Annotated in this window: 44 protein-coding genes and 2 pseudogenes (1 of these 46 running past the window's edge); 20 read left to right on the top strand and 26 right to left on the bottom strand. The window is 68.3% G+C overall.

All coding sequences use genetic code 11. The features are described from left to right. Window positions 1-113: 113 nt before the first annotated feature. Window positions 114-1,463 carry an NAD(P)/FAD-dependent oxidoreductase gene (locus tag ACIBM5_RS20520; protein ID WP_391585492.1) on the bottom strand — a complete coding sequence of 450 codons (1,350 nt, stop codon included), beginning with the start codon at window positions 1,461-1,463 and terminating at the stop codon, window positions 114-116. 455 nt (window positions 1,464-1,918) lie between these two features. On the opposite strand from ACIBM5_RS20520, the gene ACIBM5_RS20525 reads away from it, so the two are divergent. Both ACIBM5_RS20525 and ACIBM5_RS20530 read left to right on the top strand, forming a co-directional pair. Further along, window positions 1,919-2,191, top strand: a complete 273-nt coding sequence (locus ACIBM5_RS20525) for a type II toxin-antitoxin system Phd/YefM family antitoxin (RefSeq protein WP_396008172.1) — start codon at window positions 1,919-1,921, stop codon at window positions 2,189-2,191. Continuing rightward, window positions 2,188-2,457 carry a type II toxin-antitoxin system RelE/ParE family toxin gene (locus ACIBM5_RS20530; protein ID WP_396008173.1) on the top strand — a complete coding sequence of 90 codons (270 nt, stop codon included), beginning with the start codon at window positions 2,188-2,190 and terminating at the stop codon, window positions 2,455-2,457. The genes ACIBM5_RS20525 and ACIBM5_RS20530 overlap by 4 nt, the downstream gene beginning before the upstream one ends. Before the next feature lie 50 nt (window positions 2,458-2,507). On the opposite strand, the gene ACIBM5_RS20535 is transcribed toward ACIBM5_RS20530, so the two are convergent. The 4 genes from ACIBM5_RS20535 to eno form a co-directional block, all read right to left on the bottom strand. Then, window positions 2,508-3,446, bottom strand: a complete 939-nt coding sequence (locus ACIBM5_RS20535) for an exopolyphosphatase (RefSeq protein ID WP_396008174.1) — start codon at window positions 3,444-3,446, stop codon at window positions 2,508-2,510. Beyond that, window positions 3,443-3,961 (bottom strand): DUF501 domain-containing protein, encoded by a 519-nt coding sequence (locus tag ACIBM5_RS20540; protein ID WP_391585496.1) that lies wholly within the window; start codon window positions 3,959-3,961, stop codon window positions 3,443-3,445. The genes ACIBM5_RS20535 and ACIBM5_RS20540 overlap by 4 nt, the downstream gene beginning before the upstream one ends. 115 nt (window positions 3,962-4,076) lie before the next feature. Beyond that, the gene (locus ACIBM5_RS20545) at window positions 4,077-4,712 is read right to left on the bottom strand and encodes a septum formation initiator family protein (RefSeq protein WP_396008175.1); all 636 of its coding nucleotides are present in this window, start codon (window positions 4,710-4,712) and stop codon (window positions 4,077-4,079) included. A gap of 56 nt (window positions 4,713-4,768) precedes the next feature. Then, window positions 4,769-6,049, bottom strand: coding sequence for a phosphopyruvate hydratase (gene eno / locus ACIBM5_RS20550; protein ID WP_391585498.1), 1,281 nt, complete (start codon window positions 6,047-6,049; stop codon window positions 4,769-4,771). A gap of 355 nt (window positions 6,050-6,404) precedes the next feature. Here eno and ACIBM5_RS20555 point away from each other — a divergent pair, with 355 nt between their 5' ends. The 5 genes from ACIBM5_RS20555 (at window position 6,405) to ACIBM5_RS20575 (ending at window position 13,713) form a co-directional block, all read left to right on the top strand. Then, window positions 6,405-6,725 carry an SseB family protein gene (locus ACIBM5_RS20555; RefSeq protein ID WP_396008176.1) on the top strand — a complete coding sequence of 107 codons (321 nt, stop codon included), beginning with the start codon at window positions 6,405-6,407 and terminating at the stop codon, window positions 6,723-6,725. Beyond that, window positions 6,718-7,068: a hypothetical protein gene (locus ACIBM5_RS20560; RefSeq protein ID WP_396008177.1), complete on the top strand. Its 351-nt coding sequence runs from the start codon at window positions 6,718-6,720 to the stop codon at window positions 7,066-7,068. The genes ACIBM5_RS20555 and ACIBM5_RS20560 overlap by 8 nt, the downstream gene beginning before the upstream one ends. A 94-nt stretch (window positions 7,069-7,162) precedes the next feature. Then, window positions 7,163-11,635 (top strand): DUF6531 domain-containing protein, encoded by a 4,473-nt coding sequence (locus ACIBM5_RS20565; protein WP_396008354.1) that lies wholly within the window; start codon window positions 7,163-7,165, stop codon window positions 11,633-11,635. Then, window positions 11,632-12,099: a barstar family protein gene (locus ACIBM5_RS20570; RefSeq protein ID WP_396008178.1), complete on the top strand. Its 468-nt coding sequence runs from the start codon at window positions 11,632-11,634 to the stop codon at window positions 12,097-12,099. The genes ACIBM5_RS20565 and ACIBM5_RS20570 overlap by 4 nt, the downstream gene beginning before the upstream one ends. Before the next feature lie 723 nt (window positions 12,100-12,822). Next, on the top strand, window positions 12,823-13,713 hold the full coding sequence (locus ACIBM5_RS20575; protein WP_396008179.1) for a hypothetical protein: 891 nt from the start codon (window positions 12,823-12,825) through the stop codon (window positions 13,711-13,713). 31 nt (window positions 13,714-13,744) lie between these two features. Here ACIBM5_RS20575 and ACIBM5_RS20580 read toward each other — a convergent pair whose 3' ends face one another. Continuing rightward, on the bottom strand, window positions 13,745-13,942 hold the full coding sequence (locus tag ACIBM5_RS20580; RefSeq protein ID WP_396008180.1) for a DUF397 domain-containing protein: 198 nt from the start codon (window positions 13,940-13,942) through the stop codon (window positions 13,745-13,747). Next, complete coding sequence (locus ACIBM5_RS20585) at window positions 13,939-14,781, bottom strand: helix-turn-helix domain-containing protein (RefSeq protein ID WP_396008181.1); 843 nt, start codon at window positions 14,779-14,781, stop codon at window positions 13,939-13,941. The genes ACIBM5_RS20580 and ACIBM5_RS20585 overlap by 4 nt, the downstream gene beginning before the upstream one ends. A gap of 218 nt (window positions 14,782-14,999) precedes the next feature. On the opposite strand from ACIBM5_RS20585, the gene ACIBM5_RS20590 reads away from it, so the two are divergent. The 4 genes and pseudogenes from ACIBM5_RS20590 to ACIBM5_RS20605 all read left to right on the top strand — a co-directional run bounded on the left by ACIBM5_RS20590 (window position 15,000) and on the right by ACIBM5_RS20605 (window position 16,173). Then, on the top strand, window positions 15,000-15,431 hold the full coding sequence (locus tag ACIBM5_RS20590; protein ID WP_396008182.1) for an ATP-binding protein: 432 nt from the start codon (window positions 15,000-15,002) through the stop codon (window positions 15,429-15,431). Between the two features lie 12 nt (window positions 15,432-15,443). Continuing rightward, window positions 15,444-15,659 (top strand): annotated as a pseudogene (locus tag ACIBM5_RS20595) (Scr1 family TA system antitoxin-like transcriptional regulator); the annotation flags it as partial. 43 nt (window positions 15,660-15,702) lie between these two features. Then, window positions 15,703-15,834 (top strand): annotated as a pseudogene (locus ACIBM5_RS20600) (DUF397 domain-containing protein); the annotation flags it as partial. Window positions 15,835-15,906: 72 nt separating this feature from the next. Further along, on the top strand, window positions 15,907-16,173 hold the full coding sequence (locus tag ACIBM5_RS20605) for a hypothetical protein (protein WP_396008366.1): 267 nt from the start codon (window positions 15,907-15,909) through the stop codon (window positions 16,171-16,173). A 144-nt stretch (window positions 16,174-16,317) separates the two neighbouring features. Here ACIBM5_RS20605 and ACIBM5_RS20610 read toward each other — a convergent pair whose 3' ends face one another. The 13 genes from ACIBM5_RS20610 to rsmI all read right to left on the bottom strand — a co-directional run bounded on the left by ACIBM5_RS20610 (window position 16,318) and on the right by rsmI (window position 30,663). Further along, on the bottom strand, window positions 16,318-16,746 hold the full coding sequence (locus ACIBM5_RS20610) for a pyridoxamine 5'-phosphate oxidase family protein (protein WP_391585511.1): 429 nt from the start codon (window positions 16,744-16,746) through the stop codon (window positions 16,318-16,320). Between the two features lie 207 nt (window positions 16,747-16,953). Then, entirely contained in the window at window positions 16,954-18,456 is a 1,503-nt protein-coding gene (locus ACIBM5_RS20615) for a polysaccharide biosynthesis protein (RefSeq protein WP_391585512.1), read from the bottom strand. A 527-nt stretch (window positions 18,457-18,983) separates the two neighbouring features. Next, a complete protein-coding gene (locus ACIBM5_RS20620; protein ID WP_396008183.1) occupies window positions 18,984-19,127 on the bottom strand; it encodes a hypothetical protein in 144 nt (47 codons plus the stop codon). Window positions 19,128-19,184: 57 nt separating this feature from the next. Then, a complete protein-coding gene (locus ACIBM5_RS20625) occupies window positions 19,185-20,621 on the bottom strand; it encodes a WXG100 family type VII secretion target (protein ID WP_396008184.1) in 1,437 nt (478 codons plus the stop codon). Window positions 20,622-20,669: 48 nt separating this feature from the next. Further along, entirely contained in the window at window positions 20,670-21,092 is a 423-nt protein-coding gene (locus ACIBM5_RS20630) for a hypothetical protein (protein ID WP_391585514.1), read from the bottom strand. 243 nt (window positions 21,093-21,335) lie between these two features. Next, a complete protein-coding gene (locus tag ACIBM5_RS20635; protein ID WP_396008355.1) occupies window positions 21,336-23,117 on the bottom strand; it encodes an ABC-F family ATP-binding cassette domain-containing protein in 1,782 nt (593 codons plus the stop codon). A 52-nt stretch (window positions 23,118-23,169) separates the two neighbouring features. Beyond that, window positions 23,170-24,111 (bottom strand): 4-(cytidine 5'-diphospho)-2-C-methyl-D-erythritol kinase, encoded by a 942-nt coding sequence (locus ACIBM5_RS20640; protein ID WP_396008185.1) that lies wholly within the window; start codon window positions 24,109-24,111, stop codon window positions 23,170-23,172. A 102-nt stretch (window positions 24,112-24,213) separates the two neighbouring features. Next, a complete protein-coding gene (gene rsmA, locus ACIBM5_RS20645; RefSeq protein ID WP_396008186.1) occupies window positions 24,214-25,176 on the bottom strand; it encodes a 16S rRNA (adenine(1518)-N(6)/adenine(1519)-N(6))-dimethyltransferase RsmA in 963 nt (320 codons plus the stop codon). Beyond that, window positions 25,173-26,333 (bottom strand): ubiquitin-like domain-containing protein, encoded by a 1,161-nt coding sequence (locus tag ACIBM5_RS20650; protein WP_396008187.1) that lies wholly within the window; start codon window positions 26,331-26,333, stop codon window positions 25,173-25,175. The genes rsmA and ACIBM5_RS20650 overlap by 4 nt, the downstream gene beginning before the upstream one ends. Window positions 26,334-26,487: 154 nt before the next feature. Beyond that, a complete protein-coding gene (locus ACIBM5_RS20655; protein ID WP_396008188.1) occupies window positions 26,488-27,384 on the bottom strand; it encodes a TatD family hydrolase in 897 nt (298 codons plus the stop codon). Between the two features lie 4 nt (window positions 27,385-27,388). Next, window positions 27,389-29,005 carry a methionine--tRNA ligase gene (gene metG / locus ACIBM5_RS20660; RefSeq protein WP_396008189.1) on the bottom strand — a complete coding sequence of 539 codons (1,617 nt, stop codon included), beginning with the start codon at window positions 29,003-29,005 and terminating at the stop codon, window positions 27,389-27,391. 87 nt (window positions 29,006-29,092) lie between these two features. Continuing rightward, entirely contained in the window at window positions 29,093-29,485 is a 393-nt protein-coding gene (locus ACIBM5_RS20665; RefSeq protein ID WP_396008190.1) for a hypothetical protein, read from the bottom strand. A gap of 302 nt (window positions 29,486-29,787) precedes the next feature. Further along, entirely contained in the window at window positions 29,788-30,663 is an 876-nt protein-coding gene (rsmI, locus tag ACIBM5_RS20670; RefSeq protein WP_396008191.1) for a 16S rRNA (cytidine(1402)-2'-O)-methyltransferase, read from the bottom strand. Window positions 30,664-30,721: 58 nt separating this feature from the next. On the opposite strand from rsmI, the gene ACIBM5_RS20675 reads away from it, so the two are divergent. Together ACIBM5_RS20675 and ACIBM5_RS20680 are read left to right on the top strand one after the other, a co-directional pair. After that, window positions 30,722-32,446 carry a dolichyl-phosphate-mannose--protein mannosyltransferase gene (locus ACIBM5_RS20675; RefSeq protein ID WP_396008192.1) on the top strand — a complete coding sequence of 575 codons (1,725 nt, stop codon included), beginning with the start codon at window positions 30,722-30,724 and terminating at the stop codon, window positions 32,444-32,446. A gap of 28 nt (window positions 32,447-32,474) precedes the next feature. Continuing rightward, on the top strand, window positions 32,475-33,053 hold the full coding sequence (locus ACIBM5_RS20680) for a TetR/AcrR family transcriptional regulator (RefSeq protein ID WP_396008193.1): 579 nt from the start codon (window positions 32,475-32,477) through the stop codon (window positions 33,051-33,053). 277 nt (window positions 33,054-33,330) lie between these two features. Here the strand turns inward: ACIBM5_RS20680 and ACIBM5_RS20685 are convergent, their stop codons facing one another. After that, on the bottom strand, window positions 33,331-34,176 hold the full coding sequence (locus tag ACIBM5_RS20685) for an SGNH/GDSL hydrolase family protein (protein WP_396008194.1): 846 nt from the start codon (window positions 34,174-34,176) through the stop codon (window positions 33,331-33,333). Between the two features lie 305 nt (window positions 34,177-34,481). Between ACIBM5_RS20685 and pglW the strand changes: the two genes are divergently transcribed. Then, a complete protein-coding gene (gene pglW / locus ACIBM5_RS20690; protein ID WP_396008195.1) occupies window positions 34,482-39,194 on the top strand; it encodes a BREX system serine/threonine kinase PglW in 4,713 nt (1,570 codons plus the stop codon). Further along, on the top strand, window positions 39,191-42,805 hold the full coding sequence (pglX, locus tag ACIBM5_RS20695) for a BREX-2 system adenine-specific DNA-methyltransferase PglX (RefSeq protein WP_396008196.1): 3,615 nt from the start codon (window positions 39,191-39,193) through the stop codon (window positions 42,803-42,805). The genes pglW and pglX overlap by 4 nt, the downstream gene beginning before the upstream one ends. Window positions 42,806-42,871: 66 nt before the next feature. On the opposite strand, the gene ACIBM5_RS20700 is transcribed toward pglX, so the two are convergent. Both ACIBM5_RS20700 and ACIBM5_RS20705 read right to left on the bottom strand, forming a co-directional pair. Continuing rightward, on the bottom strand, window positions 42,872-43,063 hold the full coding sequence (locus tag ACIBM5_RS20700; RefSeq protein WP_396008197.1) for a hypothetical protein: 192 nt from the start codon (window positions 43,061-43,063) through the stop codon (window positions 42,872-42,874). A 10-nt stretch (window positions 43,064-43,073) separates the two neighbouring features. After that, window positions 43,074-43,925 (bottom strand): helix-turn-helix domain-containing protein, encoded by an 852-nt coding sequence (locus ACIBM5_RS20705; RefSeq protein ID WP_396008198.1) that lies wholly within the window; start codon window positions 43,923-43,925, stop codon window positions 43,074-43,076. A 287-nt stretch (window positions 43,926-44,212) separates the two neighbouring features. Between ACIBM5_RS20705 and ACIBM5_RS20710 the strand changes: the two genes are divergently transcribed. The 3 genes from ACIBM5_RS20710 to ACIBM5_RS20720 all read left to right on the top strand — a co-directional run bounded on the left by ACIBM5_RS20710 (window position 44,213) and on the right by ACIBM5_RS20720 (window position 47,105). Beyond that, window positions 44,213-44,659 carry an ATP-binding protein gene (locus tag ACIBM5_RS20710; RefSeq protein ID WP_396008199.1) on the top strand — a complete coding sequence of 149 codons (447 nt, stop codon included), beginning with the start codon at window positions 44,213-44,215 and terminating at the stop codon, window positions 44,657-44,659. Window positions 44,660-45,274: 615 nt separating this feature from the next. Further along, complete coding sequence (locus ACIBM5_RS20715) at window positions 45,275-45,814, top strand: hypothetical protein (RefSeq protein WP_396008356.1); 540 nt, start codon at window positions 45,275-45,277, stop codon at window positions 45,812-45,814. Between the two features lie 982 nt (window positions 45,815-46,796). Continuing rightward, entirely contained in the window at window positions 46,797-47,105 is a 309-nt protein-coding gene (locus tag ACIBM5_RS20720; protein WP_396008200.1) for a hypothetical protein, read from the top strand. Window positions 47,106-47,128: 23 nt separating this feature from the next. Here the strand turns inward: ACIBM5_RS20720 and ACIBM5_RS20725 are convergent, their stop codons facing one another. Further along, complete coding sequence (locus ACIBM5_RS20725; protein WP_396008201.1) at window positions 47,129-48,436, bottom strand: hypothetical protein; 1,308 nt, start codon at window positions 48,434-48,436, stop codon at window positions 47,129-47,131. A 536-nt stretch (window positions 48,437-48,972) separates the two neighbouring features. On the opposite strand from ACIBM5_RS20725, the gene ACIBM5_RS20730 reads away from it, so the two are divergent. Next, window positions 48,973-52,950 carry a phage resistance protein gene (locus ACIBM5_RS20730; RefSeq protein WP_396008202.1) on the top strand — a complete coding sequence of 1,326 codons (3,978 nt, stop codon included), beginning with the start codon at window positions 48,973-48,975 and terminating at the stop codon, window positions 52,948-52,950. Continuing rightward, window positions 52,947-55,826 (top strand): BREX-2 system phosphatase PglZ, encoded by a 2,880-nt coding sequence (gene pglZ, locus ACIBM5_RS20735; RefSeq protein WP_396008203.1) that lies wholly within the window; start codon window positions 52,947-52,949, stop codon window positions 55,824-55,826. Before ACIBM5_RS20730 ends, pglZ begins: the two co-directional genes overlap by 4 nt. Here pglZ and ACIBM5_RS20740 read toward each other — a convergent pair. Together ACIBM5_RS20740 and ACIBM5_RS20745 are read right to left on the bottom strand one after the other, a co-directional pair. Then, window positions 55,819-56,862: a CBS domain-containing protein gene (locus ACIBM5_RS20740; protein WP_396008204.1), complete on the bottom strand. Its 1,044-nt coding sequence runs from the start codon at window positions 56,860-56,862 to the stop codon at window positions 55,819-55,821. The two genes, pglZ and ACIBM5_RS20740, sit on opposite strands and share 8 nt — an antisense overlap. A gap of 7 nt (window positions 56,863-56,869) precedes the next feature. Continuing rightward, on the bottom strand, window positions 56,870-57,671 hold the end of the coding sequence (locus ACIBM5_RS20745) for a DUF262 domain-containing protein (RefSeq protein ID WP_396008205.1). Its footprint extends 998 nt past the window's final position; only the last 802 of its 1,800 coding nucleotides appear in the window; its start codon lies off the right edge, out of view; the stop codon is at window positions 56,870-56,872.

Raw genomic sequence — 57,671 nt, forward strand, 5'->3', positions numbered from 1 at the left:
GCACCGCCCCCCCCACCCACACACCCCGCCCCCCCCCCCCCCCCCCCCCCCCCCCCCCCCGCCGGGGGCCCCCCCCCCCCCCGGGGGGGGGCCCCCCGGGCCCCTGCCGAGAACTAGGCCTTCGCGGCAGGCTCGACCGCGGGTCGCGGCGCCGGCAGTGCCGCCTCGGCGAACTCGTCCCGCGGGTGCTCCATCGCCCCGAGCGAGACGATCTCCCGGCGGAAGAAGGCCGAGAGCGTCCAGTCGGCGAACACCCGGAACTTCCGGTTGAACGTCGGCACCATCGCCCCGTGGTACGTGCGGTGGAACAACCAGGCCGGCAGCCCCTTGAGCTTGAACTTGCCGAACATCACCGCGACGCCCTTGTGCAGGCCCAGACCCGCCACCGCGCCGAGGTTCTTGTGCTTGTACTCCTTCGGCGGGAACCCACGCATCACCGAGACGACGTTGTCGCCCAGGACCCGCGCCTGCCGCACCGCGTGCTGCGCGTTCGGCGGGCACCAGGCACCCTCACCCGCGGCGAGGTCCGGCACCTGCGCGTTGTCGCCGGCGGCGAACACGTTGTCCATGCCGACCACCTGGAGGGTGGTGCGGGTGTCGACGTGGCCGCGCGGGCCGAGCGGCAGGCCGTACTCCGACAACACCGGGTTCGGCTTGACGCCCGCCGTCCACAGGATCGTGGAGGCGTCGAACTCGATGTCGTTGGAGAGCACGCAGTGCTTGTCGACGCAGGACTTGAGCGACGTCTCCAGGTGGAACTCGATGTCCCGGGCCTTGAGGCGCTCCAGCGTCCAGGCGCCGAGTTCCGGACCGACCTCGGGGAGGATGCGGTTGGCCGCCTCCACCATCACGAAGCGCATGTCCTCGCGCTTGAGGTTCTTGTAGTAGCGCACCGCGTCGCGCGCCATGTCCTCGACCTCGGCCAGCGCCTCGATCCCCGCGAACCCGCCGCCGACGAAGCAGAAGGTCAGCGCCTTGCGGCGGATCTCCGCGTCGGTGGTGGAGTCGGCCAGGTCGAGCTGCCCGAGCACGTGGTTGCGCAGCGCGATGGCTTCTTCGATGGTCTTGAGACCGATGCCGTTCTCGGCCAGGCCGGGAATCGGGAAGGTCCGCGAGATCGAGCCGAGTGCGATGACGATGTAGTCGAAGCCGAGCTCGTAGGAGTCGCCCGCGAGCGGCTCGACCAGCGCGACCTTGCGGTCGTGGTCGACGGAGGTGACCCGGCCGTTGACGATCTCGGCCTTGGGCAGGACACGGCGCAGCGGCACCACGACATGGCGCGGTGAGATGCTGCCGGCGGCCGCTTCCGGGAGGAAGGGCTGGTAGGTCATGTACGACCGCGGGTCGACGACCGTGACGGTCGCTTCGCCGTAGCGCATCTTCTTGAGGATGCGCTGCGCGGCGTACAGACCAACGTAGCCGCCGCCGACGATAAGGATGCGAGGGCGATCCGTGTTGCTCATGTTTGGAAGTATCCACCGATCGAACCCGCCGGTGCCTTGAGGCCGCGCGCAGTACCGAAGGGGTCGTCTGGTACCCTTCGTCCTTTTGCTTGTGCATTTGTGCACGGTGTGCCGTCGAGGAAGATCCACTCGACCGTTTTCGGCCGGCCCGTCCGCCGACCCGGTCCCGATGACCTGCGTCGATCCTGCCCGAGGACCCCGGGGACGGCGCAATGTGATCTCCACCTCGAACCGGCGGCAACCCCCGCATTCGAAGGCGATACCGCCACCCGACCGGTCCGACAAGGGGAAAACGGCCTCACATGGCCAAGTTTTGCCTCCCGGACCATGTGAAGGGATTCACAAACTTTTTCGAGTGTTCGAACGTTGGACACGACCCCTTGGTTCCCCGTCGGCCCGAGAAACTCCGGACGACGGCAAAGCAGGTGTACACACTCGTGCGTACACTGCGAGGTATGACCGAAAGCGCAGTGACCATACGCGAAGCCCGCGCACACTTCGCGGACCACATCAATCGCGCCGAAAGCGGCACCCCGACGGTAATCACCCGCAATGGGACTCCGGTGGCCGCGCTGGTACCGATTGCGGACTTCGACGCGCTGGAGGAAGCCGCCGACGAACTGCTGGCGCGCGAGGCCGAGGGGGTCCTGGCCGAGGGCGGCCGGACCGTGACGATGGCCGAGTTGCTGGCGGACCTCTTCACCGAGCGCGGCGAAAGCGGCACATGAAGTACGCGTTCCGAGTCACCACCGCCGCGCAACGCCAACTGCGAGCCATCGACCGGCCTGCGGCAATGCGGATTCTGGCCGCGCTGACCGCACTCGGCGACGACCCCTATCGCGACGATGCCGACATCAAGAAGCTCACCGGCCGGTCCGGCCTGTATCGGCTTCGAGTCGGCAACTACCGGATCGCCTACCAGGTTCGGGACGGTGAGCTGATCATTCTCGTGGTCAAGGTCGGCGACCGCCGCGACGTCAACCGCAATCTCTGACCCCTCGGACCGGCCCGTTGGCGGTGCCGTCGGGCAATGCCTGTGCAGTGCTACCGGTCCTCTGCCGTTTTCCAGGCAATGCCGTCCAGAATGTCGTGCTCGCTGACCACGACCTCGGTCAGGCCGGTGCGTTCCATGATCGTGCGCAGCACCAGTGCACCCGCGCCGATCACGTCCACCCGACCCGGATGCAGCACCGGGATGCCCGTCCGTTCGGCGTGCGTGCTCGTCAGGAGGCGGGCGGTCACCGTGCGGACCTGGTCGAGGGTCAGGCGCGAGTGGTGGATGGCCGTCGAGTCGTATTCGGGCAACTCCAGCGCGATGCCCGCGACCGTGGTCACCGAGCCCGCCAGGCCGACCAGGGTCCGGGCGCGGTCCATCGGGACCACCTCCGCGGCCCGGGCGATCGCGGCCTCGATGTCGGCGGTCGCGGCGGCGATCCGGTCCTGCGTCGGCGGGTCCGCTCGCAGGTGCCGCTCGGTCATCCGGACGCAGCCGATGTCCACCGACCGCGCCGCCTCGGGCCGATCGGTGCCCAGGACGAACTCGGTGGACCCACCGCCGATGTCGACCACCAGGTACGGCGTCTCGACGGCGCCGGTCCCGGCGAGTTCCCGGGTGGCCCCGGCGAAGGACAGCGCGGCCTCCTCGTCGCCGGAGATCACCTCGGGCTCGACGCCCAGGATCTCGCGCACGCCGGCCCGGAACACCTCCCGGTTCTCCGCGTCCCGACTCGCGCTGGTGGCCACGAAACGCACCCGCTCGGCGCCCAGTTCGCCGATCGCCTTGGCGTACTCGCGGCACGCGGCGAAGGTGCGCTCCAGCGCCTCGGGAGCCAGCCGGCCGGTCCGGTCGACGCCTTGGCCGAGCCGGACGATCCGCATCCGGCGGTCCAGGTCGACCAGCGTCCCGGCGGCCGGGTCCAGGTCGGCGACGAGCAGGCGGATGGAGTTGGTGCCGCAGTCGATCGCGGCGACGCGTCGGGTCATCGGGTCTCGTCCTCCGGGGCTGCGGCGTCGGCCGGCTCGTCGACACACACGCACGGGCCCTTGGCCCACCAGTCGGGCAGTGCGTCCAACGTCTCGTCGCCGAGCGGGTTGACGCCGCGCCCGGCGGCCAGCGCGTGGCCGGCCAGCACGTGCAGGCACTTGACCCGATCCGGCATGCCGCCGGCCGACGGGAAGCCCTCCAGCACCTCGATCGCGTCCCGGCGGGCGATGTAGTCCTCGTGCGCGGCGGCGTAGCGGGCCGCGAGGTCCTCGTCCTCGGCCAGGCGCGCGCTCATCTCGCGCATGACGTTGTTCGCCTCCAACGTGCCGATCGCGGAGGCCGCCCGCGGGCAGGTCAGGTAGTACAGCGTCGGGAACGGCGAGCCGTCCTCCAGGCGCGGAGCGGTCTCCACGACGTCGGGCAGCCCGCACGGGCACCGGTGTGCGACGCCGCGCAGACCACGCGGGGTACGGCCGAGCTGCGCCTTGACGGCGTCGATGTCGTGCTGATCCATGAAGGGAAGTATTCCTGCTTCGCTGAGTGACTCGGACCGACGTTCGATCCGGATGCCGTCCCGGACCCGCTCGACGCGTGCGGTCCCGGTCCCGCTCGACGCGGGAATCGGCGGGCTACCCGATCGAGGCGGCCGGTGTCCTGGTGGGTGTGGGCGTCGCGCTCGCGGTCGGCATGCCGGCCCCGTCCGCGTCGCGCGTGGAGTCCCACAGGTCGCGGTACCAGGGCGGCGAACCGGCCCGGGCGGGCGTGGGCGGCGCCGGGTTGCCCGGATCGCCCGGCTGCGGCACCACCAGGTAGGCGGTGTCCCCCGGGTAGACGAAGTGCAGCCGCTCGCGTGCCTGTTGGCGTACGTACGCCGGGTCGTTCCAGCGCTCCAGGTCGGACCGCATACGTTCGGTCTCGGCCTGCTGCTTGCGGGTGCTCTCGCGCAGGTCGTCCACCTCGGCCCGCTGGTCCAGGTATTGCCGCAGCGGGTACACCAGCGCGACGGCCAGGCTCAGCACCACCAGGGTCAGCACGATCCACTTGCCGCCGCCGCGCCGGCGCAGCCGACCCAGGCGCGCCGCCGCGGCCGAGTCCTTGATGGACCCGACCGCGGCGACGACCTTCGGCGTGGCCGGTGCCGCCGGACGCTCTCCGCGTGCCGGACGGTCACCGCGCGCCTGACGCGGCGGTGCGACGGCCCGGGACGCGCGGGCGGCCCCGATCGGAGCGGTCGTCCTGCGGCCGCCCTCGCGCTGCTCGCTCACCCGTCCTCCCGCCGTTCCGTCGATTCGGCGCCGGCGGTGTTCCGCTCGACCCGGTGTCAGCCGTCGAAGCGCGGGAACGCGCCACGGCCGGCGTACTCCGCCGCGTCGTCGAGGATCTCCTCGATGCGCAGCAGCTGGTTGTACTTCGCCACCCGCTCCGAACGCGCCGGGGCGCCCGTCTTGATCTGGCCGCAGTCCGTGGCCACCGCGAGGTCCGCGATCGTGGTGTCCTCGGTCTCGCCGGACCGGTGACTCATCATGCACCGGTAGCCGTTGCGGTGGGCGAGCGACACGGCGTCCAGGGTCTCGGTCAGGGTGCCGATCTGGTTGACCTTCACCAGGAGCGCGTTGCCCGCCTTCTCCTCGATGCCGCGCGCGAGCCGCTCCGGGTTGGTCACGAACAGGTCGTCGCCGACCAGCTGGACCTTGTCGCCGAGCTGCGCGGTCAGCGCGACCCAGCCCTCCCAGTCGCTCTCGTCCAGCGGGTCCTCGATCGACACCAGCGGGTACGCCTGGACCAGCTCGGCGTAGTACGCCGACATCTCGGCGGAGGTCTTCTTGGCGCCCTCGAACACGTACGCGCCGTCCGAGTGGAACTCGCTCGCGGCCACGTCCAGGGCCAGCGCGATGTCCGAACCCGGGGTGTAGCCGGCCATCTCGATCGCCTCGACGATCAGGTCGAGCGCGGCGCGGTTGCTCTCCAGGTTCGGCGCGAAGCCGCCCTCGTCGCCGACGCTGGTGGCCAGGCCGCGGGCCTTGAGCACGGACTTGAGGCAGTGGTAGACCTCGGTGCCCCAGCGCACCGCCTCGGCAAAGGTCTCCGCGCCGATCGGCGCGATCATGAACTCCTGGATGTCCACGTTGGTGTCGGCGTGCGCACCACCGTTGAGGATGTTCATCATCGGCACCGGGAGCACGTGCGCGTTCGGGCCGCCGAGGTAGCGGAACAGCGGCAGGTTCACCGATTCGGCGGCGGCGTGCGCGACGGCCAGCGAGACGCCCAGGATCGCGTTGGCGCCGAGCTCGGCCTTGTTCTCGGTGCCGTCCAGGTCGATCATCGCCTGGTCGATCAGCCGCTGGTCGTCGGCCTCGGTGCCGGCGATCTCCTCGTAGATGCGCTCGTTGACCGCGTCGACGGCCTTCTGCACACCCTTGCCGCCGTACCGGGCCTCGTCGCCGTCCCGCAGTTCGACGGCCTCGAAGGCACCGGTGGAAGCGCCGGACGGTACGGCGGCACGGCCCGAGCTGCCGTCGTCGAGGACGACCTCGACCTCAACCGTGGGGTTCCCTCGGGAGTCCAGGATCTCCCGGGCGTGGATGACGTCGATGGACGGCACGAGTTTCTCCTTGATCAAGGGGCACGCTGGTCTGCTCGGCCAGCCTAGTAGCAGCCTGCGGTGCGGTTCGCCCGGGAACGGGTAGCTGTGGGCAACCGATCGGTGACGCGGATGTGAACGAATTCGCTAGGGTGACGCTCGGTCGAGAGGCGGGGGCGCACACATGATCGAACCGGGGGGCGGGTCGGGGGCGTCGGGCGGATCGGGCGGGCCGGAGGCGTCGGGTGGGTTGGGCGCGTCGGGTGGGTCGGGCGGATCCGGCGAGTCTGGCCGGTCGGGCGGATCCGGCGAGTCTGGCCGGTCGGGCGGGCCGGGTGCCGGCGCCGCTTCGCCGCTGGAGCGGGAGATTGCCCGGTTGCTCGCGGGTGACGGCGATCCGCCCGCGTTGGCGGCCGCGTTGCTCGCGGCCCGGTTGTACTGCGAGCGGACGGAGCAGGTGGGCTTCGCCGCGATCGGGCCGCCCGGCGGCGGGGTCGTACCGGTGTTCACCTCCGAGGAGCAGTTGGGGCTGTTCGTCGGCGGGGCGTGCGACTGGTTCGCCACGGAGGGCGCGGACCTGGTGCGGCTGCTGCCGGCGGGCTACGACATCGCGGTGGACCTGGCCGGCCCGCGACCGGTGCGGCTGCGGGCGAGTCTGTGGAACGGCGAGCCGGAGACGGAGGCCACGGGTGGGTGACGACGGATTCAAGGTCGACAGCGCGTTCGTGCGCGGGGCGAGTGCCGAATTGATCGACGCGCTGCTGATCGCCCGGGAAATCGCCCGGAAGCAGCAGCCGTTGCAGGCGCAGCTGGAGGCGTTGCAAAAGCACTACACCTCGCCGTACCAGGCCGGCGAGATCGTACTGAAGTCCGGCCAGGCGATGGTCGCGCTGGTCGGCCTCGGCGAGACCATCGCGATCTCGCTGGAGATGGCCGCACAGCAGTACGAGGCGGCGGAACGGGACGCCGAGGCCAGGTTCTTCACGCCGGGTGGCGCGGCCTCGATCCACGCGGGCGACGACATGAGCACGACGGACTGACGGCTGACGGCCGACGGCGGACGGCTGACGGCTGACCGCTGGAGAGCTGCTCCGACCGACGGATCGACCGACTGACGGGGGTTGCACGGTGTTGGTGTCAGGCGAACCGCTCACGCCCGATTCGCAGCCTCGGGGGCTGATACCGGGTGACTGGGAGGTGCTGCACACCGTCGCGGACGTGTTCACCCGGTTCTCGGTCCAGGCGCTGGAGGCCAAGGACCGGCTGGGCAGGATCGACGGCAAGGACCTCTGGCGGGGCGACGCCGCCGAGGGATTCCGCAAGGACCTGAAGCTGGTCACCGACGTCCTCAAGCTGCACGGCAAGGAATACCCGAGCGTCGCCAAGAAGCTGCGCGAGTTCGCCGAGGTGCTGCGGTTCGCCCAGGGCGAGTGCGCCAACGAGATCATCCCCAAGGCCAAACAGGCGTTCTGGCTGATCGAGGCGCAGGCGAGGGAACAGGAGTCGTACGACCTCGCCAAGCGCAACCAGGACGTGCAGAAGGCCAACGGCGTCGGCAAGGAGTGCCTGCCGCAACTACCGCACAAACCCGAGGGAAACCCGGGCGCCGACCTGTTGCGCGAGGCGCAGGAGCAGTTGCGGCGGGTCCGGGAGCGGGTGGCAAAGGCCGACGCGCACGCGATGTTGGAGCTGCGGAAGTCGGCCGGTGTGCTGGACCTGGACCCGGACATCCGGAAGACGCTCAGCAATGCGGGCATCGACTTCGTCAAGGGTGGGGCCGCCGCCTTCATGGAGTTGGCGAGCTTCGCGGGCGTCATCGACCCGGCCCGGGCCTACCTCGAACCGGCCGCCTACGCGACCGATCTGAAGAACATCGCGACGGGCATGCTCGGCATCGCCCGAGACCCCGTCGGGTTCGCGCAGGACACGGTCGTCACCTCGTGGGAGGACTTCAAGAAGAACCCGGCGCGCTTCCTCGGCCACCTCGCCCCCGACCTGGCGTTGACGCTGGCGACGCGCGGTGGCAACAAGGCGTTGACGCCCGCCGAGCAGGCCGAGAAGGCCATCGCCAAGCGGGACAACCCGCGCTGCCGGGGTGCGGATGCGTGTACGCGCGAGGGCGAGCCGATCGACGTGGTCACCGGCGAGATGGTGCTGCCGCAGACCGATGTGACGCTGGCGGGGGCGCTGCCGTTGGTCTTGGAGCGGCATCACCGGACGGCGTTCGGCGGCGGGCGGTGGTTCGGCGAGCGGTGGGCGTCGACGTTCGACCAGTACCTGCAACTGGGCGCGGACCGGGTCACGTTCACGGCCGCCGACGGGATGGTGCTGCGGTATCCGGTGCCGCGGCCGGGCGAGCCGGTCATGCCGATGGGCGGCTATCGGTGGCCGCTGGTCTGGGACGGGGCGCCGAACGGGACGTTCACGGTGACCGATCCGCAGCGGGGCCGGAGCTGGTCGTTCGCGGCGCTGCCGGAGGTGCTCTCGCGGCGAATACCGGTGCGCTCCCTGGTCGATCGCAACGGGAGCCGGATCGACTATCTGTACGACGACGCGGGCGTGCCGTGCGAGGTCACCCACTCGGGTGGGTATCGGGTCGCGGTGGACACGGCGGGCGGGCTGATCACGGGGTTTCGGTTGCTGGGCGCGGACCCCGTCACCCACATGAGATCCGACAACCCGACGGCCTCGATCCCCCTGGTCACCTTCGCCTACGGCGAGTCCGGCGACCTGTCGGAGGTCGTCAACTCCTCCGGCCGCCCGCTCCGCTTCACCTACGACGACCACCACCGCATGACGTCCTGGACCGACCGCAACGGGACCTGGTACCAGTACGAATACGACCAGGCGGGCCGCTGTGTACGCGGCTCCGGCATCGACGGCGTCATGGACAACTCGTTCGACTACGACGACGCGGCCCGGACAACCCGGATGACCGACGCCCTCGGCGCGGTCCGCGAATACGAATACAACGACTGGTCCCAGGTCGTCCGCGAGACCGACCCCCTCGGCGGCACCCGGTCCACGGAGTGGGACTCCTACAACCGCCGAGTGGCCGTCACCGACGAACTCGGCCACACCACGCGGTACTCGTACGACGCCCTGGGCAACACAGTCGGCATCGTCCTCCCCAACGGCACCTTCACCGTCGCCGACTTCGACCCGCTGCTCTGCCGCCCCACCCTCGTCACCGGCCTGGACGGCGGCCGGCGCCGCTACACCTACGACGAGCGCGCCAACCTCCTCACCGCCACCGACGAACTCGGCGCCGTCACGTCCTACGCCTACGACCCGGCCGGCCACCTGACGGCCACCACCAACGCCCTGGGCCACACCACCGAGGTCACCTCGGACCCCGCGGGCCTCCCGGTGTCGGTAACCGACCCCCTCGGCGCCACCACAAGCCTCACCCGCAACGCCTTCGGCCGAGCCACAACCCTGACCGACCCGCTGGGCAGCACCACCAAGACCGCCTGGACCGTGGAAGGCAAGCCCGCCCGGCGCCAACGCCCCGACGGCACCCACGAATCCTGGACCTGGGACGCCGAAGGCAACCTCCGCCACCACGTGAACCCGGCCGGCTTCACGACCAGTTACGAGTCAACCCACTTCGACCTCCCGTCCGCCCAAACCGGCCCCGACGGCGCCAGGCTGGAGTTCACCTACGACCCCGAACTCCGCCTCACCAAGGTCACCAACCCCATGGGCCTGACCTGGGAATACGAATACGACCAGGCCGGCCGCCTCACGTCCGAAACCGACTTCAACGGCCGAGAACTCACCTACCACCACGACGCGGCGGGCCGATTGATCCGTCGTATCAACGGGGCCGGCGAGGCTGCCGCCTACGCCCGCGACGCACTGGGTCGCGTCATTGCTCAACGCCACGAAACCACAGGCCACGAGACCCGCTACGAACATGACGTTCTCGGTCGACTTTGCAGAGCCGCCGGCCCCGACGTGGTTCTGGTCCTCACCCGGGACGCTTTGGGTCGCGTAGTGAAGGAAGCCTGCAACGGTCGCATTCTGCTGAAAAGCTACGACGCGCTCGGCCGACGAACTCGTCGCGAAACTCCTAGCGGGCAGGTCAGCGGATGGACCTACGACGCTGCCGGGAGGCCGCGGACCCTGCACACATCAGGGCATACTTTCGAGTTCACCCACAATGCCGCAGGTCGCGAAACGCAGCGGGATTTCGGCCACCACGTCACTCTCGCCCAACAATGGAACGAGACGCATCGGCTCGTCGGCCAGTCGATCACGGTCGGATCCCCGGCAACCAAAGTGGCTACAATCCTCGACCCTAGCGTTGGACGCAAACAAGCACTTCGTCGCAGCTTCTCCTATCGCGACGACGGCTGCATCACAACCATTGACGATTCACTAAATGGCATGGTGACTTTCGATCTCGACGAGTTCGGGCGAGTGCTCACAATGGAGGCACCAGCCTGGTCGGAGCGTTACGCATACGATGCCGCTGGAAACCAAATTCACGGTGTATGGCCGAGCGCCGACGACAGTGAGCAGGGGTCGCGCACGGTGTCTGGGACCCTCACCAGTCGCGTGGGGCGCACTCATCTGGAGCATGATTCTCAAGGCCGCCTCATACGGCGAACCCGAAGGTCACTTTCAGGAAAGTTTCGAGTATGGAGTTATACGTGGGATGCCGATGATCGCCTTGTCTCCACGGACACCCCCACCGGTCATAAATGGACGTACACCTATGACCCTTTGGGTCGCCGAGTCTCCAAGACGCTGCTTTCGTCCGACAAAGAAGCCACGCATAATTGCATCTTTACCTGGGATCAGACCGACCTCGTGGAGGAGTCGGCAGGAGATGGAACGATTACTTACTGGGATTATCAGCCGAATGAGCCTCGTCTGATTACCCAGATCGTCATACCGGACACCGAAGCCGACACAGAACATCATATTTATTCGATAGTAACCGATCCCGCAGGCACGCCTACCGACATGATCGATATGTTTGGCGTACGGGCGGGAGGCGCACGCACTTCACTTTGGGGTTCGGTTGACCGGCCGTCGGAAAGCTTTTCATATTGCCCTTTCGGTTTCCCGGGACAATATCGCGACGAGGAGAGCGGATTTTTATCGAACTATTTTCGCCAGTACGACCCGACCTTCGGAGCATACGCCAGCCCAGACCCTTGGGGATTGAAGCCCGCACCGAACCCGCATACGTATGTCACAAATCCACTAACCTGGATCGACCCGTTGGGGCTTGCCCCCTACAGTTCCGGGTCGTCATTCGGGCACCCCCCTCCGGGGTGGTGGGCTCCCTCAATGATTCCGCCGGAATCGCTGGAGGTGATTCGCTGGATCGCGGATCGCGGCGTTCATCCTTACGGACACGCGGATGGTATAAGAGGAGAGAGCTTGCCCACACCCTTTCAGAATGATGGCAGAAACGGCAGCACCATACTGCCGACTCATGATGCGAACGGAACTCCCATCCAATACAGGGAATGGGGCTCCCTCCAGACTGCGGGGGACCCCAGCAGAAGCACCGAAAGAATCGTATCCGGGTCGGATGGTTCGATATACTACAGCCCCAATCACTACAAATCTTGGATTGTATACAAATGATTCTTGGCGAAGAAATTTGGCAGTGCGAGTCTCCCTGGTTCCATTTCGCGCCCGATACCGAGGCGCATGCCATTCCTTCGCTTCCGACCGGCAGCGTCTACTGTGCGCGACTCGACGGGGCTCGGATGCTCGACAGTCAGGGCGTATTCGAGTCATTTTCCAGCGAATTGAAGTTTCCCGTTCAATTCGGCTGGAATTGGCCGGCATTTGCAGAGTATTCAAGGGACCTCTCATGGATTCCGGCCGAAAGGTATCTGCTTCTCGTTTTCCGGGCAGACCTACTCCTTCGGGACGAACCTGAGGGAAAACGAGTCCTATCCGAAATCCTGAACCGCACGGTGCGGACTTTCGGCACTTCACCGGACCAGCCGGCCAAACCGCCGGGAAAAGAAATCGCATTCAACATCGTTTTCTACTGCGCCCCTCTCTCACTCGAACGCACCAAGCGTGACCTTTTGATGTAGGAACACAATTACTCCACTTGTACGTCTCGGCGGTTCTCTTGTAACCTCCGACCGAGAATACTGCCGACACTCAACCTCCTGCGAGGCCTTGGTCGAGTTCGCTGCGGATCGAGAGGTTGAGGCGCTGCGTGGAGACTTGGTGCAGGTCTCGACGCCGGTGCACGCGACTGTCATCCGGCACTGCCTGACCGCCGTCTGATTGCAGTCGATGCCCGACAATCGCCCGTTGGATGATGCTCATACTCGCGCGCGATCAGGACTGTGTACGCGGCGCCCACACGACTCTCCAGCTCGAGCAAGCCGGCCGGTTCCGAGGCGAGTTCGCGGCGTCGGCGGGTGTGAGCATCGAGGGCGAAACTGGATGGCGTCGGGGATCGGTCGCAAGTTCACGGCCTGGAACGGGTGTTCCGGGCGATGCCGGCACCCGCGCCTCAGGACCACATCGACTGCCCCACCCGTCGGTGACGGGGTGTCAAAAAATGGTTGGTCGCTCGATCGGGTGAAAGTTGGGCATCGGCGATTAAGCGGCCGTTACGGTTCAACTACGGAAAGCGGCGACCACCCCTCAGAAGGTGATCGCCGCTAGTCAACCCGCTGTACAACGCAGCGGACCAACCGAAAGGCAACGCCGTGCTCCCGGCGCATCCTCAGGCACAAGCATGCCTGAACTACCCCTCTTCGACCACCGATCCGGCCAGGATTCCCCCGAATGCGCGTCGCGCCGTGTGGCTGGGTACCGTGCGCCGTGATCCGGAGCTCAAGCGCACGCTGCTGCTGTTCGCACTGTTGCTCGCTTCCTACGCGAAGTCCGACGGCACCGGCATCCGCGTCACGCACGCCATACTCGCCGACGACGGTGGCTTCCATCTCTCCACCGTTCGTCGTGCCCTCGACACGTTGCAGCGACGCGGGCTCCTGCTTCAGGTCCACCGCGGCCATCGGCTCGGGAACGGCAACTCGTCGCTCAGCGAGTACGCCCTGCTCATCCCCTCAACGGATCATCCGGACGGACCGTTGAGCATCGGCTCAACTGCCCACCGAGACGAGCCGTTGAGCCCTTCACCCGACACCACCCACCGGAGCTCAAGCGCTCACCACGGCGCCTCAACGGTTCACCCGGATGAGCCGCTCCCTGTAGTTACCTCTATCGGGGAGGGAACGGGGTCTCCCCCCACTCCCTCCCGCGCGAGCCCGCCGGACAACGCGTCGTTCCGAGCGGCGAAGGCCCTGGTCGAACAACTCCCGCCCGAGTCGCACGAATTCCTGATGCCCGGCCTGCACCGCGTCGCGCTCAAGCTCGCCCAACGCACCGACCGGAACGTCCTGATCCACGATCTCGCCGACACCATCCGCACCTGCGGACCGCTCACCGGCCCCGGAATCCGCTCACCATTGGCCGTCCTGCTGTACCGCCTCGACGAGGCAATCGCGATACACGCCACGATGCGCGCGACTTTCCGCCGATCCCCGGGCGGAGACCCGACACCCACCTCGGCGGCACCACCCCCGTGCGGCTGCAAGGGCGGTTGGCGCGGCGAGGACCACGAGGGCCGCCCGATCCCGTGCACGACCTGCAAGCCGCGCTACGGCGGCACACCGGCACCGCCGTTCTGACCACGACTCGGCTGCGAGCGAAGCGCGCTGCTCAGCGGCCGCGCGCACCCTTGAGGGTTCGCACGAGCGTGGCCCAGGACGCCGCGGGGACGCAGAAGTGGCCGCGCTCACGGCACTTGGTGTCCCGCACGGCGGTGGCCGAGGCGGTCGGTGCCACCTCGACGCAGGTGTTCGTATCGGTGGCGGACGAATAGGAGGAAGTTCGCCACCCAAGCACGTTCGCAGTCATACCAGGTCTCGCAATCGTTGCTCGATGACCTTCTTCGTGTCCTCAGGGGACAGGGTATGACGCTGGAGATGGCCCAACAGCCTCTGGCAGCGGCGTACTTCGACCGCTCCGTCCTTGATCTCCAAGCCACGCATGTGTTCCGTCACCGCCACGCTGGGCTCGTAATCGTGCGCGAAGTCCAGCAGTGTGACGCCGCCTTCGACGGGGCTGGCAGGAGCATCGAAAGGAAGCAGCCGAATAGAGGTTTCGGGACGCGAGGCCAGTTCCAGAAGGTGACGCAACTGGTCCCGCAAGACATCGGCACTGCCCAACGTTGCATGGACCAGCGACTCGCCGATGACAATGGAGACCACAGCCGTGCCTTCGAGCAGAAGTTGGCGTTTGCGCCGGACCTCGATGAGCGAGGCGGCAAGGTCGGGATCCGGGGTCCATGGCGATGTCGCGAAGAGTGCCTCGATGTAGCGCGGCGACTGGATCAGTCCGGGGATCACACTCGTGTTGGCCGATTGGATCTCGGCGGCCTGTGCCTCCAGTGACAGGTACTCCTGGAGTTGGGCGCTGACGACGTTGGCGTACTCCAGCCACCAGCGGAAGTCCGTGGAACCTTCACGCCAAGCCGTGAGTCGTGCGGTCTCTTCCTCGGAAGTCCCGAAGATGCCGCACAGCTTGAGGAGGTCGTGGCGTGTCAGCGAGACCCGGCCCGTCTCGATCCGAACGATCTTCGTCTGACTCCACCCGCACGCTTCGGCGAGGCTCTCGCCGGTCAAGCCCGCCCTGAGCCGCAACCGTCTGAGTTCGCCGCCCAACCTTCGGCGCGCATAGGTCGGGGCTGTGGCCATGGGCTGTCCTCGCGTCTGTGTCCGGTTGAATCCTGCGGCAGAGTACGGCCGGGGGTGCCGAAACGGAGCCGTTTCACCCGGACTACATCAATACGAGTGAGACCTAATGCGCGACTTTATGCGCACCAGCTATGGTCCAGCCAAAGAGCCGCTCACGCTGTGTGGAGAATCGTCCACTCCGCGCGAAGCGACATGCATCGATCCCATTGGAGACGCGCATGTCCACATCCATCCTCAAGGGCTGCGTACCGATCGCCTCGCTGACGTGTACGGCGGACGCGCCGTATGCCCCGGCTGTGCGCGGGGTCGTCGTGGCGGCACTGACTCGGCTCGGGATCGCGAACGAAGAGTTGCTCTGGCTGGGCGAGTTGCTCACCACCGAGGTATTTGCCAACGCCGTGCGGCACGCCCCGCGGACGCGGGTCCGGGTGCGAGTGTCCTACGACCGCCCCGGCGCACGGATCGTGGTCGATGTCGAGGACGGCAGCCGCGCCCTGCCGGTGCGGACCGGGTTGCCGATGGGCGGACTCGCCGACCACGGCCGAGGTGTACCGCTGCTGGAGGAGTTGTCCCAGGCGCACGGGTGCAAGTCGCTCGTACGCGGCAAACGGATCTGGTTCGCCCTCGAGGTCCCGGAGGGATCGGGATAGCACGCCGTCTCCGTGTGCGGCATCGTCGGGCATTGCCCACCCGCCGGCGAGGGCATACCGGGTTGCGGACATGGAGCGGACATCACGGAACAAACTGCGGTAGCCGTGCGGTCCTATCTACCGACCTTGCTTCCCGGTCTGCTTCAGACTTTCGAGTACGCCTTCGCCGTCATCCGAGCCGGTTCACCAACGCTGTCGCAGGACGAGGTTTTGCGCCGGACGACGCGTCGAGTCGAACGCCCGGGGTACGTAGGATCGTTCTCGTCGAGGAAACGAGAACGGCGTCTCAGTCGCCGACCTTGGACCCATCGGGGTCCGAGACTCCAAGCTCGCCGACGGACCGGTGATCACGGTGCGCCCCGACGCGTGGTGTGCGCTCCTCGACGGAGTCCGCCCGCGTTGAACGCAATCCGGCCACGTCTGGTTTGCTGGGGGACCCGTGTCCTCGCCGAAGCCGGAAAGGCTCTGTACTGCCGTGGAGTTGCTGGCGATTGTTCTGGTGTCCGGAATCGGTGGAGGCGTACTCGTCCGGGCCGCGCAGGTCGCTCGTATGCATGAACTGGCTTTCTGGCGGCGGTGGTTGCCGTTCGGGCTCGCGCTGGTCGGGGTTGCCGCCAGTTTGCTGCGCGCCGAGGATGTCGCGCTCGTCGCCGCGTTGATCGCCCTGCCGTGTTACGTGGCCTCGGTGTTGTTCGCACAGGCGGAGATCCACCGGGAAGCCGACGAAGCACTCCACGGCTGAGTCGGCCGACGCCCCCGACCCGACCGACACCTCCGACTCGGCCGACGCCCCCGACCCGACCGACACCTCCGACTCGGCCGATCCGTCCGACTCGACCGAACTCGCTCTCACACCCCGCCCGAACGCGCGGCCGGCCGCCGCACCCTACGACCCCGGCCCCAGCCCCAGCCCGAAGACTCGCCAGCGTTTCGGCGTCACCACGCCCAGGCTCGTACCCTCCCGTGACAGCGGGCGGCGCTGTTGGGCCAGGCCCGCTTCGCCCAGGATGTGACGCATGGCGAACTCCCAGCGCTCCTGGGCCCACTCGTCCTCGCGCATGGCGACCTCGCCCCACACGATGACGTGCGCGATGTCGCCGTCCCGCGCCATCGACAGGCACACGCGCGGGTCGTGCTCCAGATTCGCCTTCTTGGTGCGGCCGGTGAGGCTGAGGTAGAGATACTCGTCGTCGTACGCGAGCATCACGGGCGTCACGTGCGGCTCCCCCGTCGGGGTCACCGTGCCCACGTGCACCCAGTGCTCCGGATCGCCGAGCATCGCGTCCAGAGCCGTCCTCAGTTCGGGGTCGATCATGGAGGATCCGCCTTTCGCAGCACAGGGGCCTCATGGCCACCGTACTGCGCCCTTCGCCCCACCGGTCACGTGATCACCGTCCACGAGATGAACGGAGATCGTCTCGAGGTGCGCCGAGATCATCTCGACGTCCGCGGAGATCGTCTCGACGTGCGCCGAGACCGTCTACCGGTGCACGGAGACCGCCCACCGGCGCACGAGGATCCTCTAGAAGTCGTCCGGGTACGGCGCCGACAACACCTCGGCCCCGGCCGGCTCCGGCGTGACGTAGCCCGGCAGCAGTTCGGACAACAGCGCCCGCACCGCCTTCGTGTCGTTGACCGCCGCCGCGTCGTACAGCTCCGGCAGCCGCACCACCGCGTCCAGTGCCTGGCCCGGCGGCACGGTCGCCTGGATCCGCCGGTGTTCGGTGGGCAGGCGTTCCTCCGTGGTCGAGAACAGCGCCTCGTTGAGCTTCTCGCCGGGCCGCAGGCCGGTGAAGCGGATCGGTACGTTCGGCAGGTTCACCTGCTCGGCGAACTTGTGCACCAGGTCCACGATCCGCACCGGCTCGCCCATGTCGAGCACGAAGATCTCGCCGCCCTGGGCCATCCGACCGGCCTCCAGGACCAGTCCCACGGCCTCCTCGATCGTCATGAAGAACCGGGTGACGTCCGGATGGGTGACGGTGACCGGGCCGCCCGCGCGCAGTTGCTCGGCCAGTACGGACAGCAGGGAGCCCCGGCTGCCCAGCACGTTGCCGAACCGGACACCCGCGAACACCCCGGGCGCCTGCGTGTTCGCCTGCACGATCAACTCGGCCAGCCGCTTGGTCGCCCCGAGCACCGAGACCGGGTCGGCCGCCTTGTCCGTGGAGATCAGTACGAAACGCTCGACCCCCACGTCGAGCGCGGCCCGGACCAGGTTCTCCGTGCCCAGCACGTTGGACTTGACCGCCTCGCACGGATGCCGCTCCAGCAGCGGCAGGTGCTTGTGCGCGGCGGCGTGGAAGACCACTTCCGGCTTGAGATCGTGGAAGAGCTGCTCGATCCGCGGGCGATCCCGGATGTCCGCGATGACCAGCGTCTCGTCGTCGAGCAACGCCTCGCCCCACACGTCCAGTTGGAGACGGTGCAGGTTGGATTCGTCGTGATCGAGCATGTACATCCGGCTCGGCCCGAAGCCGTACACCTGGCGGCACAACTCGCTGCCGATCGAGCCGCCCGCGCCGGTGATCAATACCCGGCGGCCCGCGATCACCTCACGCACCGACGCGGAGACCACGTGCAGTTCCTGCCGGCCGATCAGCCGGTTGACGTCGAGCATGCGCATGTCGCTGCCGACCACGTCGCGCCGCAACGCGACCAGGAAGGACGGCAGATACCGTACGGCCGCGCCGATCGCGGCGGCCCCGGCGGCCACTTTGCGAAACTCCTCGTGCGGAAGCCCCGGGATGGCCAGCACGACCACCTCGATGCCGTGCTCCAGTGCCACGTCGGTCAGCGCGGCCAGGCCGCCCAGAACCGGAAGCAGATGTTGCGGGTTGTCCGCGTCGGCGACCCGGATCCCGTCCTTGTCGGGGTCGTCGTCGAGAAATCCGATCGGACGCAACCCGAAATCGGGTGTCCGCAACAGATCTCGCGCCAACGCGCTGCCCGCCGACCCGGCCCCCACGACCAGGGTCCGCAGACCCGCTCCCGAAATATCCGTCGCTGCAGAACTCCGACCCATCAAGCCCCCCTCGGTCAGGTGCAGCGTGATCGGCATCGGATCGTGCACCGACCACACGCGGCATCGACACGCCGGTGCGGACAGGCGTCCCCCATCGCACCACGCCCACCCCGGCGGTCGTACGCGACTGCTCCAATTGCCCCACGACCCCGGTGGCCCCACAGCCTGCGACGTCACTTGCGGCCCAGACGCATCGGATGGACCAACAGCCGCGCAGGCAACCACCGGCACTCGGGATTCAGCGTACGGCCCACCCTCGGCCCCCGTCGCGGTTTTGCCCAAACACCCGCAACTTCGCCTTTTCCGTGTCCGCAAAGGATCACCGCGTGATCGCCGGGGTTTTCCCGGCCCGTTCCCGTCTCGCCATCCCGCCGTGCCCAGCCGCCGCACCCGCCGAGGTGGGCACGTGTCGAGGGGTTCGGCCGGCCCGAACTCCCCCGGGGAAGGGGAGAATCGGCCCTGCCATACGACGAATCGGCCCCACCCGCGACAATCGCGAATGGGGCCGACTGGAAATCCCTGCCGTATTACCGCTGTTCGACCGTGCTCACCCGGCCGATCGACCCCGACGAGTCGACCCGGGTCAGCAGACCCGACGAGTCGACCCGGGTCAGCAGACCCGACGAGTCGACCCGGGTCAGCAGACCCGACGAGTCGACTCGGGTCAGCAAACCCGACGAGTCGACCCGGTCAACAGATCCCGATCGGTCGACCCCCCGCGGAGCCGATCAGTCGACCACCGGCGGAGCCGTGGTGCGGTCGCCCACCCACGTCTCCTCCTCCTCGTGCAGGTAGTCCGCGCGCTGCCGCCGGTTGCGCTGGTCGTGCCCGCCGTCCGTGCCCGTCCCACCGCCGCCGCGCATGCCCGCCGCGCCCCGGCCGGCCAGGCCGCTGCCGCCGGAGGAGAACTGGCCCGCGCCCGCGGCACGCGGAGTCCCGCCGACCACGCCACCGCTCTGCCCGGTGAACCGCCGACCGCCACCGGCCCCACGCGGGCCGGCGCCGCCGCCGGGGTTGTTGTGGCCGGCGCCACCGCCGATCGAACCACGCCCCGTCGGCCGGCCGCCGGTGAGGCCCTCGGCGTTGGAGGTCATGTTCGGACCGCGCCCGTTGGCCGGCGGGTTCGAGGTCAACTGCGCCTTCGAACTCCCGGACTTGCCGGGCGGGAAGCCACCCGTCTTGCCACCGGGCGGGAAGCCGCCGGTCTTGCCGCCGGGGAACATCGGCAGGCCGGGGGGCTGCCCCTGCGGGTTGCCGCCGCCGGGCGGGGTGCCGATCGGACCCGGAGCCGTCGGACCGGGATCGGGCAAGGTCGCGGGGCCGTTCCGGAACGGCTCCTGACCGAGCAGACCGGTGTCCTTGGGCGGCACGTACCCTCCGCCGTCGATGCCGCCGCCGACCGAACCGACGACCCCCGAGCCGTTCGACCCGTCGATCAGGTTGTCGCCACCGTTGCCCGACGGGCCGTGGCCGGGGATCAGTGTCCCGCCGTCCTTGCCCACGGTCGTCTTGACCGTCGAGTGATTCGAGGTCCGGCGAGGGCCGTTGGACGTTCCACCGCCGCCGCCGTGCGACACCGTCGGCAACGCGGGCAGCGGCGGGAAGTCGATCGCCGGCGGCTTGGTCAGCGTCTCGGTGGTCACCGTGTAGGTGCTGCTCAGGCTCTCCATCCGACGGATGGCCTCCTGGCGCGCCTTCTCCAGCTCGGTCTTGGCCGAGGCCACCATGGCCTTCTTGTCCGGGGTGTCCCCCGGTTGGCAGACCAGCCGCTTCTCGCCGTTGCTCTCCACGATCATCTTGGCGTTCGCGGGCACCTCCGGCATGGTCAGCAGCGCGAAGCTCAACTCGCTGCCCGCGTGGTCCATCGCGGTGCCGACCCTGCCCGAGTGCTCGGCGAACTTGCGGGTCGCGACCATGACCTTGCCGGTCCACTCACGAAAGCTCTCCGCGGACTTCCCGGTCCACTCGAGCCGGCTGATCCGCGTCTCCAGTGCCGTCGTCAGCGTCTCCAGCGTTTCCTTGGCATCGAGCAACGCCTTTCCCGACGCCGTCAGTTCGGCAGGCCGCGCGCCGTCGATCATGCCCTTCAGCGCTTCGTGCGAGTACTCCTCGAAGTTGGTGGGTCCACTTCCCCACCCGCCACCGCCACCGCCGGCATCCAGCATGTCGTCACCCCGTCCCCGTAGTTCCCGTCACGTCGAATCTCGAGCCACTCAGGGCTTCTTCGCCGGCGGTGCGGGAGCCGGCGCGTTGTTCGCGTAGTCCTCTTGCAGAGCCTTGTACTTGGCGGTGAACTCCGCCTCGTTGCCCTCGTACGTGCCCCGCACGTACTGGACGGTCATCTGCATCGCCTCGATCTGGCGCTTGAGCTGCGTCGACAGATCGATCAGCTCCTGGCGCACGTCGACGTACGCGGACCACAGCCGGATCGCCTCACCGAAGTTGCCCGAGGCGTCCAGTTCCACGCGGTTGTCGACCAGCTTGTGCGGTGCCGCAGTGGATGCGTCCAGGTCGTCCAGCGCGCGCTGGACGTCCTTTTGGAACTGCACCATCGATTCCAACCCGACGGACAACGCCTGCATGTCCGACGAGGAGACCCCCGTGGGTCCACCGTCCCCGATATCCGCGATGAGCATCGCCACACTCCCCCGTGCGTGGAGCCGATACCTCACCCGTCACCACGCAGCTAGTTACCAACGCGCCGCACGTTGCCCCGTTTTCCGAGGCGCCGCATTGCGGCACACCCGTATCGGTCTCCTCAGACTACATAGCGGATGTGACCCATGGGTACGGGTAACCCTCACGTCGACCGCGCTCCGGATATCGATTCGATGAACCGCCGGAGCACCTTTTGCCGGGAGGATTCGCCCGGGATCGGGCTACTCGGTCTCCTCCGCGAGCTCCAGCCAGCGCATCTCCAACTCGTCGCGTTCGTCCCGGATCGCCCGTAGTTCGGCGTCCAGCGCGGAGACCTTGTCGAAGTCGGTGGCGTGCTCGGCCAGGCCGTCGTGCACCTTCTTCTCCCGATCGGCCAGCTTGGACAACTGCCGCTCCACCCGCTGGAGTTCCTTCTTCGCCGCGCGGGTGTCGCCGCCACCGCGCCGGGTCGGCGCGGCGGTTGCCCCCGCCTCGACCGCATCCCGGCGACGCTTGAGGTATTCCTCGATGCCGCCCGGCAACATCCGCAGCGTGCGGTCGCCCAGCAGTGCGAGCACGGTGTCGGTGGTGCGCTCGATGAAGTACCGGTCGTGGCTGACGATCACCAACGAACCCGGCCAGCCGTCCAGCAGGTCCTCCAGCTGGGTCAGCGTCTCGATGTCCAGGTCGTTGGTCGGTTCGTCCATGAACAGCACGTTCGGCTCGTCCATCAACAACCGCAGGAGTTGCAGCCTGCGCCGCTCGCCGCCGGACAGGTCGGAGACCGGCGTCCACTGCTTCTCGCCGGTGAAACCGAACTGCTCGCACAGCTGACCGGCCGTCATCTCCTTGCCCTTGCCGATCTCGACCCGCTCGCGGATCTGCGACACCGCCTCCAGGACCCGCAGCGTGGGCGGGAGTTCGGCGACCTCCTGGGAGAGGTAGGCGAGCTTGACGGTACGACCGACCACGACCTTGCCGGCGGCCGGCTGCTTCTCCTCGTACGCCGCGTCCTTGAGCGCGCGCAGCAGCGAGGTCTTGCCCGCGCCGTTGACGCCGACCAGGCCGATCCGGTCGCCCGGGCCCAGGTTCCAGGTCAGGTGCTCCAGCAGTGTCTTGGGGCCCGCCTCGATCCGCACGTCGAGCAGCTCGAAGACGGTCTTGCCCAGCCGCGCGTTGGCGAAGCCGCGCAGTGCCAGGGTGTCGCGCGGCGGCGGCTCGTCCGCGATCAGCTCGTTCGCCGCCTCGATCCGGAACTTGGGCTTGGAGGTGCGGGCCGGGGCGCCGCGGCGCAGCCACGCGAGCTCCTTGCGGACCAGGTTCTGCCGCTTGGTCTCCTCGGTGCTCGCGATCCGCGAGCGCTCGGCCCGGGCCAGCACGTACGCCGAGTAGCCGCCCTCGTAGTCGTGCACCTTGCCGCCCTGCACGTCCCACGTGCGGGTGCAGACCTCGTCCAGGAACCAGCGGTCGTGGGTGACCACGACCAGCGCGGAGCGCCGGGTCTTGAGGTGGCCGGCCAGCCACGCGATGCCCTCGACGTCGAGGTGGTTGGTCGGCTCGTCCAGGATGATCAGGTCGTGCTCTTCGATCAGCAGCTTCGCCAGCGCGATCCGGCGCCGCTCGCCGCCGGACAGCGGGCCGATCACCGAGTCGATGCCGCTCTCGAAGCCGGGCATGGCCAGCCCGCCGAACAGCCCGGTCAGCACGTCGCGGATGCGCGCATCGCCCGCCCACTCGTGCTCCGGGCGGTCGCCGACGATCTCCTGGCGCACGGTCGCCGCCGGATCCAGGTCGTCCTGCTGGCTCAGGATGCCCAGGCTGAGCCCGCCCACGTGGGTGACCCGGCCGGAATCGACCGGCTCCCGCTGGGCCATCACCCGGATCAGCGTGGTCTTGCCGTCCCCGTTGCGGCCCACGACGCCGATCCGGTCGCCTTCGGCCACGCCGAGGGACACCTCGTCGAGCAGGGTGCGCATGACATACGCCTTGCCGACTGACTCAAGATTGACCAGGTTCGCCATCAGACCGAACCGCCGTACCGCAACGCTCGCATTCGACCAACTCTAACGGTCCGCGCTACACCGTGTTCTCGCGCTCCACCGGAACGACTCGGCGCGGCAGCACCCGGGCCCCGGGCACCGCGCCGAACGCGACCCGCGCGGCCCGGCAGGTGCCCGATCCGGTCAGCCGCTCGGCCACCACATGCGCGGTCTCCCGGTCCGGCGCCAGGAACGCACAGGTGGGCCCGGACCCGGACACCAGCGAGCCGACCGCCCCCGCGGCCATCCCCGCGGCCAGCGTCGCGCCCAGCGCGGGCCGCAGCGACAGCGCCGCCGGTTGCAGGTCGTTGACCAGGTTGGCGCCCAGCGCGTGCGCGTCGCCCGCGCGCAGCGCGGCGATCAGCTCCTCGCGCGGCGCGGGTCGCCCGACCGCCTCGCCCGCCGCCTCGCGCAGCCGGTCGCACTCGCCGTACACGGCCGGCGTGGAGAGCCCGCCGTCGGCCAGCGCGAACACCCAGTGGAAGCGCGCCGTGGTCGGCACCGAGGCCAGCCGCTCGCCGCGCCCGGTGCCGATCGCGGTACCGCCCAGGTCGGAGAACGGCACGTCGCTGCCCAGCTCCGCGCCGAGTCGGCGCAACATCTCGCGAGGCGTGTCGCCGCGCCACAGCGTGTCGCACGCGAGCAGCGTCGCCGCCGCGTCCGCGCTGCCGCCCGCCATGCCGCCCGCGACCGGGATGCCCTTGCGGATGTGGATGCGCACGTTCGGCTCGCGGCCGAGCCGGTCGGCGAGCAGGATCGCCGCGCGCGCGGCCAGGTTGCTGTGGTCCAGCGGGACCTCGTCGATGCCCTCGCCCTCGCAGGCCAGGCTCAGCCGGTCCGCGGGCGTGACGGTGACCTCGTCGTACAGGGACACGGCGTGGAAGACACTGACCAGCTCGTGGAAGCCGTCCGGCCGCACCCCACCGACCGCGAGCTGCAGATTGACCTTCGCGGGAACACTGACGGTGACGGAAGACACGGCTCGTGGAACTCCTTCGTGGCCCTGCCGGGCCTCTTCGGACGGGGGCCGTGCGAACTCCTCGGCACCGTCGTCGATGGTATCGACGGTGCCGGCGCGCCCTCAGTCGCGGGGCTCGTTCGACCCGGCCGGAGGTACGGCTTCACCCGGCGACGTGCGGTCGACCGGCTCGGGACGCTCACCCGCCGCGGGACGCTCGCCGGCCCCGGGGCGGTGCTCGGCGATCCTGGCGAACGCCTCGACGCCCAGCGCCTCCCCGCGCGTGCGCGGATCGATCCCGGCCGCGCGCAGCGCCTGCTCGGCGCCGGCGGGGGAGCCGGCCCATCCCGCCAGGGCCGCCCGCAGCGTCTTGCGCCGCTGGGCGAACGCCGCGTCCACGACCGCGAACACCTCCTGGCGGGTCGCCGTGGTCTCCGGCGGCTCGCGGCGCACGAACGAGACCAGGCCCGAGTCGACGTTGGGCGCCGGCCAGAACACGTTGCGCCCGATCGCGCCCGCGCGCTTGACGTCGGCGTACCACGCGGCCTTGACCGACGGCACGCCGTACACCTTGCCGCCGGGCGTCGCGGCGAGCCGGTCGGCGACCTCGGACTGCACCATCACCAGGAGCCGCTCCAGCGACGGGAAGGTCTGCAACATGTGCAGCAGCACCGGCACGGACACGTTGTACGGCAGGTTCGCCACCAGCGCGGTGGGCGGCGGGCCGGGCAGCTCGGTCACCGTCATCGCGTCCGCGTGCACGAGCGCGAAGTCGGCCGCCCGCTCGGGCATCCGGGCGGCGATGGTGGTCGGCAGGTGCCGGGCGAGCACCGGGTCGATCTCGACCGCGACCACCCGTGCGGCGCTCTCCAGCAGGGCCAGGGTCAGCGAACCGAGGCCGGGGCCGATCTCGACGACGACATCCTCGGGTCGCACGCCGGCGGTGCGCACGATGCGCCGCACCGTGTTGGCGTCGATCACGAAGTTCTGGCCGAGCTGCTTGGTCGGGCGCACACCCAGGGCCTCGGCGAGCGCACGGATGTCCGCGGCACCGAGCAGTCCCGGTCCCGCGGGAAGATCACTCACGAGTAGAGCCTACTGCCGCACAGCGGCCACGGACTGGCCCCCCGCTGGACGAACATGAGCTTTGCCCGATATGTCTGTTCCGATGCCGGTGCCTGACTTGCCACCCCGGTGCCGCCCATCGACTGCCAGGTCTGCGCGTCGAACTGGTAGAGCCCGTGATAGGTCCCCGACGCGTCCACCACGTTCGCCCGGCCGCCCGACTCGCACTGCGCGAGCGCGCCCCAGTTGAGCTGATCGGCCCCGGCCACCGAGTCCGGCTTCTCCTTGGTGCCGACCTTGACGATTTGGGTGACCGGCTCCTTGACCACCTTCTCGGATACCTTGCGCGGCTCCTGCTTGACGCCGTTGATCGTCTCGTACGAGTAGGTGATCTGGCGCAGTCCGGTCTCGCCCTTGGTGACGACCGTGTCGGTGCCCTTGTACTGGGTCGGGTCGTCCTGCTTGGTGGTCTTGAACGGGATCTTCTCGTCCTTGGTCACCGTGGTGCCGGTGACCCGCAGGATCGAGACGGTCTGGCCCTGCTGCGGATACGAGTCGGTCGGCGTGTCGATCCGGTCCTGCGGCCCTATCGAGATCCCGGCCTGCTCCAGCGCGGCCTGCACGGTCGCCGCGTTGGTCCGCAGCGGCACCGTCCTGCCGTCGACGAGGAAGGTGATCGCCCGCTCGGTGCGCACGTCCAGGTTGAGCCCCTGCCGGCCGATCGGCAGGTCGCGGGAGACCGACAGGTAGGCGCCGTCCGCCCGCACGCCGACCTGTTCGAGCGCCTCGGCCACCGACTTCGCGGTCACCCAGACCTGCTGCGGCCGGCCGTCGACGGTCAGCGTCAACAGTCGGCCGTAGCGCACCGCGACGCGGTCGCCGTCCTCCAGGCTCGCCTTGCGTCCGGGCGCCACGATGTCGTGCTCGCCGACCTTGACCTCCTGGCGGTCGAGCAGCCCGGAGACGTTGGAGGCGAACGTGTGCACGGTGCGCTCCTCGCCGTCCACGACGAGCTTCACCGTCTTGTCGTAGGCGACGAAGGCCGTGGTGCCGCCGACCAGGACGGCGACCACGAGGGCCTGCGGAACGAGAGTGCGCAGAGAGGGTCCGGGGCGACTGCCGCCCCTGCCCGCCCGGGCGGTGTTGCGCCTGCGGGCGGAGCCGGCGGAACGACTCAACGGTGCTCCTGGGGGATTCCGAGGGGACTGGTTCCGGGGGTGATCCGGGCGCCGGGGCGCTGTTCCGCCCGACGAGCATCGGACTGTACACCGGCGCGGAGCGTGCGCCGCCCGTCCCCCGGTCGTCCGGGGGACGGGCGGCAAACAGAGGTAACTAGGCCGGAGCGAAGGTACGTTCGGCGTTGGCCGCGAGCGCGCCGGCCAACTCGTCCTCGGCCAGGCCCTTGACCGCGGCCATCGCCCGCACGGTGACCGGCACCAGGTAGGGCGCGTTCGGTCGGCCGCGGAACGGCACCGGGGTCAGGAACGGCGCGTCGGTCTCGACCAGGATCAGGTCGATCGGCGCGACGGCGAGCGCGTCCCGCAGCGGCTGTGCGCTCGGGTAGGTCACGTTGCCCGCGAAGGACATCACGTAGCCGAGTTCGGCGCACGTCTTCGCCAGTTCGGCGTCACCCGAGAAGCAGTGGAAGACCACCCGTTCCGGTGCGCCCTCCTCGGCCAGGATCCGCAACACGTCCGCGTGCGCCTCGCGGTCGTGGATCACCAGCGGCTTGCGGTGCCGCTTGGCGATCTCGATGTGCCGGCGGAAGGACTCCTGCTGCGTGGCCACACCCTCGTCGCCGGTCCGGAAGTAGTCCAGGCCGGTCTCGCCGACCCCGCGCACGTGCGGCAGTGCGGCCAGCCGGTCGATCTCGGCGAGCGCCGCCTCCAGCGCGGCCGCGCCGCCCGGTGCACGGCGCTGCCCGGACCAGCCGTCCGGGTCGCCGAGCACGATCCGCGGCGCCTCGTTCGGATGCAGCGCCACCGTCGCGTGCACCCGCTCGTGTGCGGCGGCCGTCTGGGCCGCCCATACCGAGGACGGCACGTCGATGCCGACCTGGACCAGCGTGTCCACGCCGACCGCGGCGGCGGTCGCCAACGCGTCGGCCACGCTCGCCTCCTGGAGGTCCAGGTGGGTATGGGCGTCCCAGACGGGCACCCGCAGCGGCTCGGGCGCGGGCGGCGGGGTGGTGTCCCGGGCCCCGCCGTCCCGACGCTTGCGCTTGCTCAACGGATCACGCGTCCTTCTTCTCTTCGAGGCGCGGGAACAGGACCGCGCCCTTGGTGACCGTCGCCCCCGCCGGCAACTGCCCCCAGCGGCCCGCGTCCTGCACGTGCTGCGCGGCCAGCGGGCCCAGGTGCGGCTCGGCGCCGAGCGAGTCCCACAACTTCTGTGCGGTCGCCGGCATCACCGGGTTCAGCAGCACGGCGAGCGCACGCAGCGACTCGGCCGAGGTGTACAGGATCGTGGCCAGCCGGGCCCGGCCCTCGGGGCTGTCGTCCTTGGCCACCTTCCACGGCTCCTGCTCCGTGATGTAGCCGTTGACCAGCTTCACGTAGCCGAACACCGCGTCCAGACCGGCCTGGAAGTCCAGCGCCCGGACCCGGTCGTCGGCGACCGACACGGTCTCGATCAGCGCGCTGTGCAGCGCGCCCTCGGCGTCCCCGTCGGCGGTGGAGGCGGGCAGCGCGCCGTCGAAGTACTTGCCGACCATGGCCGCCACGCGCGAGGCGAGGTTGCCGAAGTCGTTGGCCAGCTCCGAGGTGTACCGCGCGGAGAAGTCCTCCCACGAGAAGGACCCGTCCTGGCCGAACTGGATCGCGCGCAGGAAGTAGTAGCGGTAGGCGTCCACGCCGAAGTGGTCGGTGAGTTGCTGCGGCGAGATGCCGGTCAGGTTCGACTTGCTCATCTTCTCGCCGCCGACCATCAGCCAGCCGTTCGCGAACACCCGGCCGGGCACCGGCAGGCTGTTGGCCATCAGCATCGCGGGCCAGATCACCGCGTGGAAGCGCAGGATGTCCTTGCCGACCAGGTGCACGTCCGCCGGGAAGGTGCCCTCGAACTTCGCCTCGTCCGCGCCGTAGCCGACCGCGGTGGCGTAGTTGAGCAGCGCGTCGATCCACACGTAGATGACGTGCTTGGGGTCCCACGGAACCGGGATGCCCCAGTCGAACGTGGACCGCGAGATGGACAGGTCCTGCAGGCCCTGGCGGACGAACTGGAGGACCTCGTTGCGGGCCGAGGCCGGCTGGATGAAGTCCGGGTTGGCCTCGTAGAACTCGATCAGCCGGGGACCGTACTCGGAGAGCTTGAAGAAGTAGTTCTCCTCCTTGAGCATCTCCACCGGGCGCTTGTGGATCGGGCACAACTTCTGCCCGTCCTCGCCGTCGAGCAGGTCGCCCGGCGCCTTGTACTCCTCGCACGCCACGCAGTACGGGCCCTCGTAGCCGCCCTTGTAGATCTCACCCTTGTCGTACAGGTCCTGGACGAACTCCTGGACCCGGTCGGTGTGTCGCTTCTCGGTGGTGCGGATGAAGTCGTCGTTGGCGATCTCGAGGTGCTCCCAGAGGGGCTTCCACGCCTCCGTGACCAGCTTGTCGCACCACTCCTGCGGAGTGACGCCGTTCGCCTCGGCCGTGCGCATGATCTTCTGACCGTGCTCGTCCGTGCCGGTGAGGAACCACACCTTCTCGCCGCGCTGGCGGTGCCAACGGGTGAGCACGTCGCCTGCGACGGTCGTATAGGCGTGGCCCAGGTGCGGGGCGTCATTTACGTAGTAAATGGGCGTTGTGACATAGAACGCCTTCGCGCGCTCGCCCGCAGTGATGTCAGTGGTTCCAGTGGCCGCCATACCCGGAATCCTACGGCCGGCGCGACGGCGCCCGCCCCCGAGTATCGGCGGGGGCGGGCGACGGCGTGCGGGCGACCCGGAGCGGGATCAGGCGGAGCGGTGCAACGACGGCAGGTGCCACCGCGAGGCCCCGCGCGGAGCGGGCACCGCAGCCGGCTTGTCGGCCTTCGCGGCCTTGACCGGCTTCACCGCCTTGATCGACTTGCCGGCCTTGACCGCCCCGACCGCCCCGGCACCCGAGGTGCCGGTCGCCGAGGCGACCCGGCCGGCCGGGAGTATGCGCAGGCGGGTGCCGTCGCAGTGCTCGCATGCCGGCTTGGTGAACGGGGACGGGACCAGCGCCCCCTCGGAGTAGTAACGGCAGAGTCGCAATCCGTGCAGATCGGTCGCGTGGTGGATCTCGTAGTCGCGCTCCCAGCCTCGACCACACGACATACAAACGAAGGCGTAGGACTCGTGCACCACCGTCGGGTTCTCCATGACGACCTCCTCACACGGGTGCGCCCACCGACTCGTTCAGGGGGCTTCCCGTGACCGGTATCCATGGAATGCCCGAAGGCGGCCCTCCGTATCGACCCATACGGTTCCTTGACGGGCGCCAACACGGAATATGGAGAACCGGAAAGACTCATCACCCAATCGAGTGCTGTGCCGTACCTGCCCGTTGCGAGCGCTTGACCGTCGGTCCCGTGTACCGCCGGACCGACCTCGAGCCGGACGGACACACTGCGTCGTGGATCCCGCACGCAGCGTCCCGGACACCCGGGGTCGGTCGCCGCGGGTCAGCTCTTCTCGGCCTTCTTGGCCGCCACCACCGCGTCGAAGACCACCCGCTTGGGCACGCCGACCTCGGCGGCCACCGCTGCGATCGCCTCCTTGCGGGGTTGCCCGGCGGCCTCGCGCCCGGCCACCCGCTCGACCAGCTCGGCGGGGCCGATCTTCGAGGGGTCGGCGGGCGGCGCGCCGGCGACCACGACCGTGATCTCGCCGCGCACTCCCGGCTTCGCCCACTCGGCGAGGGCGGCCAGGGTGTCCCGGCGGACCTCCTCGTACGTCTTGGTGAGTTCGCGACACACCGCGCCGCGCCGGTCGGCGCCCAGCGCCTCGGCCATCGCGGCCAGCGATTCGGCGAGCCGGTGCGGCGCCTCGAAGAAGACCATCGTGCGCGGCTCGGCGGCCAACTCGGCCAGTCGCCGACCCCGCTCGCCCGCCTTGCGCGGCAGGAACCCCTCGAAGCAGAACCGGTCCACCGGCAGGCCGGACAGCGCGAGCGCGGTCAGCACCGCGGAGGGCCCGGGTACGGCGGTCACCCGGATGTCCTCGGCCACCGCCGCCTCGACCAGCCGGTAGCCCGGGTCCGACACCGACGGCATGCCGGCGTCGGTGACCAGCAGCACCCGCTTGCCCTCGCGCAGCGCCTGGACCAGCTCCGGCGTGCGCGCCGCCTCGTTGCCCTCGAAGTACGACACGACGCGCCCGGGCACCTCCACGCCGAGCGCGCCGGCCAGTCTGCGCAGCCGGCGGGTGTCCTCGGCGGCCACCACCTGGGCCGCCCCGAGTTCGACGGCGAGCCGCGCGGGCGCGTCGCCCACGTCACCGATGGGGGTGCCGGCCAGTACGAGTACGCCGCTCTGAGTGCTCTGCTGTTCGTGTTCCACTGCGCCATCCTCCCCTTTGACGCGCCCCGATCGGCCCGCGCGTCAATACGATGCTCGGGTGACGAGTGACGTGGCGACCGATCAGCCGACCCGAAAGCACCCTCCGGAGGGGGATGTGGCCTCCCCCGGCGGCACCGGGACCGCGCGTCCGGAGCCGCGCGGGTGGGCCTGGTCGCTGGCCCGATTCGGATACCGGGACCGACCGCAGACCTCGCTGCGCGAGCGGTTGGTGCCCTCGTACACCGACAACAGCCCGTACACCGGCGGCGGCTGGCTGCCCTGCATCCTGGTGACGCTGCTGGCCGGCTTCATCCGGTTCTGGAACCTGGGCAAGCCGCGGGCGGTGATATTCGACGAGACGTACTACGCCAAGGACGGCTGGTCGCTGCTCAAGCTCGGCTACGAGGGCACCTGGCCCAAGGAGGCCAACGACCAGATCCTGGCCGGCCAGACGGACACCCTGCAGACCCAGGGCTCGTACATCGTGCACCCGCCGATCGGGAAGTGGACGATCGCGCTGGGCGAGCAACTCTTCGGGCTGACGCCGTTCGGGTGGCGTTTCGCGCTCGCGGTGCTCGGCACGCTGTCCGTGCTGATGTTGTGCCGGATCGGCCGCCGCCTGTTCCGCTCGACACTGCTGGGCTGCGTCGCCGGCCTGCTGATGGCACTCGACGGACTGCACTTCGTGATGAGCCGCACGTCGCTGCTCGACCTGGTGCTGATGTTCTGGATCCTGGCCGCGTTCGGCTGTCTGCTGATCGACCGCGACGACAGCAGAGGGATCGCGGCCCAGTTGTTCAAGTCCGGCCCGGACGCGGCGCGGGCGGCCTCGATGAAGTTCGGCTTGCGGCCGTGGCGGATCATGGCCGGCATCTGTCTGGGCCTGGCCTGCGGCACCAAGTGGAGTGGCATCTACGTACTGGCCGCGTTCGGCATCATGACCGTGCTGTGGGACGCCGGCACCCGGCGCGCGTGCGGGGCGCGCCGACCGTACCGCGCGGCGCTGCGCCACGACGTGCTGTTCGCGTTCCTGTCCACGGTGGTCATCGCGGTGATGATCTACATCTGGTCCTGGACCGGCTGGTTCATGACCGACGACGGCTACTTCCGGCACTGGGCCGACGACCGGGCCGGGTTGTCCCCGGACGAGATCTTCGGCATCCCACTGCCCCAATTCGGCATGTCGTGGGTGCCCGCGCCGCTGCGCAGCCTGTGGCACTACCACGCCGAAATGTGGTCGTTCCATACCGGCCTGGAGAGCCCGCACCCGTACCAGTCCAATCCGTGGAGCTGGCTGGTCCTGGGTCGCCCGGTGGCCTACTACTTCGAGACCGTGCACCGGGGCACGGCGGGCTGCGACGAGCAGGATTGCTACCAGACCGTGTTGGGCATCGGGACGCCGCTGCTGTGGTGGACCGGTGTGATCGCGGTCGGCTACCTGCTGTTCCGCTGGGCGGGCCGACGCGACTGGCGCGCGGGGGCGATCCTGTGCGGCCTGGCCGCCGCCTATCTGCCGTGGATGATCTACCAGCAGCGGACCATCTTCCTGTTCTACGCGGTCGCCTTCGTACCGTTCCTGTGCCTGGCGGTGACCATGATGCTCGGCGCACTGCTGGGCCCGCCGGGGGCGTCCGAGCGGCGGCGCGCGTGGGGCACGGCCGGGGTGGTCGCGATCATCGCGCTGATCGCCTGGAACTTCCTGTACTTCTATCCGATCTTCACCGGTGAGACGATCTCCCGCAGCGGGTGGTTGGATCGCATGTGGTTCAGCACCTGGATCTAGCGTGTCGACCCCGAGAGAGGCTGCGCCGGTGTCCGTCGCGCGGGAGCAGGACATACGCAGGCGGGCCATCGACGCGACCCGCGACCTGGCCGCGGCGGGCGGCTACGACAGCGTGCAGATGCGCGACGTCGTCCGCCTGTCCCGGCTCTCCTCGGCGACCATCTACCGGCACTTCTCCTCGAAGGACCACCTGCTCGCGGCCACCCACCTGGAATGGATCGCCGCGCTCGAACGCAGCGGCGCGGCCCGGCCGGACGGCTCCGACGCCGCCGAGCGGGTCTGCGCGATCCTGCACAACACGTGCCGAACGATGGCCCGCCACCCACGACTGACCGCCGCGCTGATCCACGCCCTCGGCTCGTCCGACCCCGGCGTGGGCGACTGCCACCGCGAAATCAACCGGATCATGAACGACATGTTCCGCACCGCCATCGCCGACGAGATCGCAAGCGCCGACGAGTTCGTCCACCTGCTCGGAATAGCCTGGGAAGGCGCCCTGTTCAGCTGGGCCTTCGGCCGCATGACCATGGACGACGTGGAACACACGGTAACCCGCTCGGCCCGCCTCCTCATCCTGGGCGCCGCCGCGGAACCCGGCTCCCCCTAACCGGTCACGCAACTCACCCAGCCCGTCCGGCGTTTGAGGACACCCCAAGCCTCCACGAGACCAACGCACACACGGGTACGCGACCCTCTTCAGCCCGTCCGGCGCTTGAGGACAACCCAAGCCCGCACAAGACCAACGCACACACGAGTACGCGACCCTCTTCAGCCCGTCCGGCGCTTGAGGACGCCCAAGCCCGCACAAGACCAACGCACACACGGGTACGCAACCCACCCAGCCCGTCCGGCGCTTGAGGACAACCCGGACGGGCCCAACCCGCCTACGAGGCTTGACGACTCACGGGCCCGCCAACGGGCGTTTGCGCGGCGCCAATCTCCAGCGGCGCCAACTCCGGCCGCTTCGCGGTCACGTGGTCCCCCGACGACTGCCCCCGAAGCCGCCGTCCGATCCAGGGCACCAGGTGCTCCCGCGCCCAATGCACGTTCTCCAACCGCGCCGCACCCGCGGTGACCTCGACCTCCTCGGCCGGCCACGGCGCGTCCGGATCGCCCTCGGCGGACAGCCCGAGCGCCCGCCCGACCTTGAGCGCCACCCGGTCGTGACCCTCCGGCGACAGGTGCAGCCGGTCCTCGCTCCAGGCCCGCCGATCGTGCAACGAGGTGAGCCCCCACATGTCCGCGACGACGCAGTCGTAGCGATCCGCGACCGCCCGCAGCAGCTCGTTGTACGTGGCGACCTTGCCCCGGATCAGCTTGAGCACCGGCACCCAGCGCGTGTCGAACCCGGTGAACACCACGACCCGCGCGCCCGCCGCCGTCAACGCGGCGACCGCCTCCTCGTACTCGGCGGCCAGCCGGTCCGGATCGCTCCCGGGCCGCAGCACATCGTTGCCACCCGCACACAACGTCACCAGATCGGGCTGGGCCGCGATGGCCAGCGGCACCTGCTCCTCGACGATCTGATGCAACAACTTCCCGCGCACCGCGAGATTCGCGTACCGCAACCCCGGCCGCTCCACCGCCAGCCGAGCCGCGAACCGGTCCGCCCATCCAAGGAAATGCCCGTCGGGCCCGGGATCGCCGACCCCTTCGGTGAAGCTGTCGCCGATAGCCACAAAAGAGTTGATTTCGGACAGGTTCCCGTGTGGATTCACTAGCTCGGCCATGTCACCCGATGTTGGCATCGCTCACCTCGCCTACGCGACCGTAATAACCACCCGAACACACTCCGCTACACGCGGCAGCGCAGCCCGCCGCACCCGTCATGCCACCGGGTGAACGCACTCTTTCGAGCAAGGCATGGGAACCACATCGCATTCCCCCTCGCCCCGAATAGGTCATCGATCACACGCCACCCACCGGTTTGTTACTCAAGGCTTCCCGGTCGGGCCCAGCCGTTACGATTCCCCCCTGGGGTTTGAGGATCACAGCGCCCCTTTTGACCGAGGTTGCCAAGAATCGGGGCAGGCGTATGCGGGACGGCCGGTGGGAGACGGTCACCGACTCCGAGTTCCAGCACGAACGGCGCGGCTTGGAGGCGATCCGCGAAAAGCTGCCCGACAGTGAGCCCTGGCGAGCCTGGTCCAACTTCACCTTCACCGCCGGCACCGGCCACGTGCGCGAGGTGGACCTCTTGGTGGTCGCCCCCGGCGGCGTACACCTGATCGAGCTGAAGGACTGGCACGGCTCGGTCGAGTCCCGCAACGGAAGCTGGCTGCAGACCCAGCCGGGCGGCCGACAGATCTCGCACGGCAACCCGCTGCACCTGGCGAACAAGAAGGCGAAGGAACTCGGCGACCTGCTCAGGCGCGCCACACCGACCGGCACATCCGCGCCGTGGGTGTCCGAGGCCGTCTGCTTCACCGACTCCGGTCTGCGGGTACGCCTGTCCCCGCACGACCAGAACGGCGTCTACACGGTCGACGAACTCGTCGTCATGCTCAAGCAGCCGCCACGCGAGGAACGCCGCCGCTTCGACGCACCTCGCTCCCGCGCACTCAAGGCATCGCTCAAGCAGATCGGCATCGCCCGCAGTGACGCCGAGTACAAGGTCGGCCCCTATGTACTGCGCCGCGAAGCGTTCGACTCCGGCCCCACCTGGGCCGACTACCTGGGCCGACACAGCGAGCTGCCCGAGACCGCCCGTATTCGTATCTACCTGCGTGAGCGCGGTTCGGATGCGAGTCTGCGCGCCTCGGTGGAGCGGGCGGCCCGGCGCGAGGCAGCCGTACTGCGGCGTTTCCGGCATCCGGGGGTCGTGCATCTCAAGCAGTACGACCCGTCCGGGCACACCGCCGGCCCGGCGTTGATCTTCGACTACAACCCGGAGACTTTGCGGCTCGACGCGTACCTGGCGCAGTACGGCAACAAGCTGGACATCCTCAGCCGCATGGCGCTGGTCCGCCAGATCGCCGAGACCGTACGCAGCGCGCACGGCGCCCGCCTCTACCACCGCACCCTGTCGGCCCACGCCATCCACGTGCTGCCCCGAGCGCGCGAGCGCGTGGACGACGCGAGCAGCGAAGAGGCCCGCTGGCTGTCCCCGCACCTGCAGATCTCCGACTGGCAGGTGGCGGTCCAACGGCTGGGCGACACCGGACAACCGGGCTCGGACCGGTTCGCCCCGACCGCTCTGTCGAACGCCGGCGCCCACCTCGCCGACGAGGCCGACCCGTACCTCGCCCCCGACCTGACCGCGCTGCACGCCGACCCGGTGGCGCTCGACGTATACGGGCTGGGCATGCTCACCTACTTGCTCGCCACCGGCCGGGCGCCCGGTGCGAGCCAGGCCGAGTTGTCCGCCCGGCTGGAGGCCGGTGAAGGGCTGCGGCCCAGTTCCGTGGTGGACGGGCTGTCCGAGGACATCGACGAGCTGGTGCAGGCGGCGACCGCCTACCGCCCGCAACAGCGGCTGTCCTCGGCCGACGAGTTCCTGGAGATGCTGGAGATCGTCGAGGAGGGTCTGACCAGCCCGGCGGTCGAGGAAGCTCCCGCTCCCGACCCCGCCGAGCCGGACAAGGACCCGCTCGAGGCCGTTCCCGGTGATGTGCTGGCGGGCCGCTGGGAGGTACGGCGCCGACTCGGCACCGGCTCCACCAGCCGCGCGTTTCTGGTCCGGGACCTGACCGCCGATCCGACGGCACGCCGGGCGAAGGCATTCGCCGTGCTGAAGGTGGCGATGTCCGACCAGCGCGGCGAGGTACTGGTCCGTGAGGCGGAGGTGATGGGTCGGCTGCGGCCGGACTCGCGGATCATCCGGCTGGTCGAGCCCGAGCCGCTGCAGATCGGCGGCCGTACGGTCCTGGTCATCGAATACGTCGGCGACGAACGCGATGACGACTCGACCGCCGAAAGCACCGGCCACGGCGGACGACGCCCGCGTCGCCGTCAGGAGACGGTGGCCCGCCAATTGCGCGACTCGGGCCGACTCACGTTGGACCAGTTGGAGGCTTACGGCGACTACCTGTTCGGCGCGGTGGACTTCCTGGAGGGCGAGGGCGTCTGGCACCGCGACATCAAGCCCGACAACATCGCGATCCGCGTACGCCCCAACCGCAGCCGCGAGTTGGTGCTGATCGACTTCTCGCTGGCCGGCTATCCCGTGCAGCAGGTGCACGCCGGCACCGAGGGCTACCTCGACCCGTTCATAGGGACACTCACCCGGTCGGTATACGACGCGCATGCCGAGCGATACGCCATCGCCGTCACCCTGCACGAGATGGCGTCGAGCGAACTCCCGGTCTGGGGCGGCGGGCGGGTGTCGGCCCGGCAGACCGACGCGGCAGAGCAGCCGTACCCGACGATCGCCGCCGAGGCGTTCGACGCCTCCGCGCGGGACGGGCTGGTCGCGTTCTTCCGCAAGGCGCTGCACCGGGACGCGAGTAAGCGGTTCCCGGAGCTCAAGCCGATGCGGGACGCCTGGAAAAAGATCTTCCTGGATCTGGCCGAGGCTCCGCCCTCGTCCCACCGTCCAAGCCGATCCCGGCACGAGGCGGCACCGGCGGTGGAGCCCGCCGAGGCGGGCGCCGAACGGCCGGGCATCGAGGACGCCGAGCCGGAGACCGCCGGTCGAGCGCGGGATCGCCTGGCCGAGGCAGCGGTACGCGAGACCCCGATCGAGACGTCCGGACTGGGTCCGGCGGCGATCTCGTTCGTGTACGGACTCGGCGTACACACGGTCGGACAGTTGCTCGATCTGAGTGAGCGTCGCCTCGTCAACGCTCCCGGCCTGGGACCCAAGACCCGCCTTGAGGTGCAGCGGCGAATTCGGCAGTGGCGGGAGAAGTTCGCCGAGCAGCCCGCAGCGGCCTTGCTCACCGCGGAGAGTCGCAAGGAAGCCAAAGCGGAGTTGTCCGCCGCCGAGGCCGTGCTTGCGGACGCTGTCGCCGTGGCCGACGGGCCCGCCGCCGCCGCGATCGGCGAACGCGCACTGCGGACGGTCAGCCTGGACGCCCTGGCCACGATCTTCGTCCCGGAGCTGCGCAGGAAGGGCGGCAAGGAGAGCAACACCAACGAGGTCGAAATGGTGCGGCTGCTCCTGCGCCTGCCCGACGAGCAGGGCAGACTGCCCCAGATCGGCGTCTGGCCCAAGCAGAAGGACGTCGCCGAGGCGTTGGGCTTGAGCACCGGTCGGATCCCGCAGATGCTCAAGACCCAGCGCACCCGCTGGAAGCGGCACCCGGCGGTGCAGGCGCTGCGTCGGGAGATCCTGGAACTGCTCGGCGACAGCGGGCGGATCGCGGCGGCGGCGGAGATCGCCGATGCCCTCACGATTCGGCGCGGCACCCGACTCCAGAGCCGCGAACAGCGCCGTGCGCTCGCCCTGGCGGCGGTGCGGGTGGTGGTCGAGGTGGAGCAACTCGATCCGGAGAACGAGGTCTTCCAGCACGCGGCCAACCGGGAGGCCGTCGACGAGGGCATGGGTGCCGGGCTGCTGGCGCTGGAAGTGGACGAGAACGACGCGCCGAACACGCCTTCGGGCCCGGGGCTGCTCGACTACGCCCAGCGGCTGGGCCGGGTCGCCGACCGGCTGGCCAAGGCCGAGACGCTGCCTACGTCGGCGACGGTGTTGGCGGAGTTGGGCGCGGTCACGCCGCCGAGCGACGGGGTGACGTGGGACGAGCGGCGCATCGTGGAACTGGCGGCCGCGGCATCGCGCAATGCGGCGGCGACACCTCGCCTGGAGATCTATCCGCGCAACCTGCCGCTGGTGCGGGCGCTGCGGCTGACCCAGGCCGGACTCGTGCGTCTGGTGCCGGGGTTGGCCGAGGCTCAACAGCCCGGGCTGCGGGTCGAGGAGATCCACGAGCGGGTCACCACGCGCTTCCCGGAGATCCTGGACGCCAAGGGCAGCCATCGCCTGCCGGAGGGCGGGCGGCTGACCCGGGCCTTGCAGGACGCCGGGTTCGACCTGGTGCTGAGCACCCGCGCCGACACCGGGACGCAGCGTTATCTGCCTCGGCACGCGGACAACATGTCCAGCTACCTGACGTCGGAGCCCCGAGGCAAGACGTTCAACGCGCATGCCGCCACGCGCTACGACGACGATCCCGATCTGGCCGCGATGGTCCGCACCGGCGAGCGCTTGTCGGCCTCCGCGCGACGGGACGGCTTCCGGGCGCTGACGGTACGGACGGCGCTGATGCGTGACGCCATCCGGCGACTGGGCGCGGCCGAGGTCGAGCGGCCGGCTGCCGAGGTGGTGTCGGTCGCGGAATGCCTGTTGGCCGCGCTGCACGAGCAGGTGGACGCGCGCCCGAAGCCGACGTGGGAGACCATCCTCAAGGCCGATATAGCGGAGCCCGGCTCGCGGGCCGCGATGAAGTTCGCCGAGTACGCCCGGACCGCCTGGGGCTTGATCGAGCCGCAGATCGGTGCACGGCTCGACGCGGCGGCGGGGGTGGGCCCGGTGTTGTTGGTGGACGCCGGCGTGCTGGCCCGGTATGACGCAATGGGTGTGCTGGACCGACTGGCGACGCGGTCCCGGCAGGGCGGGCGCGCGCTGTGGCTGCTCTGCCCGCAGCCGGACTCGGCGCGGGCGCCGCGGCTGGGCACGACGGCTGTGCCGTATCAGTCGGGGTTGGGCGAATGGATCGAACTCCCGGATGCCTGGGTCGCGAACGCCGGGCGCGGGACCACTACTGCACGGACCGATGTCACCGCTACGAACGGGAGCACGACGTGATCGACCGCAAAGCACTGCTGGATGACCTGAAGCAGCAGGTGAAGGCGGTCGAGACCGACCTCGGCAAGCAGGTCAAGGCACTCCCGGAGGTGAAGGAGCGCCTGGACAAGGAGTACCGGCGCGCCCGGGAGGTCGGCCGCACCGGTGCCACGTGGAACTCGTGGCTGGACGAGCGCATCACCCAGGTCGCGGCGGCGTGGGTGCTGGGCACGGTCTTCGTGCGCTTCTGCGAGGACAACCTGCTGATCCCGGAGCCGTATCTGACAGGGCCGAGCGACGAGCGTCGGGACCTGGCTGTGGAGCGGTACTTGGCGTATTCCAGCAGCGACCCGGACCCGACGTATCGCGGGTGGATGGAGCGGGCATTCGCGGAGATCGGGGAGGGACAGGCGGGACGGCTGCTGTTCAACCCGGAGCGCAATCCGCTGTACCAGGTGCCGTTGTCGCATGAGGGTGCGCGGGACTTGATCGACTTCTGGCAGAAGCGCGATGCGGAAGGCGTCTTGGTCCACGACTTCACGGACCCACTGAATGAGGACGGGACGGACGGGTGGGACACCCGCTTCCTGGGCGACCTCTACCAAGACCTATCGGAAGCGGCGCGGAAAACGTACGCGCTGCTCCAGACACCCGAGTTCGTTGAAGAATTCATCCTCGACCGAACGATGAGCCCGGTCGTGCGGGAGCTGGCTAGCGCCTTTGGCGAACTGAAAATGATCGACCCGACGTGCGGATCAGGCCACTTTGTACTGGGCGCGTTTCGGCGAATGACGCAACTGTGGGCGGAGAGGCAGCCACATGTAGATCGTCATGAGCGCGTACGAGCGGCACTAAATGCGGTACATGGGGTCGATATCAACCCATTTGCAGTGGCGATTGCGCGCTTCCGATTGCTGGTCGCTGCCCTGGCAACGGCAGGCATGCGGACGCTGGAGGACGCAAAACGGTACGAGTGGCCGATCCACTTGGCAGTGGGTGACTCATTGATCGGGCCCAGGCAGCTTGAACTCGCTTTGGTGGGCGAAGATTCTGGCGATTCGCTGGCGGATTTTGCGTATGCAACGGAGGACATCCACGAACCGGAGCACAAAGGGATTCTGGAACAAGGACGCTACCATGTCGTAGTTGGAAATCCGCCGTATATCACGGTCAAGGACAGCAAACTAAAGAAACTCTATCGTGATCTATATCCATCTTGCGCCGGATCGTACGCACTTTCAGTGCCATTTGCCGAGCGATTCTTCCAACTAGCCAAGATCGGCGAAATGGACGGTCGGAACTTTGGCCTGGTCGGTCAAATCACTTCAAATTCCTTCATGAAGCGCGAGTTCGGCGCGAAATTGATCGAAGAGTACTTCGCTCACAAAGTTGAGCTAACAGAAGTGATCGATACGTCCGGAGCATATATCCCAGGGCACGGCACCCCGACAGTAATCCTGATCGGTCGGCGCCGAGGCGGAAAAGGACGGGCGCTGACGGTACGCACAGTACGAAGTGTGCAAAGTGAGCCCTCTATGCCGGAAACTGGTGCGAATGGTCTGGTCTGGAAGGCCATTATCGACCAGATCGACGAACCCGGAGCAATGAACCAGTGGGTATCAGTCGACGACCTGGAACGAACAAGATACTTCGAGAAACAGCCGTGGATTCTGTCCGCCGGCGGCTTGGAAATGGTCGAGCAAATCGAGAAAGGCAGTACAAGTAAGCTGGCTAGTCTCACGGAAAGAGTAGGTTTCTGCGCGGTTACACGCGAGGATGACGCCTATATGATCGGGGCACGCGCCGCGCTCCGTCTAGGAATTCCCGAGACGCACGTCAAGACATTTTTCAACGGATCTTCTATTCGCAACTGGAGCATGAGCAATGGCACCGGAACAATTTTTCCATATTCCGACGAGTCTAGGTCCGTCTCCGATTCGCCAGAAGTCACAAAGATCCTTTGGCCCAACCGCACTCTCTTGCGTCTCCGCAAAGCCCTGTCGGGAACCCAGGAAGAGCAAGGGCTTACTTGGTTCGAGTTTTCAAGCTTTTCCCCCAAACTATACTGGTCGGATCATCTCATTAGTTTCGCTTTTGTTTCCACCCATAACGAATTTGCTTTGCGAGGCGATTCCGGTGGATTCATTCGCACCGCACCAGTAATCAAAATGTCTGGCAAGGCGAACAAGGGAGACTACCTTCGACTACTCGGGCTACTCAACAGTTCCACTGCCTGCTTTTGGCTAAAAATGAATTCTCACGACAAGGGCGGCAGCGGCCTTGGCAGAGGGTTTCAAGATGAAGCGTGGGAAAATCGCTTCGAGTTCTCCGGTACCACCGTTCAAGATTTTCCTCTTCCCGGCATCTTTTCAGCAAGACATGCATCTTCCCTCAATCACCTCGCGCAAGAACTGGCCGCTACCAGCCCCGCAGCTATAACTACTCCTGAAACGCCAACTCCCACCGCTGACATCCTTCGCAGAGCACGCGTCAGGTGGGAGTCCACGCGGGCGCGGATGATCGCGCAGCAGGAAGAACTAGACTGGCAGGTTTATGCCTTCTATGGTCTGCACGTCGAAGACCTGACCGCTCCTGAGGAGGACGTACCCGAACTAGCACTGGCAGAGCGGGCCTTCGAGATCGCATTGGCCCGGCGGGTCGAAGCCAACGAGGCGTCGGACGAGTGGTTCGAGAGGCATAGTTCAAATCCGATCACTAGTTTCCCCGGCCATTGGTCGAATACCTATAAGACCGTGGTCCAGAAACGTATCGAAGCGATGGAGACTTCACGAGCAATCGGGATGGTGGAGAGGCCAGCCTACAAGCGCCGATGGGTAACTGACGGATGGGACATCCTCCAGGAACGAGCACTCCGCGGGTGGCTGTTGGACCGGATGGAGAACCACGACCTTTGGTATGAAGAGGGTAACGTTCCGACCCTGGTCACCCTTTCCCGGCTCATCGATTCATTGTCTCATGACGATGACTTCGTCTCTGTCGCCGGTCTCTACACGGTGCACCGAGACTTGCCAGGCATCGTCGCAAATCTCTTGACCGACGAGCATGTACCATTCCTAGCCGCTCTACGCTATAAAGCGCCGTCTGGTCTGAAGAAGCGGTCGGACTGGGAGCGTGTGTGGGATCTTCAGCGGCAGGAGGATGCTGCTTCCGACGAGGTAGCAAAGCGCAAGATTCGAGACGCGATTCCCGTGCCTCCGAAGTACGTCTCGGCTGACTTTCTCAAGCCGTCTTATTGGCGAGCGCGAGGCAAGCTCGACGTGCCGAGGGAGCGGTTTATTTCCTATCCCTTGACCATCACCGGCACGCCTGAGGTCTACGGTTGGGCTGGGTGGGATCACAAGGAGCAAGCGCAAGCACTGACCACATACTTCACCAACCACGTCACGACCACTGAAGAAATGACCCCATTACTGGCCGGGTTGCTGGAACTCCAGCCATGGCTGAACCAGTGGCATGACGGGTTCGACCCTGCATACGGCATGTCGCCCGCAGCCTTCTTCGCCGCATATCGCTCGCAGATCCAGGGTGAGAACGGATTGACTGACGACGACCTGAGAGCCTGGCGCCCACCCGCCGGCCGCAAACCGCGTGCCGCAAAGACCAAGCGGTAGACCTAGCGTCGCGGTGACCAAGGCGGCAACAATCGCCGCTCCGGTCACCGCGAGAAGAGTCAGGGGCTAAAGCAGGTGGTCGGCTTTGCCCGCCTTGACGTCCCGGATCAGCGTGCGAAGAGCCTCTATGGAATCGGTGACGTAGTGCTCCTCCTTACCGCTCACAGCGATGTAGGCGTTGCCATCATCATCGGTCCCGAGGCGGAAGCAGTTGTTGCCTTCGCCGCAAAACGGGGCTTCCCAAGAAACTTCTGGCATCTGGTCTCCTTCAGAGCTGGCGCGCGATGGCATGGATGAACTCCCGTGATTGCCCGCACGTCAAGGCAACCTGTCCCATCCATTCAAGATGGGCCCGGTACTTCGCGAGTTGAGCCTCGGCATGAGTGAACTCCGGTCCGTGTGCGGAGTCCAGCTGCACGGTGTCGAGTTGAGGAACGACCCCGTCCGCGTACAGAAGGGCGTGTCCTGCCCCGGGGAAGGCGCCACACGTGACAGGGAGGACACGCAGCGAGATGTTCTCGTGTTCCGACATCGCGCAAAGGTGCTCAAGTTGATCGCGAGTGACCTTTGCTCCGCCGAACTGCATACGCAAGGCGGCTTCATGGATGTACCCAACGTAGGGGCGAGAGTGACCCGTCTCCAGAATCTGCTGCCGCTCCAGGCGATGACTCACACGGAGTTCGATCTCCAACCGCGACAGCGGCGGGAGTACGGCACCGAACACGGCCCGAGCGTAGTCGTCAGTGTGCAGAAGTCCCGGCACGTGCACGGTTTGTGCCGTCTGTAGACGCGCCGCGTACCACTCAAGTTCGGCGATGTTCAGCAGTCCCGGAGGGAGGGTGCCCCGGTACTCCTCCCACCAGCCGCGATCCTGCTTCTCGGCCATCACCACGAGGGCATCGACGTAAGTAGCGTCTGCGCATGAGTAGTTGCTCGCGAGCGTTCGCACTCGCTCGGGGCTGATCGGACGGACACCCGACTCCATGTTGGCGATCTTCGAACGATCCAGTCCCAGCAGCGAAGCCGCGTAGTCGGTGGTTGCTCCTGCCGCAACGCGGAGCTTGCGCAGTTCAGCGCCCAAGCGCTTCTGGCGTTCTGTGGGCGGGCGTTGTGATGGCATGCCGTCCTCTCCAGCTCGGCTGACGCTCAGTCTGTGTGGTGCACCGGGCCCAGGACAACTCGAAAGAGGCAATTGCCTCCCAATGGGTGGCAGCATGCCTGCCAAGACGCTAGCTTCAAGTGACGCACAAGCTACGCACGGCCACGCCGGAAGTGCACCGCGCGAGCATGCCCGCCTCTCCCAGAGCGGGTGTGCACGTGCCTGGGAGGTAAGCCACCGGCGCTGCCATCGGACGCGCGCAGCCACAGACGCGCCCCCAACTCAGCGCCGCAGCAAGGAGTAGGTCCATGCCCGGATGCCCCTTCCCGAACAGTCGCCGGCCGACATCCAGCATCCCCGCTGTCCCGGCCCACTGGACGTTCCCGTCCCACCCCGCCTCGGTCCGCAAGGCACGGCACGCCGTCGCTGAAGCCCTTCCGTCGACCTGCCTTCCCGAACTCGCGCTCGATCTCGGGCTTTTGGTCTCGGAACTCGTCACCAACGCCATCCGCTACGGGACACGGCCCACCGACGACGACCCGATCGAACTCGTCCTCTGGGTCGCCGACAGCCACTATTGGCTCGCCGTCTCCGACTCCGGCCTCACCCTCCCTGCCCTCGCCACCCCCGGCCCCGACGCATGCGGCGGGCGCGGCCTCCTCCTCGTGGATGCCGTCTCGACCACCTGGGCCGTGGTCCCCCGTCGCACCTGCGGAAAGTCCGTCGTCGCGGGCATCCGCGTCCCGGGCGCCTAAAGACACGACCTCCAACGCGCCGACAATCACCGCTGGTGGAGCGCATCCAGCGATGTGCTCCACCCGCCGGGCCGGACCGCTAATCACCTCACCGCGCCCACGCTGGCCACTCGACCCGCAGACGCATCAACGCAGAGCCACCCGCGGCGCGCTCCGATGCCTATCCGGCCCGCTTGTTCCCCGGAGGCGCAACCCGACCTCCCACCAGGCTCGCGCACCCGTCAAACCGCCAACTCCGCGCCCCGTCAACCCACATGCCACACACCGCACCACCCACAAGCGCGGCGCCCTCACCACCAACCACCGACCCACCAAATACCCACCAACCACGAGGAGGCCACCCCATGGGCACCCACAAGAGCCCCATCCCCCACGACGGCCACCAGCCCGGTCGGCCCATCCCCCCGCCGATCCTGCCCGACAAGCCCCCGAACCCGGGCACCCCGAAGAAGTACAAGTGAGCCCGTATCGACCAACACCATCGACCACACCACCGGCCACAACGCCGACAGCCTGCTCAGCCACGTCGAACACGTCACCGGACCGCTGCCGACCCCCTGGCGGGAGGCGTTCAAAAGCGTCCCCCGCGCCGCCTTCCTCCCGCCCGTCATCTGGCTGCGACCAGCCGACGGCTTCCCCGACCACGAACCCTGTGACCGGGCAACCGACCCCGACCGATGGCAGGAAGTCGCCTGGTCCGACACCCCCGCGGTGATCCAGGTCAGGGACGGCCTCGACCCCGAACCGGGCGAGCCCGCCTGGGCCTCCTCGTCCGTCTCCCAGCCTTCGATCGTCGCGAGCACCCTCCTGGCCCTCGACGTCCTGGACAGCCACCGAGTCCTGGAAATCGACACGGGAGGCGGCTGGAACGCCGGCCTCCTCACCCATCGCCTCGGCCACGCCAACGTAGTCACTGTGGAGGTCGACCCCGCCCTTGCCGCAGCCGCCCGCGATCGACTCGACGCACTCGGCCTCCTGCCGCAGGTCGTGACGGCGACGGCGCCGACGGCTGGGCCCCGGCGCCCCTTACGACCGCATCGTGAGCACGTGCTCGGTGACCCGCATCCCACCGCCTGGCTCGACCAGGTCCGCCCCGGCGGCCTGACCTCACGCCCTGGACCACATCGTGGTCGGCCGACGGAACCGTCGCCCTGACTCCCCATCAAGACGGCACAGCAAGCGGCAGGTTGGGCCACGGCGGCTCCTTCGTTGCAATGCGCAGCCACCGCTCGCACATCCGCGACGTCGGCCGTGGTCGGCCCGGACGACGCCCCCGACACGGACACAACCACCCTTTCCCCATGGGAAGTAGCGGGCGGCGACCGGCACGTCGAGGCGATCACGGGCCTGATATGCCCACGTTGTGGACCCGCTGGGACGACGACCCGAACGTCGCCGACGTCAGGTCCCGACTGTGGAGCGGCGACGACACCCGAACCTCATGGGTCACAGTCGACTGCGACGGCCGTCAACTCGACACCTTCCACATCCGCCAACACGGCCCCCGCCGCCTGTGGGACGAAGTCACGACGGCCTGGGCCTGGTGGACGTCGGCGGACCGACCCCCATCGACGCGTTCGGCCTGGACACCACCCGGACGGCGCCCAGACCATCCGGTGCGCCAAGCCGGACGGCTCGATGTGGCTGGTCGCCCTCGACCCGAACGGCTGTCGGGGAGGTCGCGAGTAATGTCACCGCGGCGGACGAAGCCGCCCCAGCCATCGAGAAATCCATGTCGGTAACACGTGCGTCGGCCGGAGAGGGGCCCGGCTACTGTTTCCACCCCGCGCAACTCGACCGCCCCTTGGCTGGAGTGCACCAACGCACACACCATCGAAGTCCCGGGTCGGGACAAGCACGTCGCACAAGGCGTCGTTCCCGTAGTCCGCGCCAAGTCACTCGTGAACCGTTCGAGCCGAGTTCGAGGTCGCCGTGCGAGTCCGTGCCGCGGTGGGCGACTCCACACGAGACATTCACCCGGTCACCACCCAGCCCTCGGCCGCATCGCCTGCCCGCCCCCTTGACGGAGTGCGGACAGGCTGCGGTTGCCGGTGTGGCGCTCCGCTCTCGCAGGGCGGCTTCGCTATCGACCGGGGGAACCGGGGATCGGTTCCGGTATTCGGCCGATGAGATCGACGTGCCCCTCACTGCGCAGCACGGTGATCTTGTGCCGGGGGTAACGATCCGCCAGATCTCGACGAGCCGCGTCGAGATCTCCGACGACCGAGACGGTCAACTTCCCGGATGCGTCGCTTACGTCCGCAATCTTGTACTTATTGCTGCGCATCTCGGCGATGTCGAGTTGCAAGGATGTGATCTGCTCGCGCGTGGCGTCATCCGGACCACTGCCGCTTCCCTGGTCGGCACCTGCGCATCCCGCGAGCAGAAGCGCCAGGACGGCACCGCCAACGAGGGCTTGGCAACCGAAATTTCCGAAGCCAGGTAACGATCGCATCGGTCCGCCTTCTCTCAAGTGGCGATAACCACGCCGAAGTCAGATAGTACCCTTCGAATAGCGATGTACGAAACTCCCTCGAAGCAATCCGTAATTCCGGCTGTTCCTTCCCCCCAGACCGGGCAGACGACATAACTCCCGTCGGAAGCGCTGACGATCCCTCGCGCCTCCATATTGCCACCGTAGGTCCCGTCCGGGCTGGCGACGATGGGGCCGCCGCTGTCGCCCGTGGCAATGGCAATGTCCGTCGGATAAAATCGCTTGGCGAGGATCGCCGGGCCGCGGGTCACGCCATCCGGTCCCTTGAATACGGTGTTGTCATTGTAGACTTTCAAATTGCATCGAATACCGGACATTGCACCGGAAGCACAGACGAAGTCGCCGTTGTTGTTGTAGTTCGCTCCCACGATGTGCTTCCCGTACCCCGCCGGGTCGTTCCAAGGGCCGTCATAGTAATAGGGACCGACCGTCCCATTTTGCACGCCGATGACGGATACGTCGCGATCTGCTCGGCTGGCCACCACGGAACCGATGGGAATGTTCATCCCGCTGGAATACCAGCCGGAAGCACCGCAATGGGCTGCCGTCAGAATCACCGGCGCCCCACCTCGCCACCCGGTGAAGCCGGTCGTGCAGAACCCGCCACCCTCGGGGTGGAGTTGTCCACCACCCCGCCAAGGGGAATGGTCGTCGGCCCGGATGACGTCCTTCGGCTTCGGCTTCACGTATGCCTGGACGGGCACTCCGGTGATGGCTTGGACCTTGGAGGCCACGTCCCGCGAGACGGCTGTGGTGTCGGTCGACGCGAGTTGTGCTGCAGTTGCCCGCGGCTCGAAGCCGACCGACAGACCCGCGCCCTCCGGAAGGATCGAGACGGAGTGCCAGTCGGCAACGGTCTCGAGTGCGGCCTGTTCACCTTGCCCGGACACCAGGCGTTGACGACCCGCTTCGAGTTCGGCTGCGGAGAACGGAGCCGAATGCACCCTGACGGTGATTCCCCTGGGAGGAGCGGCAAGTATCGCCGTGACCACGGCGGGAGATGTGCCCTTCCAATAGACATCCAGCGTGGCCTTTTCGGCGTCGAGAACCAGCCCGGCATACCCGGGTATCCGGTATCGCTCAGCCTCGTCCACACCGGCTATACGATTCGCCAACTCTTTGAGCACAGGCTGACGTAGCAATGCTTCTTCACTGACTCCCGCCGGCTTCGACGGCGAAGTCGACGGTCCGGTGTCACCGGGTCCCGGCTTTGCCGCGCCGGTGACGCACGTTGCCAATAACATAGCGGCTGCAAGTGACCCGACAATCGATCTGGTTCGCATGTTATGCAATCCTTCCGAAGGAACAAATTCGCCCGGCCCTACTTACTCCGGGCGACACAGCCTGACGTTACTGGCCACCGAGATGACAAAGGCAACATCCGGTTGGATTGACCGAATCAACCTCCGATCTGGCTAAATTCGATCGGACTCAAAACAGTAAAATGCCTCTCCCGGTGCCAACGTGATCTCGCGGGAACGCCCAGGCAGTCTCGGGCCCGCTGAGGATCACTCACCAGGCAGCACTCGAAAAGTGGCATGGCTCGGAAGACGGAGCGCCCCGTCATTGGGGCAGGCGGACCGGACTGACCGACGTCCACTGCGGGTCGACGAGTCGGCCCAACCCGGCCGGCCTTCGGAACCCCCGTCCCCCGTTACGGCGGCGGCCGCACTACGTGGTGACGTGCCATCGGCTGCCGCACCGCACCGCCGCGAAACGGGCTTGCGGAAGGATGGAAAATGACAGGATGACAGCGGCTTGACCGGACGATGTCCGAGCCGACCGGGACCCAGCGCACGCCACGAAGAAGCCGGAGAACATGCCTTCCAGCGCCCAGCCGCCTCTGCTTCGCGATGTCATCGACATCCAGCCCTCCATCTCCACCTCCGACTTCGTCCTGAAGCTCGCCGAGGCAGTGACCGAAGAGGGCAGCGCCCGTGCGCTGCGGGACTACGTCGTCACCGAACGACTGCTGGAGAACTTCGACGAGGCACTGAGCCTGATCAGGTCCGCACTGGACGGGCAGACGTCGAAGGCGGCCTACCTGCACGGCTCGTTCGGTTCCGGTAAGTCGCACTTCATGGCCGTACTGCACGCACTGCTCCGGGGGGATCAGGCGGCTCAGGCTCGGACGGAGTTCGATTCCGTACTGGCCCGGCACGAGTGGCTGGGCGGCGCCGGCGGCGCGGGACAGCGTAAGAAGTTCCTGCTCGTGCCGTACCACATGCTCGGCGCCAAGTCCCTGGAGCAACGCATCCTCGGCGGTTACGTCGCGCACGTCAAGGCGCTGCATCCGGACGCCGAAACGCCGCAGGTGTACCGCACCGACTCGCTGTTCTCGGACATCCGCCGGCTGCGCGACAAGATCGGCGACGCCGCGTTCATCGCCGGGCTCGACGGCACCGCCACGGCGTCCGACGCGACCGCCGACACCACCGACGAGGACGACGAGTGGGGCGAGGGCTTCGCCTGGACGCCGGACCTGGTCGACACGGCCCTGGCCGCCGAGCAACTGGACGGCAGCGAGGTCAACCTGAACCTCGTCACCCCCACCACCCCGTCCGAGCTGCGCGCCAAGCTCGTCAACGAGGCCATCGCCGGCTGGTTCCCGGGCTTCACGGCCAATGCCGCCGAGGACGAGGACGGCTTCATTTCGTTGGACGCCGGTCTGGGCGTCCTCGCCACGCACGCGAAGTCGCTCGGCTACGACGGCCTCATCCTGTTCATGGACGAGCTGATCCTGTGGCTCGCCAACCGCATCCACGACCAGAAGTTCGTCTCCCGCGAGGCGGACAAGATCACGAACTTCGTGGAAGGCGCCGACTCCCGTCGGGCCGTCCCGATCGTGTCGTTCATCGCGCGCCAGCGCGACCTGCGCGAGTTGGTCGGCCAGGAGTTGTCCGGCGCCGCGGAGACGTCGATCCAGGACAGCCTGAACCTGGCCTCGGGTCGGTTCGACAAGATCACCCTGGAGGACCGCAACCTCCCGCAGATCGCTCATGCCCGTCTGCTCCGGCCCAAGAACGACGACGCGAAGGCTCAGCTCGACGCCGCCTTCGCCAAGGCGAAACGATCGGGCGGACCCGCCGTGTGGGACGTACTGCTCGGGTCGGAGGGAGGCACCACCGGCGCGGACGAGGACTCGTTCCGGCTGACCTATCCCTTCTCCCCCGCCTTCATGGACACCCTCGTCCACATCTCCTCGGCCCTCCAGCGCTCGCGCACCGGCCTCAAGCTGATGGGCCAGTTGCTCGCGAACCACCGCGACGACGCGCGCCTGGAGCAACTGATCCCGCTCGGCGACCTCTACGAGGTGATCGCGGACGGAGGTGACGAGCCGTTCGTGGACAAGCTGAAGGCGGAATTCAAGGCCGCCGACAAGCTCTACCGGAACAAGCTCCGGCCGTATCTGCTGAATGTCTACGAGGTCACCGAGGAAGACGTCGAGCGCTACCTGCACCGTCCCGAGAGCATCGACAGCCCGCAGCTTCTGCAACGCTGCAAGAGCTATGTGGGCGACAACCGGCTGATCTCCACGCTGCTGCTGTCCGCCTTGGCCCCCACCGTGCCGGCGCTGCGCGATCTCACCATCCGGCGCCTGGGCGCGCTCAATCACGGCTCGGTGATCACGCCCATCCCGGGTGCCGAGGTGGGTGTGATCAAGTCGAAGGTCGCCGAGTGGGCTTCGCGCTTCCCGGAGATCAAGGAGGTCGGCACCACGACCAACCCCGGCGTCAGGCTCGAACTCGCGGGCGTGGACGTGGACTCCGTCCTGGCCAACGCCAACGTCAACGACAATCCGGGCAACCGGCGAGCACTGCTCAAGCGCCTGTTGGCCGAGGAGATCGGCTTCGAGCTGCACGACGGGCGCTTGGGCGCGGACGAACTCGCGCTGGTGTGGCGCGGCTCGAACCGCACGGTGGAGGTGGTGATCGGCAAGATCGCCGATCCCGACGACCTGGCCGACCACGAGTTCTCGCCCGGTACCGAGTCGGCCTGGCGGCTGGTGGTCAGCATGCCCTACCACGAGGGCGAGTTCGGGCCCGTCGAGGACGCCAACCGGATGCGGTCGCTGCGCGACCTGCCCGGCGACCGCCCGCGCACCGTCGCGTGGATTCCGGCGCACCTGTCCGCGACCCGGTTCCTGGATTTCCGTCGCCTGGTCACCATCGACTACGCCTTGGCCGACGTCGCGCGTTTCAACACCCAGTACGCCTCCCACCTCAACGCGGACAGTCGGGCCCGGGCCCGTATGTTGCTGGAGAGCCAGCGCACGTCGCTGACGAACACGGTGAAGAAGGCACTCAAGCAGGCGTACGGGCTGGCCGAGAAGCAGCCGAACGAGGTGGAACTGGGCCACGACGATCACCTCGAAGCCCTGCCGAAGGTCGCCGAGCTGAAGCTGGCCTTCGGCCAGTCGATGCGTGAGGCGACCCGCAGCATCGCGGGTCGCATGCTCGCGCACCAGTTCCCCGCCCACCCCGACCTGGATCCCGAGAACACGGGCGTCGCGGTGAAGCCCGCGGACGTGCGCACGGTCTTCGCCACCATGCGGGCCGCCGCCGAGGCAAACGATCGACGCGTGGAAGTACCCGCCAAGGAGCGGGGCTTGATGCGCAATATCGCCGCTCCGCTCGGTCTGGGCTCGCAGAAGGAGGCGTACTTCGAGCTGTCCACGCGGTGGCGCGAGCACTTCCTGCGTCAGGCGAGCCTGCTCGGTATCACCGGCGACCTGTCCGTGGTCGCACTGACCGAGTGGATCGACAAGCCCGAGCCCATGGGCCTGGTACCACACGTCGCCAATCTGGTGATCGCCTCGTACGCGGAGATGGACGACCGGGTGTGGGTGCGCGCCGGATCGCTGCTCGACCCGGCCCCCGAGCCCGCCCAGATCAAGCCGAACGACGCGCTGCGCGCCCAGCCCCTGCCCGACGAGTCGGTCTGGGAGCAGGCGCGGCAGCGATACCAGGAGATCTTCGGCGAGAAGCCGCCGACCCTGCGGCGCGGCCGGATCGTCAGCCAGTTCGCCCGGCAGATCCTGGCCCAGGCCCGCACGCACCAACCGCACGCCGCCGACCTGATCCGCGAGTTGGAGAAGCACGCCGAACTGCTCGCCCTCGACGACGCGGACGACTCGGGCAGATTGGCCCTGGCCCGACGCTCGCTCGCGCTGCTGGACGCCCTGCTCGCCACCGATCAAGGCGTGGCGAGCAACAGCGGCGCAGCCCGGCAAACGGTGAACACGCTCGCGACCTTCGACCTGGCCGACGCTCCCGGCTCGCGCTACGGCGTGTCGATCAAGCAGGCCCAGCCGGTGGCCGCCGCCCTGGCCAACGCGGCCTGGGACATGCTGCGCTTGGCCCCCGGTTACGGGCCCGAGGGCGAAGCGGTACTGGCCGCCCTGCGCGGCGCTGCCCAGGTCGACCAGCGCACCGCGAGCCTGCCGGACGCGCTTCTGGAGGCGCGGCGAAGCATCGTGGCCGTGATGGGACGCAGCCGGGCCGGCAACGACCCGACGCCTCACCCGCCGGTTCACCCGCACCCGCCGCACCCCACCGATCCCGGCGACGTCCCCCTGGACACGGGTTCCAGCCACCCGCCCGTGCCCGAGCGTTACGACCCGCCCGCGCCCACTCCCACCCCGCCGTCGACCGACAGGCCCGCCCGCCGGTCCGGTGGCACACGCACCACCGCGGCCCGGGCGGTCGCCGAACTGCAGGCCGAGTTGGCGGCGTTGGCCGAGCGTGAGCCGAACGCCACCATCGAGCTGAGCTGGCGAGTCGTGGAGGACCGGTGAGCACGACGATCGGCACCACCGCAGTGCGGTTGACCGCCGGGACCATCACGCAATACCTCGCGTCGCGGGCCGGGCTCGACAAGGACAGGCGCAAGGCGATCCTGCTGCGCGCCGCTCCGGTCTGGGACGGGCCCGCGCTGCTGAGTTGGGGCAACCAGCAGGCCCGGGTGGCGACGGCCGGTTCGCCACTGGCCGCGTACGAACTGGTCCTCGCCCATGTGGCACCCGGCGCGAGCGGCCCCGGGTTGCTGGTCGTCCTCACCGATCGGGAGGAGTCCGAGCTGGGCGCGGACCTGCTCGCGCGGGTGCACAAGCACCGGGTCAACGCCGTGGACACCTGGGACGTGGTGCGTGAGGCGTTCGGCGCGCAGTACACCGATCCTCGGTTGTCCGCCGAGAACTGGGCGGTCGAGGCCCTTCTCGATGCCCAGCCCCCGGGCCGCTGGCCGCAACTCGGCAAGGGCGTACTGACCCGCCGACACGCGTTGGCGGCGCTGGCCCTGCGCCGGCTGGGCGCAGGTCAGTACGACCCGGACCGTGAGGCCGGCTCCTCCGGGGGAGCCGGTGGGGGCATCGAACTCGACGCGCACACGCTGCTGCGCTGGTCGCTGTCCTCCGGCGGGCCCGACCGCTTCCTGGCACTGCGTGCTCCGGAGCGCGCCGGGCTGACCCGATTCCTCGGCGAGGAGGAGCAGGCGGGCCTCACCGGGCAGGCCGTGCTGGCCTTGACCGCGGCCGAACACGGCCCGGACGCCGTGGCTTTCGGGCTGGTGTGCGCCGCACTGTGGGTGCATGCGGACGGCTCCGCGGACACCGGGGACTACCAGGCACGCGGGCGAGCCGAACGTTGGTTCGGCGAGGACCCACCCGTACACGGGGAAGCCATGGACGCGCTGGCGCGGGCCTTCGGTCGGGCCGCGGAGGAGTTCGTGGTCGTCCTGCTGCAGATCGCACACTCCGGCACGGACGAGGAGGCGGATCGAGCCCGCCGGCTCTCGGCGACCGTACTGGCCCGTGCGACCGCCCTGACCCGGCAGTTCGGCGCGGAGCGTGCGGCCGGGACGAGTCCGGTCCTGACCGCCGGTCTCGACGCGACGTTCAAGGTGCTCGGTTTGGCCTTGACGGACGATGCCCCGCGGCGGACCGAGCGCGCCATCCAGCGGTTGACGCAGCACCGCTTGGCAAGGACTCCGGACGTTCGTACTCGCATCGAACGCGCCAGGATGGCTCAGCGACTGGCTCTGTGGTTGGCGAGCGACCCCACACACGAGTGCCCGACGGTGGCCGGCGGCATCGACCGCCACCTCGCCGAAACCGGCTGGGTCGACCTGGCCCTGGAGCACATCGAGGCGGGTGGCGACCCGGTGGCCGAACTGAGGGTCGCGTACGCCGCGCTGTGTACCGCGGTGCGTGCGCGGCGCAAGGAGATCGATCGCCACTTCGCGAGCGCGCTCGCGACCTGGACCGCATCCGGCAGCGGCGCCGGGTCGATGCTCACCGTCGAGTCCTTCCTCTCCCGAGTGATCGCGCCCGCGGCCGAGGCCGGCGAGCACCGTGTCCTGCTCGTGGTGCTGGACGGGATGAGCGCTGCCATCGCCGCCGAACTGGGCGAGGAGCTGCGTCGGGACTGGGCCGAGTTCGACCCGCTGCCCGGGGTCAAGGACGCTCCGCGTCGGCGCGGGATGGTGGCCGCGCTGCCCACGGTCACCGCGGTGTCCCGGACTTCCCTGTTCGCCGGCCGGCTGCTGGCCGGCTCGCAACGGGAGGAGCGGGCACTCGTCGGCGAACACGCGTTCTGGGGCGGCCGGAAGATGGCCGTCTTCCACAAGGACGATCTGCGGGCCGAAACCGGTGGCGACGTCTTCGGGCCCAAGCTGGACGAGGCCCTGGCCGCCGGCCGTACGCACGTGGCGGTCGTCCTCAACACCGTGGACGACCGGCTGGCCAAGGAACAAAAGCTCGGCGACGCCGCCTGGCGGCTGCGGGACATAGGCGGGCTGCGGGAGTTGCTCCAGACCGCGGCTCGGTACGGATGGGCGGTCGTGCTCACCAGTGACCACGGGCATGTTGTCGACCGGCACGGAGAGCGGGTCGACGCGGAGACTCCGCTGTCCGCCCGGCATCGGGTGCCCGGAGGGCCGCTTCGGGAGAGCGAGATCCTGCTGTCCGGCCCACGGGTGGTGTCGCCGGATACCAAGGGGTCGATCGTCGCGCTGTGGGATGCCGACTCGCGCTATACCGCGCACAGGGCCGGCTATCACGGCGGGGCGTCACTGGCCGAGGTCGCCATCCCGATCATGGCCTTCCTGTCGTTCGGCGCGACCCCGCCGAAGGGCTGGCGGGAGTTGGGCCGCCAGCACCCGGCCTGGTGGTCGCCCGCCGCCGAGTCGGAGCCCGAAGCGAGCACGCCGGTGCCGCACCACGTGCCCGCGAAACAGACCGCCAAGAGCACGAAACAGCGTCGCCACGAAGCCGCCCGAGTCGCCGCCGGTGAGCAGTCGTTGTTCGAGATGGCCATCGTCGCGGACGGCGAGCAAGCGCTCCTCAAGCCTCGGCCCGTGGCCCCGGGAGACACGTTGGTGCCGGCGCTGCTTTCCTCGGAGCTCTTCCTCGCGCAGAAGGACGCGCTGGCCCGCAAGCCCGACCTCGTGAAGATCGAGAAGGCCCTGCGCGAACTCCTCGACGCGGGCGGCACGCTCCCGGTGACCGCACTGGCGCAGCGGGTCGGCATCACCCCTCTCCGGGCGGACGGCTTCTCCGCGGTGTTGCGCCAGTTGTTGAACTTCGACGGCATCCAAGTCCTGGAGACGCTGCCCGACGGGCGCACGCTGCGGCTGAACCCGACACTTCTCCGGGAGCAGTTCGAGCTCAGGTGAGCTGTTTGAGCAGCCCGCAAAATTCCCGCAGGTCGAGAATCTGTTGCTCCGTGAGCGGGTTGCTGTCGAAGTGCGCGATCTGGTTGCGCACCACCCGGACCCGGTCCAGATGTTGCACGAACTGGGTGCGGTCGACGCCGCCCCAGCCCAGCGCCGCCCAGTTGGCGTCGGCTCTGGCGCACAGGGTGGGGCTGTTCGGGTCCGCGTACAGGAGCTTGACGTAGGCGCCGAACATGAGGTCCGCGATCTTCCCGGTCTGCTTACTCGGGGTGTTGGGCTGCACCGCACAGATGGCTTCGGGAGCCAGCTTGGCTCCCAGACACTTGCGCAACCGGAACTCGATCTCGCCGACCAGGAAGAACGGCAGTGCGGTGGCCTCGAAGCGGGTCGCGATGTCGACCGCCGTGATGATGCCGGTGAAGCGACCGCTGTTGTCGCGAACGAGCAGGTAGCCGTATTCGCTCAACGACCCCAGATGAGCGAAGACGTCCTGGTGTACCTCGGCGATCGGCAAGGAATCCTTGACCATCGCGTTGGCCAGGTTCGGCGTCGCACCCTGCTCGTACAGCGCGGCCACCGAGCGCCACGTCACGACTCCTCGGATCAACGAGATGCCGTCGATCACGGGCAGTTGGGAGTAGTTCTTCGTCTTCATCTGGTGCGTGGCCTGAGCCAGGGAGGCACCGGACCCGACGGACGTGACCCCGTTGCGGGCGGAAGGGATGTCGCCGATCTTGAAGGACCGCTGCGGCAACATCCCCGGCAGCGGTTCCTCGAATTGCTCCTCGACCTCCTCGCGGTCGGGCGGGCCGGCGACGGTCTCCTCCGCGACCACGACCAATGCCGCCTTGACTCCACAGGTGGAGAAGGACGGCACCGTGGTCAGCCCGACCTCCTTCAAGGCCGTGGTGATGGGCGAGACCGTCAAGTAGTTGCGCGTGCGCACCCCGAAGAGTGCCAGGAAATCGGGCAGGGTCACCGTGGTGCCCTTGAGCGCGAGCAGTTGTTCCGGCGTCGGAGGCTGCGTGGTGGTCATCGACGCGTCACCGGTCCGACACGTCGCGGAAGACGGTGCGCTTGCCCATCGCGGCGTGCACCAGACCCAGCAGTTGCTTGGAGCGATCCGCGTAGAAGGTGTCGAAGTCACCCTCGTGCAACGCGATCGGATCGACCAGGTGGGTGGCCACGACGTCGTCGAACCATTCTGGCCGGATGCCGGACTCGGCCGCGAGCGCCTTGAGGTAACCCGCCGGCGATCCGCTCATGCTGCGACCTGCGCGGAAGGACATCGGGGTCTTGTTCACGATCGAGTTGGCGCGTGCGTCACCCGAGCGGTTCCGGGTGAACCAGTTCCGGGGGAAGATCTGGCGCACGTCGACCTGGTGCTGGACGAGCAGGCCGGGTGTGAGCGGCCCTTCGTTGTAATACCAGTCCACCGCACCCTGCTTGATCAAGAGCGCGTAGATCCCCTTGTACGCCGCGCTGTTGCGGGTGGTCAGCGTGTCGAGTCGCTCGGCCAGGAAGGCCGCTTCGGTAACGGTGTCCGGCACCTCGCCCGCGCCCTCGGCCCAGCCGATGAGCTGCTCGACATCGCGGGGAAAACGACTCTCCGTCGAGCCGCCGTACATTTCACCAAGCACGCCGCACCAGTACCAGCGGGAGATGCGATCGTCGTACCCGATCTCCTCGGTCCGATCGCCGAGGATGGCTCGCACCGCCGCGAGGGGAACCAGTTGCGTACGGTAGGGCAGGTCGGCGGAGCGGACGATGCACTGCCGTTCCAGGAATGCGCCGACCCAGGCGAACGCGTCGGCGACCTTGGGGGCCAACCGCTCGAAGTCGCTC

This window comes from Embleya sp. NPDC050493, assembly GCF_044458105.1.
Classification (GTDB): Bacteria; Actinomycetota; Actinomycetes; order Streptomycetales; family Streptomycetaceae; genus Embleya.

Bases quoted from the DNA above. Each gene is read 5' to 3' on its own strand.
- ACIBM5_RS20520 (WP_391585492.1), bottom strand. From the start codon at position 1,463: ATGAGCAACACGGATCGCCCTCGCATCCTTATCGTCGGCGGCGGCTAC.
- ACIBM5_RS20525 (WP_396008172.1), top strand. From the start codon at position 1,919: ATGACCGAAAGCGCAGTGACCATACGCGAAGCCCGCGCACACTTCGCG.
- ACIBM5_RS20530 (WP_396008173.1), top strand. From the start codon at position 2,188: ATGAAGTACGCGTTCCGAGTCACCACCGCCGCGCAACGCCAACTGCGA.
- ACIBM5_RS20535 (WP_396008174.1), bottom strand. From the start codon at position 3,446: ATGACCCGACGCGTCGCCGCGATCGACTGCGGCACCAACTCCATCCGC.
- ACIBM5_RS20540 (WP_391585496.1), bottom strand. From the start codon at position 3,961: ATGGATCAGCACGACATCGACGCCGTCAAGGCGCAGCTCGGCCGTACC.
- ACIBM5_RS20570 (WP_396008178.1), top strand. From the start codon at position 11,632: ATGATTCTTGGCGAAGAAATTTGGCAGTGCGAGTCTCCCTGGTTCCAT.
- ACIBM5_RS20580 (WP_396008180.1), bottom strand. From the start codon at position 13,942: ATGACTGCGAACGTGCTTGGGTGGCGAACTTCCTCCTATTCGTCCGCC.
- ACIBM5_RS20585 (WP_396008181.1), bottom strand. From the start codon at position 14,781: ATGGCCACAGCCCCGACCTATGCGCGCCGAAGGTTGGGCGGCGAACTC.
- ACIBM5_RS20590 (WP_396008182.1), top strand. From the start codon at position 15,000: ATGTCCACATCCATCCTCAAGGGCTGCGTACCGATCGCCTCGCTGACG.
- ACIBM5_RS20610 (WP_391585511.1), bottom strand. From the start codon at position 16,746: ATGATCGACCCCGAACTGAGGACGGCTCTGGACGCGATGCTCGGCGAT.
- ACIBM5_RS20615 (WP_391585512.1), bottom strand. From the start codon at position 18,456: ATGGGTCGGAGTTCTGCAGCGACGGATATTTCGGGAGCGGGTCTGCGG.
- ACIBM5_RS20625 (WP_396008184.1), bottom strand. From the start codon at position 20,621: ATGCTGGATGCCGGCGGTGGCGGTGGCGGGTGGGGAAGTGGACCCACC.
- ACIBM5_RS20630 (WP_391585514.1), bottom strand. From the start codon at position 21,092: ATGCTCATCGCGGATATCGGGGACGGTGGACCCACGGGGGTCTCCTCG.
- metG (WP_396008189.1), bottom strand. From the start codon at position 29,005: ATGGCGGCCACTGGAACCACTGACATCACTGCGGGCGAGCGCGCGAAG.
- ACIBM5_RS20665 (WP_396008190.1), bottom strand. From the start codon at position 29,485: ATGGAGAACCCGACGGTGGTGCACGAGTCCTACGCCTTCGTTTGTATG.
- ACIBM5_RS20685 (WP_396008194.1), bottom strand. From the start codon at position 34,176: ATGGCCGAGCTAGTGAATCCACACGGGAACCTGTCCGAAATCAACTCT.
- pglW (WP_396008195.1), top strand. From the start codon at position 34,482: ATGCGGGACGGCCGGTGGGAGACGGTCACCGACTCCGAGTTCCAGCAC.
- ACIBM5_RS20700 (WP_396008197.1), bottom strand. From the start codon at position 43,063: ATGCCAGAAGTTTCTTGGGAAGCCCCGTTTTGCGGCGAAGGCAACAAC.
- ACIBM5_RS20705 (WP_396008198.1), bottom strand. From the start codon at position 43,925: ATGCCATCACAACGCCCGCCCACAGAACGCCAGAAGCGCTTGGGCGCT.
- ACIBM5_RS20710 (WP_396008199.1), top strand. From the start codon at position 44,213: ATGCCCGGATGCCCCTTCCCGAACAGTCGCCGGCCGACATCCAGCATC.
- ACIBM5_RS20725 (WP_396008201.1), bottom strand. From the start codon at position 48,436: ATGCGAACCAGATCGATTGTCGGGTCACTTGCAGCCGCTATGTTATTG.
- ACIBM5_RS20730 (WP_396008202.1), top strand. From the start codon at position 48,973: ATGCCTTCCAGCGCCCAGCCGCCTCTGCTTCGCGATGTCATCGACATC.
- ACIBM5_RS20740 (WP_396008204.1), bottom strand. From the start codon at position 56,862: ATGACCACCACGCAGCCTCCGACGCCGGAACAACTGCTCGCGCTCAAG.